The sequence below is a fragment of the Bacteroidales bacterium genome (assembly GCA_016707785.1).
In the GTDB taxonomy this organism is placed as follows: Bacteria; Bacteroidota; Bacteroidia; order Bacteroidales; family UBA4417; genus UBA4417.
Window position 1 is genome coordinate 1 of record JADJGZ010000014.1, and the last position, 57,671, is coordinate 57,671.

Annotated in this window: 40 protein-coding genes, 3 tRNA genes and 3 rRNA genes (1 of these 46 running past the window's edge); 18 read left to right on the forward strand and 28 right to left on the reverse strand. The window is 41.4% G+C overall.

What is annotated here, in order from left to right; translation table 11 throughout:
- The coding region (gmd, locus tag IPH84_09300) for a GDP-mannose 4,6-dehydratase (GenBank protein MBK7173418.1) at positions 1–1,093 on the reverse strand (1,093 nt) is incomplete at its 3' end.
- Positions 1,094–1,218: 125 nt separating this feature from the next.
- Positions 1,219–2,136 carry a Gfo/Idh/MocA family oxidoreductase gene (locus IPH84_09305; GenBank protein ID MBK7173419.1) on the reverse strand — a complete coding sequence of 306 codons (918 nt, stop codon included), beginning with the start codon at positions 2,134–2,136 and terminating at the stop codon, positions 1,219–1,221.
- A 152-nt stretch (positions 2,137–2,288) separates the two neighbouring features.
- On the opposite strand from IPH84_09305, the gene IPH84_09310 reads away from it, so the two are divergent.
- Positions 2,289–3,089, forward strand: coding sequence for an RNA methyltransferase (locus IPH84_09310; protein ID MBK7173420.1), 801 nt, complete (start codon positions 2,289–2,291; stop codon positions 3,087–3,089).
- A 299-nt stretch (positions 3,090–3,388) separates the two neighbouring features.
- Here IPH84_09310 and IPH84_09315 read toward each other — a convergent pair whose 3' ends face one another.
- From IPH84_09315 to IPH84_09340, 6 genes are all read right to left on the reverse strand, one after another.
- Positions 3,389–5,425 (reverse strand): hypothetical protein, encoded by a 2,037-nt coding sequence (locus tag IPH84_09315; GenBank protein ID MBK7173421.1) that lies wholly within the window; start codon positions 5,423–5,425, stop codon positions 3,389–3,391.
- A 338-nt stretch (positions 5,426–5,763) separates the two neighbouring features.
- Positions 5,764–5,873 (reverse strand): 5S ribosomal RNA (gene rrf, locus IPH84_09320).
- 83 nt (positions 5,874–5,956) lie between these two features.
- Positions 5,957–8,849 (reverse strand): 23S ribosomal RNA (locus IPH84_09325).
- 290 nt (positions 8,850–9,139) lie between these two features.
- Positions 9,140–9,236: transfer RNA gene (locus IPH84_09330), tRNA-OTHER, on the reverse strand.
- A gap of 12 nt (positions 9,237–9,248) precedes the next feature.
- Positions 9,249–9,322 (reverse strand) — tRNA-Ile (locus tag IPH84_09335).
- Positions 9,323–9,450: 128 nt separating this feature from the next.
- A 16S ribosomal RNA gene (locus tag IPH84_09340) occupies positions 9,451–10,974 on the reverse strand.
- Together the 16S, 23S and 5S rRNA genes with 2 tRNA genes alongside form the textbook arrangement of a ribosomal RNA operon.
- A 620-nt stretch (positions 10,975–11,594) precedes the next feature.
- On the opposite strand from IPH84_09340, the gene IPH84_09345 reads away from it, so the two are divergent.
- A complete protein-coding gene (locus IPH84_09345; GenBank protein MBK7173422.1) occupies positions 11,595–12,176 on the forward strand; it encodes a hypothetical protein in 582 nt (193 codons plus the stop codon).
- A gap of 66 nt (positions 12,177–12,242) precedes the next feature.
- Here IPH84_09345 and IPH84_09350 read toward each other — a convergent pair whose 3' ends face one another.
- The 6 genes from IPH84_09350 to rpsO form a co-directional block, all read right to left on the reverse strand.
- Complete coding sequence (locus IPH84_09350) at positions 12,243–13,706, reverse strand: aminoacyl-histidine dipeptidase (protein MBK7173423.1); 1,464 nt, start codon at positions 13,704–13,706, stop codon at positions 12,243–12,245.
- A gap of 109 nt (positions 13,707–13,815) precedes the next feature.
- Positions 13,816–14,061 (reverse strand): hypothetical protein, encoded by a 246-nt coding sequence (locus IPH84_09355; protein MBK7173424.1) that lies wholly within the window; start codon positions 14,059–14,061, stop codon positions 13,816–13,818.
- 408 nt (positions 14,062–14,469) lie between these two features.
- The gene (locus tag IPH84_09360) at positions 14,470–15,120 is read right to left on the reverse strand and encodes a ribulose-phosphate 3-epimerase (GenBank protein ID MBK7173425.1); all 651 of its coding nucleotides are present in this window, start codon (positions 15,118–15,120) and stop codon (positions 14,470–14,472) included.
- 87 nt (positions 15,121–15,207) lie between these two features.
- Complete coding sequence (locus IPH84_09365; GenBank protein MBK7173426.1) at positions 15,208–16,071, reverse strand: sigma-70 family RNA polymerase sigma factor; 864 nt, start codon at positions 16,069–16,071, stop codon at positions 15,208–15,210.
- Positions 16,072–16,191: 120 nt separating this feature from the next.
- Positions 16,192–18,339 (reverse strand): polyribonucleotide nucleotidyltransferase, encoded by a 2,148-nt coding sequence (gene pnp, locus IPH84_09370; protein MBK7173427.1) that lies wholly within the window; start codon positions 18,337–18,339, stop codon positions 16,192–16,194.
- 154 nt (positions 18,340–18,493) lie between these two features.
- A complete protein-coding gene (gene rpsO, locus IPH84_09375; GenBank protein MBK7173428.1) occupies positions 18,494–18,763 on the reverse strand; it encodes a 30S ribosomal protein S15 in 270 nt (89 codons plus the stop codon).
- A gap of 587 nt (positions 18,764–19,350) precedes the next feature.
- On the opposite strand from rpsO, the gene crtI reads away from it, so the two are divergent.
- The 6 genes from crtI to IPH84_09405 all read left to right on the forward strand — a co-directional run bounded on the left by crtI (position 19,351) and on the right by IPH84_09405 (position 24,090).
- Complete coding sequence (gene crtI / locus IPH84_09380) at positions 19,351–20,829, forward strand: phytoene desaturase (protein MBK7173429.1); 1,479 nt, start codon at positions 19,351–19,353, stop codon at positions 20,827–20,829.
- 54 nt (positions 20,830–20,883) lie between these two features.
- Entirely contained in the window at positions 20,884–21,720 is an 837-nt protein-coding gene (locus IPH84_09385) for a phytoene/squalene synthase family protein (GenBank protein ID MBK7173430.1), read from the forward strand.
- Positions 21,717–22,265 (forward strand): hypothetical protein, encoded by a 549-nt coding sequence (locus tag IPH84_09390; GenBank protein ID MBK7173431.1) that lies wholly within the window; start codon positions 21,717–21,719, stop codon positions 22,263–22,265. Before IPH84_09385 ends, IPH84_09390 begins: the two co-directional genes overlap by 4 nt.
- An 8-nt stretch (positions 22,266–22,273) precedes the next feature.
- On the forward strand, positions 22,274–22,801 hold the full coding sequence (gene idi, locus IPH84_09395) for an isopentenyl-diphosphate Delta-isomerase (protein ID MBK7173432.1): 528 nt from the start codon (positions 22,274–22,276) through the stop codon (positions 22,799–22,801).
- Between the two features lie 25 nt (positions 22,802–22,826).
- The gene (locus IPH84_09400) at positions 22,827–23,282 is read left to right on the forward strand and encodes a sterol desaturase family protein (protein ID MBK7173433.1); all 456 of its coding nucleotides are present in this window, start codon (positions 22,827–22,829) and stop codon (positions 23,280–23,282) included.
- Between the two features lie 67 nt (positions 23,283–23,349).
- Positions 23,350–24,090, forward strand: a complete 741-nt coding sequence (locus IPH84_09405; GenBank protein MBK7173434.1) for a lycopene cyclase domain-containing protein — start codon at positions 23,350–23,352, stop codon at positions 24,088–24,090.
- Here IPH84_09405 and IPH84_09410 read toward each other — a convergent pair.
- The 6 genes from IPH84_09410 to IPH84_09435 all read right to left on the reverse strand — a co-directional run bounded on the left by IPH84_09410 (position 24,054) and on the right by IPH84_09435 (position 30,109).
- Positions 24,054–25,349, reverse strand: coding sequence for a mechanosensitive ion channel (locus IPH84_09410; GenBank protein ID MBK7173435.1), 1,296 nt, complete (start codon positions 25,347–25,349; stop codon positions 24,054–24,056). The genes IPH84_09405 and IPH84_09410 overlap by 37 nt on opposite strands.
- A gap of 173 nt (positions 25,350–25,522) precedes the next feature.
- Positions 25,523–25,861 carry a translation initiation factor gene (locus IPH84_09415; protein MBK7173436.1) on the reverse strand — a complete coding sequence of 113 codons (339 nt, stop codon included), beginning with the start codon at positions 25,859–25,861 and terminating at the stop codon, positions 25,523–25,525.
- A gap of 29 nt (positions 25,862–25,890) precedes the next feature.
- Positions 25,891–26,775: a diacylglycerol kinase family lipid kinase gene (locus IPH84_09420; GenBank protein ID MBK7173437.1), complete on the reverse strand. Its 885-nt coding sequence runs from the start codon at positions 26,773–26,775 to the stop codon at positions 25,891–25,893.
- A 2-nt stretch (positions 26,776–26,777) separates the two neighbouring features.
- On the reverse strand, positions 26,778–28,736 hold the full coding sequence (locus IPH84_09425) for an LTA synthase family protein (GenBank protein ID MBK7173438.1): 1,959 nt from the start codon (positions 28,734–28,736) through the stop codon (positions 26,778–26,780).
- A 106-nt stretch (positions 28,737–28,842) separates the two neighbouring features.
- Positions 28,843–29,151, reverse strand: coding sequence for a DUF5011 domain-containing protein (locus IPH84_09430; protein ID MBK7173439.1), 309 nt, complete (start codon positions 29,149–29,151; stop codon positions 28,843–28,845).
- Positions 29,152–29,236: 85 nt separating this feature from the next.
- Positions 29,237–30,109, reverse strand: coding sequence for a hypothetical protein (locus tag IPH84_09435; GenBank protein ID MBK7173440.1), 873 nt, complete (start codon positions 30,107–30,109; stop codon positions 29,237–29,239).
- A 274-nt stretch (positions 30,110–30,383) separates the two neighbouring features.
- Here IPH84_09435 and IPH84_09440 point away from each other — a divergent pair, with 274 nt between their 5' ends.
- The 5 genes from IPH84_09440 (at position 30,384) to IPH84_09460 (ending at position 39,975) form a co-directional block, all read left to right on the forward strand.
- On the forward strand, positions 30,384–30,545 hold the full coding sequence (locus IPH84_09440) for a hypothetical protein (protein ID MBK7173441.1): 162 nt from the start codon (positions 30,384–30,386) through the stop codon (positions 30,543–30,545).
- Between the two features lie 246 nt (positions 30,546–30,791).
- Positions 30,792–32,027 carry an HpcH/HpaI aldolase/citrate lyase family protein gene (locus IPH84_09445; protein ID MBK7173442.1) on the forward strand — a complete coding sequence of 412 codons (1,236 nt, stop codon included), beginning with the start codon at positions 30,792–30,794 and terminating at the stop codon, positions 32,025–32,027.
- Positions 32,028–32,075: 48 nt separating this feature from the next.
- Positions 32,076–33,638 carry a citrate lyase subunit alpha gene (locus tag IPH84_09450; protein ID MBK7173443.1) on the forward strand — a complete coding sequence of 521 codons (1,563 nt, stop codon included), beginning with the start codon at positions 32,076–32,078 and terminating at the stop codon, positions 33,636–33,638.
- A gap of 264 nt (positions 33,639–33,902) precedes the next feature.
- Positions 33,903–34,448 (forward strand): GNAT family N-acetyltransferase, encoded by a 546-nt coding sequence (locus tag IPH84_09455; protein MBK7173444.1) that lies wholly within the window; start codon positions 33,903–33,905, stop codon positions 34,446–34,448.
- Positions 34,449–34,566: 118 nt separating this feature from the next.
- Positions 34,567–39,975, forward strand: coding sequence for an alpha-2-macroglobulin family protein (locus IPH84_09460; GenBank protein MBK7173445.1), 5,409 nt, complete (start codon positions 34,567–34,569; stop codon positions 39,973–39,975).
- 10 nt (positions 39,976–39,985) lie between these two features.
- Here the strand turns inward: IPH84_09460 and IPH84_09465 are convergent, their stop codons facing one another.
- The 7 genes from IPH84_09465 to IPH84_09495 all read right to left on the reverse strand — a co-directional run bounded on the left by IPH84_09465 (position 39,986) and on the right by IPH84_09495 (position 46,575).
- Positions 39,986–40,087, reverse strand: coding sequence for a GIY-YIG nuclease family protein (locus tag IPH84_09465; protein ID MBK7173446.1), 102 nt, complete (start codon positions 40,085–40,087; stop codon positions 39,986–39,988).
- Between the two features lie 110 nt (positions 40,088–40,197).
- Positions 40,198–40,482, reverse strand: coding sequence for a GIY-YIG nuclease family protein (locus IPH84_09470; protein MBK7173447.1), 285 nt, complete (start codon positions 40,480–40,482; stop codon positions 40,198–40,200).
- A 52-nt stretch (positions 40,483–40,534) separates the two neighbouring features.
- Positions 40,535–40,608: transfer RNA gene (locus IPH84_09475), tRNA-Asp, on the reverse strand.
- A 244-nt stretch (positions 40,609–40,852) separates the two neighbouring features.
- Positions 40,853–43,732: a PD-(D/E)XK nuclease family protein gene (locus IPH84_09480; GenBank protein MBK7173448.1), complete on the reverse strand. Its 2,880-nt coding sequence runs from the start codon at positions 43,730–43,732 to the stop codon at positions 40,853–40,855.
- A 125-nt stretch (positions 43,733–43,857) separates the two neighbouring features.
- Positions 43,858–44,613: a nucleotidyltransferase family protein gene (locus IPH84_09485; GenBank protein MBK7173449.1), complete on the reverse strand. Its 756-nt coding sequence runs from the start codon at positions 44,611–44,613 to the stop codon at positions 43,858–43,860.
- The gene (locus IPH84_09490; GenBank protein MBK7173450.1) at positions 44,610–44,975 is read right to left on the reverse strand and encodes a hypothetical protein; all 366 of its coding nucleotides are present in this window, start codon (positions 44,973–44,975) and stop codon (positions 44,610–44,612) included. The genes IPH84_09485 and IPH84_09490 overlap by 4 nt, the downstream gene beginning before the upstream one ends.
- A 202-nt stretch (positions 44,976–45,177) precedes the next feature.
- A complete protein-coding gene (locus tag IPH84_09495; protein MBK7173451.1) occupies positions 45,178–46,575 on the reverse strand; it encodes a phosphotransferase in 1,398 nt (465 codons plus the stop codon).
- Positions 46,576–46,780: 205 nt separating this feature from the next.
- On the opposite strand from IPH84_09495, the gene IPH84_09500 reads away from it, so the two are divergent.
- Both IPH84_09500 and IPH84_09505 read left to right on the forward strand, forming a co-directional pair.
- On the forward strand, positions 46,781–47,281 hold the full coding sequence (locus IPH84_09500; protein ID MBK7173452.1) for a ferritin family protein: 501 nt from the start codon (positions 46,781–46,783) through the stop codon (positions 47,279–47,281).
- A gap of 385 nt (positions 47,282–47,666) precedes the next feature.
- On the forward strand, positions 47,667–47,993 hold the full coding sequence (locus IPH84_09505; protein ID MBK7173453.1) for a hypothetical protein: 327 nt from the start codon (positions 47,667–47,669) through the stop codon (positions 47,991–47,993).
- Positions 47,994–48,283: 290 nt separating this feature from the next.
- On the opposite strand, the gene IPH84_09510 is transcribed toward IPH84_09505, so the two are convergent.
- Positions 48,284–50,734, reverse strand: coding sequence for a TonB-dependent receptor (locus IPH84_09510; protein MBK7173454.1), 2,451 nt, complete (start codon positions 50,732–50,734; stop codon positions 48,284–48,286).
- Positions 50,735–51,067: 333 nt separating this feature from the next.
- On the opposite strand from IPH84_09510, the gene IPH84_09515 reads away from it, so the two are divergent.
- The 3 genes from IPH84_09515 to IPH84_09525 form a co-directional block, all read left to right on the forward strand.
- Positions 51,068–53,110 (forward strand): transketolase, encoded by a 2,043-nt coding sequence (locus IPH84_09515; protein MBK7173455.1) that lies wholly within the window; start codon positions 51,068–51,070, stop codon positions 53,108–53,110.
- 1,210 nt (positions 53,111–54,320) lie between these two features.
- Positions 54,321–57,440 (forward strand): fibronectin type III domain-containing protein, encoded by a 3,120-nt coding sequence (locus IPH84_09520; protein ID MBK7173456.1) that lies wholly within the window; start codon positions 54,321–54,323, stop codon positions 57,438–57,440.
- Positions 57,433–57,671, forward strand: the beginning of a protein-coding gene (locus tag IPH84_09525) for a hypothetical protein (GenBank protein ID MBK7173457.1). 1,933 nt of this gene lie beyond the right edge of the window; only the first 239 of its 2,172 coding nucleotides appear in the window; its start codon is at positions 57,433–57,435; its stop codon lies off the right edge, out of view. The genes IPH84_09520 and IPH84_09525 overlap by 8 nt, the downstream gene beginning before the upstream one ends.

Here is a 57,671-nt window from a genome sequence, read left to right on the forward strand (position 1 = left end):
CCCTGTAGCCACCATCCCTTAAATATTTCTGGCGTTCGGTGAGTTTAAGGTCCGCTTTGATCATATCTTCCACCAGTGCATCCAGGTCATATTCAGGCACCCAGTTCAGCAAACGTTTTGCCTTTGAAGGATCCCCCAGCAACAATTCCACCTCTGTAGGCCTGAAATACTGCGGATCCACCTCCACCACCACACTTCCTTTTGGCAATGTACACTGATCATTTTCTATCCCCACCAATATTGCTTTCTCATTCACCCCTTCTCCCTGGAATTCAATGGTAAGTCCGGCAAGCTCAAATGATTTCCTGACAAAGTCCCTCACTTCTGTAGTAACTCCCGTGGCAATCACAAAATCATCCGGAGTAGACTGTTGCATCATCAGGTACATGGCACGGATATAATCCTTGGCATGTCCCCAATCCCTTTTCGCAGAAAGATTCCCAAGGAATAATTTATCCTGTAAACCCAATGCAATCCTGGCTACCGCCATCGTGATCTTGCGCGTAACAAACGTTTCACCCCTGATAGGAGATTCATGATTGAAAAGGATACCATTGGATGCAAACAAACCATAAGCTTCTCTATAGTTTACTGTAATCCAGTATCCATATAGCTTTGCAACCGCATAAGGGCTCCTGGGATAGAAAGGAGTAAGCTCCGACTGTGGAGTTTCTCTTACCAGTCCGTACAGTTCACTGGTTGATGCCTGGTAGAATTTGGTTTTTTCTACTAAACCCAACAGTCTGATGGCTTCCAGGAGCCTGAGCGTTCCAAGTCCATCTGCATTAGCAGCATATTCCGGACTATCGAAACTCACCTTTACATGGCTCATTGCGGCAAGGTTATAAATCTCATCCGGTTGAACCTCCTGAACGATACGGATCAGGTTTGCAGCATCCGTCAAATCCCCGTAATGGAGAAAGAAATTCCTGTGTTCTGCATGCGGGTCCTGGTATAAGTGATCGATGCGATCTGTGTTAAAGAGGGAACTCCTGCGTTTGATCCCATGAACAATATATCCTTTTTTCAGGAGGAATTCTGCCAGGTAGGCACCGTCTTGACCTGTGATTCCTGTGATGAGAGCGACTTTCATTTTATATAATTTGAATGCTGATCGTTATTTTTATAAGTTGATCACAATACTATGAATACTGGTTATTCAGATAATGAAGGTAAGCAACAGGTCTTTATTGATTAATCCGGTCAAAACCTGGTTTATTATTTCACCATCTCCCTGATTTGCTGCACAATTTCGATGCTTCTTCTCGAGTCTTCCAGTCCAAAACCGTTTCCGGCAAGGATTTGTTCATAAGAGCGAGTATGTAAATCCGTAAAACCTTCACTGAATTCAATCTCAGCTCCATCCATGGTGATTGATCGGTAAGTCCGCTTGCCGGCAGCTTTTGCTGATTCAGGCAAGTAATCAGGATTGATGCTCAGGAACCAGTTAACTCTTGCCTTTTCCAACAAAAGGAAGCCGGAAGCATGATCCTCAGTATGTTCTTTCACACGGTTTTCCTTCACATTTCCAAAAATCCAGGTGAGCATATCAAAGAAGTGGACACCAATATTGGTTGCAATCCCTCCCGATTTACTCATATCCCCTTTCCAGGAAATATGATACCACTTCCCACGACTGGTGATATAACTGAGATCCACATCATAGACACTACCGGCGGGACTATTGGCAATCTGTTCTTTCAAAGCTATGATTGCAGGGTGTATTCGTAATTGAAGGATGGTAAATATTTTCTTCCCTGTCTCATTTTCCAGGACCTTAAGTGCATCGAGGTTCCATGGATTGAGTACCAGCGGTTTTTCACATATCGCATGAGCCTCATTTCTCAGGGCAAGCCTGATATGGGCATCGTGCAGGTAATTGGGTGAGCAGATACTCACATAATCAATTTTGCTCAACGGATCACGCCTGCGGAGTTTATCCATAAACCGGTCGAAGCGCTCAGGTTCCGTGAAGAATTCTGCGTCAGGGAAATAGCTGTCCATAATGCCAACGCCATCATATTTATCGAGCGCTGCAACCAATTGATTCCCGGTTTCTTTGATAGCTTTCAAATGCCTGGGGGCTATATATCCACCTGCACCAATTAATCCAAATTTCAGTGGTTTATTACTCATAAGTTATACATAAGTCTGTTCAATAATTCTGATACTCACTCTGGAAGGGAATACAATTAATGCCCATATGAAGAAAAGATAAACATCATTCTCTGAATATGACATCACAAATTTACACTATTTGGTACATTTGTTATCAAAACATACCCTTCATGACCGGAATAATCACTTCAACCAGCAATCCCCGGATACGGAATCTCCTGCAATTACAATCGAAAAGCAAGGAACGCCGTAAACAGAACCTTATGCTGATCGAGGGATTCAGAGAGATCTCCAGGGCTCTGGCAGCTGGCGTAGTTGTTACTGAATTATATTATTGTAAAGAAGCCGATCAACAGGGTTTTTTCCGTGATTTCGGAAGTAAACTTAATAAAACTGATATATTTGAGATCAGTAAAGCTGTTTTTGAGAAAATAGCTTACAGAGAAGGTTCTGATGGGATGATGGCGCTTGCTGTACCTCCGGAGGAAAGACTCAATACTTTGAAATTAAGTGTAAATCCATTGATAATTATCCTGGAATCAGTAGAAAAGCCCGGCAACCTTGGCGCAGTGATGCGCACAGCAGATGCTGCCGGAGTAGATGCAGTAATTATCAGTGATCCTTTAACCGATATTTATAATCCCAATACCATTCGTTCCAGTGTAGGGTGTATTTTTACGACACCTGTTGTGGCTGCAGGTTCCGAAGAAGTGATGAAATGGCTTACTCAGCAGGGAATAAAAACCTATGCAGCTGCATTAACAGCATCAGCCCGGAACGTATATCAATTTGATTTCAGAGGTCCAACTGCATTTGTTATGGGAACAGAAGCAACCGGGTTGAGTAAGTCCTGGTTGGATTTCAGCACTTCCCAGGTAATAATCCCCATGAATGGAATAGCCGATTCCCTGAATGTTTCAGTAAGCACTGCAATTGTAGTATATGAAGCCTACCGGCAGAGGATGAAATAGTGCCGTGGCCTCAGTGCTGAGTGCTGAGTGCTGAGTGCCGGGTGCCGGGTGCTGAGTGCTGAGTGCTGGAAGTGACCAGCCAAAATGCGAAGTCCGGATGCCAACCAGTCAAAGCCAAATCTTTCAGTCAAATCAAATCCAAATCAAATTTAATTAATCCAAAAATCAAATTATCCAATTGTATGAATCCAAGTTCCTTATTTGCATTTTCAAATTCAAATCCTAACATCTCTAAAATTCATCAAACATCCGACATCAAACACATCCGACATCAAACATCCGACATTAAACATCCGATATTAATCATAGAAAACCCAGGTCACACCCGCTTTAAAAGCAGCATCTGCGCCCGGATAGTGAGGAGTCATGATATAAGAATATCCGAACCACCCTGCATTCATATGTTGGTATTTCAGGAAGATCCTGGCACGTTTTACTTTTAGGTTAATAAAGGCGTCAATATAGGGATAATCGCCAAAGACCTCAGTATTTTGCTTATAGAACATCCTGACGGCCGGCATATATTTATCAGCATGATAGGCTGAGTAGTACAATCCCTGTAGCCCGATTTCAGCCAGTAGCACTTTTTTAAATAATAGCCTGCTATAACTGATGGATGCATCGGCTACAACTGAAGGCAAACTGACAATGCTATCCCTGGAAGTTTGCTGCAAAGTTACATGGGCATCAAATATCCAATGACTTAACCGGAAGATTTTGGCGGCATCCGCACGATATATGCTTATTGCATCCTGTGACTGCTCGGGTTGGATATCTTCATTCAACCAGGTATAGTTGGATGTTCGGAAGTAGGAAACCCCCAGTTCATAACCAAAGAATTCAAGTTTGGCTGTTGCGGAAAGATAATCCTGGCTTTTGAGATCCCTGTCCCAGCGAAAATGATTAGAGAAATAGTGAGAAAAGAAATAATCAGCGTGCCTCAGACCTTTTGAAGCAGTCAGAGAAATACGTTTCAGTGATTCCTTTTTACCAAAATACTGGTAGAACTGGCCTTTTAATTCATAGTCTCCACTATTATATCCTCCGATCGAAAGGTGTCCATCTGCAATGAAATAGGTTTTCCGGGCGATGATCCCTTTAAGAGTACCGAAAGGAGTAATTTGGGTATATTGTTTTTGAATGAGTGAATTAGTCACTAATTCCTTAGCACTAAATACATAGACAGGAACCATTTGATTCACCTGGTATTCTGTTGTGAATCCGATCTTATCGATCCTATGACTGATCCCAAAGGCGTATTGGAATGGAAAACTGCTGCCGGATGTATCCGGTTCAATATTTGAGTAAACAAAATGGTTTTCTAATTGAGTATGAAAGTTAGAATCAAGTGTACTCACAGAATCTCCATATACAGTTGGATAAAACCTGGAAAGAATGGAAGTGTATGTCTTATCATCCTGGAATGCGGTGGTTAAGCGCTTATATTTAAAGGTATGCACGATTCTGCCTGCATTGAATTTCTTTGTCTGACTTTCTATAGAATCTGTTTTCGATGGGCCTTGTCGCTGCAAAGTAAAATAATGCTGAAGCAGGATACCTGCATTTTTTGAGCGATTGCTGGCATTATTCAGGTTAACATTAATAGTCTTGCGGTTACTTTCAGTATTCTCCTGGAAGACTGAATCATAGGTGATTCCTCCGTTTTCATAATTTTGCTGCCGATCGTTCAGGTATGCAGCCATCACTCCGTATCTCTTATCAGGCAGAACATACCTGACTGTGAAATAGCCGGTAGCGTAATAAGCTCTCTGGCGCAGGTATAATCCCGGGGAGTTCTGGTATCTTGCATGCAATCCAAGAGTCAGCCCTTTTTTTACCTGTTGACTGTGACTGAAAAGAAGCTGTTGTTCTTTAGCTTTCCCCATTACATAATGTAGCTCTGAAAAGGGTTTCTCGAGTTCATAAAACTTTATATTCTCTATTTGATATTGATAAACGTTGAAAGCATCCTTCCTGAAAGTCATTCCCATTGTACTGTTATCAGTGAAGGTAATGGGTGTAACGGCTGAGCCAACATTGCCTAGTGAGGCATAGGTCTGTTTATTTTTTTCAAGAACACTGTATTGATGAAAAGCGTGAAGGCCGGCAGTATAGGGCTTTTGAGTATAAGAAGCGTAAAGATTAAAGGTATATACGAGAGTTCTGGCGGTATCGGGACTCAGGGCTGATTTTTCCTTACTAGTCTCCTGGTTGGTGTTCTCAGATTCCTCCTCACCTTCAGAACTTCCCTGCCGGAATTTATTAATCTGGGCATGAAGACTAAGCGTATACACCAGTAAGGGTAGGAGGGAGGCTATTTTCAGAAATTGTTTCAAGGCTATAATCAGGAAGATGGAAGTTAATTAATTTTTACCTTGCAAAAATACCTAAAATCCTTCTAGTTATTGCAGTAATTAACTAACGTTATGTATTATTGGAATTAGGTGGTTTCCTCCAGTATTTCCTCAGACGATACCCTGGGTTTTCAAATCCCGAAGGGAAATGCTGCCAGTATCAAATTTCCTGCAAGGAATCATGTTCATTAAAGGATTCCCGAAGGGAATCATGTTCATCAAAGAATTCCCGCAGGGAAACCATCACCGGTAGGGATTCCCGAAGGGAATCAACATCAATAACAAAAAAAAACCCTGCCAGAGACTGACAGGGTTATAAAGGTCGGCGGCGACATACTCTCCCACACGAATGCAGTACCATCTGCGCGGACGGGCTTAACTTCTCTGTTCGGAATGGGAAGAGGTGGGCCCCGTCGCTATAGCCACCTAAAGTTTTTAATATCTTAGGTTCTATAAAGAATTGACAAACACGAAAGAAAATACACAATTTATATTGATGAAATGCTTGACGTCAATAGAAAGCTTACGGGTAATTAGTACTGCTCGGCTGTGCCATTACTGACTTTACACCTGCAGCCTATCAACGTCGTAGTCTACAACGACCCTTAAAGGAAGCCTCATCTTGGGCTGAGTTTCGCACTTAGATGCTTTCAGCGCTTATCTCATCCATACGTAGCTACCCTGCGATGCAGCTGGCGCCACAACAGGTGCACTAGCGGTATGTCCGACTCGGTCCTCTCGTACTAGAGTCAGGTGCCCTCAAGCTTCCAACGCCCACAACAGATAGGGACCGAACTGTCTCGCGACGTTCTGAACCCAGCTCACGTGCCACTTTAATCGGCGAACAGCCGAACCCTTGGGACCTTCTCCAGCCCCAGGATGTGACGAGCCGACATCGAGGTGCCAAACCACTCCGTCGATGTGAGCTCTTGGGAGTGATCAGCCTGTTATCCCCGGAGTACCTTTTATCCTTTGAGCGATGGCCCTTCCATGCGGAACCACCGGATCACTATATCCGTCTTTCGACCCTGCTCGACTTGTTGGTCTCACAGTCAAGCATGCTTATGCTATTGCACTCTGCGTACGGTTACCAAGCGTACTGAGCATACCTTTGAAAGCCTCCGTTACTCTTTTGGAGGCGACCACCCCAGTCAAACTACCCACCATGCAATGTCTCCCGCAGATGCGGGATTAGGCTTCAAATAAACAAAGGGTGGTATTTCAAGGTTGACTCCACGACACCTAGCGGCGCCGCTTCACAGTCTCCCACCTATCCTACACATCGTTTATTCAAAGTCAATGCAAAGTTATAGTGAAGGTTCACGGGGTCTTTCCGTCCCGTTGCGGGTATCCGGCATCTTCACCGGAACTACAATTTCACCGAGCTCATAGTTGAGACAGTGCCCAGATCGTTACACCATTCGTGCAGGTCGGAACTTACCCGACAAGGAATTTCGCTACCTTAGGACCGTTATAGTTACGGCCGCCGTTTACTGGGGCTTCAATTCAAAGCTTCGGATTGCTCCTAACCTCTCCTCTTAACCTTCCAGCACCGGGCAGGTGTCAGGCCTTATACGTCATCTTTCAATTTAGCAAAGCCATGTGTTTTTGATAAACAGTCGCCTGGGCCATTTCTCTGCGCCCCGCAGATGCGGGGGTCCTTTTTCCCGAAGTTACAGGACTAATTTGCCTAGTTCCTTAACTATGATTCACTCGAGCACCTTTGGATACTCTCCTCGACCACCTGTGTCGGTTTCCGGTACGGGCGGCACTAGCCTGAAGCTTAGGGGTTTTTCTTGTGAGTCTGATTAGGGCCATTATCCACTCATCCGAAGACTTGTGGTACTATCAGGTTCGACATCCGCAGCGGATTTGCCTACTGCAGATATATCTACACCCTTCAACGTACTATTCCGTCAGTACGCAGGCCTTTCACACCTCCTCCACCCCATCGCAGCTGTGCCGGTACATGAATATTAACATGTTGTCCATCGTCTACCCCGTTCGGGTTTGACTTAGGTCCCGACTAACCCTGATCCGATTAGCGTTGATCAGGAAACCTTGGTCTTTCGGTGTGCGGGTTTCCCACCCGCATTATCGTTACTTATGCCTACATTTGCTTTTCCAGACGCTCCAGCATGCCTTACGACACACCTTCAACGCAGACTGGAATGCTCCCCTACCAGTACCGTCATAAATGACGGTAATCCATAGCTTCGGTAATATGCTTATGCCCGATTATTATCCACGCCCGATCGCTCGACTAGTGAGCTGTTACGCACTCTTTAAATGAATGGCTGCTTCCAAGCCAACATCCTAGCTGTCAATGCAATCAGACTTCGTTAATTCAACTTAGCATATATTTGGGGACCTTAGCTGATGGTCTGGGTTCTTTCCCTCTCGGCGCTGGACCTTAGCACCCAACGCCTCACTCCCGAGTATATTATACAGCATTCGGAGTTTGTCTGGATTTGGTAGGCGGTGAAGCCCCCGCATCCAATCAGTAGCTCTACCTCTATATAACTCAACCTCGAGGCTGCCCCTAAAGGCATTTCGGGGAGTACGAGCTATCTCTCAGTTTGATTAGCCTTTCACCCCTACCCACAACTCATCCAAAGACTTTTCAACGTCAACTGGTTCGGACCTCCAGTCCGTGTTACCGGACCTTCATCCTGGTCATGGGTAGATCACTAAAGTTTCGCGTCTACCCCCTCTGACTACACGCCCTATTCAGACTTGCTTTCGCTTCGGCTCCCCCCGTTTACGGGGTTAACCTTGCCAGAGAGGAGTAACTCGTAGGCTCATTATGCAAAAGGCACGCTGTCACCCCACAAGGAGGCTCCAACCGTTTGTAAGCGCACGGTTTCAGGTTCTATTTCACTCTTCTGTTCGAAGTACTTTTCACCTTTCCTTCACAGTACTGGTTCGCTATCGGTCTCTCAGGAGTATTTAGCCTTACCAGATGGTGCTGGCAGATTCCCACAGGATTTCTCCGGTCCCGCGGTACTCAGGATACTGCTAGGTAGTAAATTCATTTCGCTTACAGGATTTTCACCTTCTATGATTCAACTTTCCAGAAGATTCAGCTATAAATTTACAGTCCACATTGCAGTCCTACAACCCCGGTCTTGCCGTAACAATACCGGTTTGGGCTTTTCCCCGTTCGCTCGCCACTACTTAGGGAATCACTATTGTTTTCTCTTCCTCCAGGTACTTAGATGTTTCAGTTCGCTGGGTTTGCTTCCGACTAAGTCGGATACTAGGCCTTCAACCTAGTGGGTTGCCCCATTCGGAAATCTCCGGATCAAAGGTTGTTTGCACCTCCCCGAAGCTTATCGCAGCTTACCACGTCCTTCATCGCCTCTGAGAGCCAAGGCATCCGCCGTACGCTCTTGATAACTTTCTTATTGATGCTCGATGTCAATTATAAACATCAATCTAATTTATGTATTTTCTTTCAGTATGTCAAAGAACGTAGTGATTTCGGATTTTTGAATTCGGATTTCGGATTTTTAAAGTCCTATATTCGAAATTCGCGATCCACAATCGACTTGTGGAGAATAAGGAGTCGAACCCTTGATCTGTCGTTTGACAGATCTTCCAAAATTTCCAGCATGTTAAAGAACGTTGTGATTTCGGATTTTTGATTTCGGATTGCGGATTTAATAAATCCAAAATTCGCAATCCACAATCCAATGGTGGAGAATAAGGGATTCGAACCCTTGACCCCTAGCTTGCCCGGGGGGCGTTAGTGCAAAGCTAGTGCTCTAGTCAACAACTGAGCTAATCCCCCAAAACGACTGTGTAGTCCCGCGCAGAGTTGAACTGCGGACCCCTACATTATCAGTGTAGTGCTCTAACCAACTGAGCTACGGGACTATTAATTCCTTTTCCCTCAGGGCAGCGCCCTCACTCACTCGCTTGGGTTAACAATAAAAACATGAAGTCAACACAGTAGTGAATATCCTTCCCGTCATTACTGACGGGACCAGAATAAATCACTCTAGAAAGGAGGTATTCCAGCCGCACCTTCCGGTACGGCTACCTTGTTACGACTTAGCCCTAGTTACCTGTTTTACCCTAGGCCGCTCCTTGCGGTGACGGACTTTAGGTACCCCAAGCTTCCATGGCTTGACGGGCGGTGTGTACAAGGCCCGGGAACGTATTCACCGCGCCATGGCTGATGCGCGATTACTAGCGAATCCAACTTCACGAAGTCGGGTTGCAGACTTCGATCCGAACTGAGACCGGCTTTGGAGATTTGCTCCCTGTCACCAGGTGGCTGCCCTCTGTACCGGCCATTGTAGCACGTGTGTAGCCCTGGACGTAAGGGCCGTGCTGATTTGACGTCATCCCCGCCTTCCTCACTACTTGCGTAGGCAGTTCCTTTAGAGTCCCCAGCATTACCTGATGGCAACTAAAGGTAGGGGTTGCGCTCGTTATGGGACTTAACCCGACACCTCACGGCACGAGCTGACGACAACCATGCAGCACCTCGTAGAATGTCCCGAAGGAAGATCACGTTTCCGCGACTGTCATTCCACGTTCGAGCCCAGGTAAGGTTCCTCGCGTATCATCGAATTAAACCACATGCTCCTCCGCTTGTGCGGGCCCCGTCAATTCCTTTGAGTTTCAATCTTGCGACCGTACTCCCCAGGTGGATCACTTAATACTTTCGCTAAGACGCTGACAGTATATCGCCAACATCGAGTGATCATCGTTTACAGCGTGGACTACCAGGGTATCTAATCCTGTTTGATCCCCACGCTTTCGTGCATGAGCGTCAGTTTCTGCTTGGTGAGCTGCCTTCGCGATCGGTGTTCTGTGTCATATCTAAGCATTTCACCGCTACATGACACATTCCGCCCACCTCAACAGTACTCAAGAATGACAGTATCAATGGCAGTTCTACAGTTGAGCCGTAGGATTTCACCACTGACTTATCACTCCGCCTGCGCACCCTTTAAACCCAATGAATCCGGATAACGCTTGCATCCTCCGTATTACCGCGGCTGCTGGCACGGAGTTAGCCGATGCTTATTCTTACGGTACCATCAGCTCCGGTTCACGACCGGAGGTTTTTTCCCGTATAAAAGAAGTTTACAACCCATAGGGCCTTCATCCTTCACGCGGCATGGCTGGGTCAGACTTGCGTCCATTGCCCAATATTCCTTACTGCTGCCTCCCGTAGGAGTCTGGTCCGTGTCTCAGTACCAGTGTGGGGGATAATCCTCTCAGAACCCCTAGACATCGAAGCCTTGGTAAGCCGTTACCTTACCAACTAGCTAATGTCACGCATGCCCATCTATAACCGCCGGAGCTTTAGTTGCAATGTGATGCCACATCGCAATGTTATGGGATATTAGCCAGCCTTTCGGCGGGTTGTGTCCCAGTTAAAGGTAGGTTGCATACGCGTTACGCACCCGTGCGCCACTCTCACCAAAGTATTGCTACTTCGGATCCCGTTCGACTTGCATGTATTAAGCCTGCCGCTAGCGTTCATCCTGAGCCAGGATCAAACTCTCCATTGTAAGTTGATCTTAAATGTCTCAAGAAATATTCTACTCTTTTCTAATTGAAAAGGGATATTCGCTACTGTGTGATTGACTTCAGTTTTTCAAAGAACGTTTGACTTATATTTTGCCGTTGCCGGCTTTGTCATTCAATTTCTAATTCCCAACTTTTTCTTACCGACCCCTTTTGGGACCGTTTTTTGTTTTGGGACTGCAAAGGTAATAATCTTTTTTATTCCCACAACACTTTTTATAAAAAAAATGTTAACAATTTTTTAAAGAACGTTGGTTGTTTTCAAATGGGCTGCAAATGTATAACGATGTTTTGAATTGACCAAATAATTTGTGAAAAAAAATCAAAAATCTTTTAGTCTCCATATTTTCAGTGTTTTATGATTAAAACTTCTGAAACCCTCATCAATAGCGACTTGCAAACCTTCAATGAACTTGTGCTGTAAAGCGGGTGCAAAAGTAGAAAGATTTTTTATATATCCTACAACTATTTTAAAAAAAAATAAATATATTTTTTAAGTAACAGTGAATCAGTTAAATATGCTTAAAAATATTTTTGATTATCATAAATCTATACTTTTGAAGTTATTATTAAACCATCTATATCCTTCTATCTGCATGATCATATGAAGACATTCAGTACAACATTAAAATTCCCATCACTCATTATCATAGCCCTCTTATCAGGACTTTTAGCGTATTCTCAAACCCAGGATCCAGTCCTTATAGAAACAGAACCCCGAAAACCCTGGACTGAACGATTATTCTATGGCGGATCCCTGGGATTGCAATTCGGGTCTGTTACACTTGTTGATATTTCTCCTTTAATAGGGTATAAACTAACTCCCCGCATCGGCGTTGGTGTTAGCCCTACCTATAAGTATTATCGTTTCCGGAACTACTACGGACAATCCTATGATTTGAAAACAAATGTAATTGGAGGTAGTCTATTCGGACGTGTCCTGATCCTTGAAAGTATTTTTGCCCATGCAGAATATGAATACCTGACCTATAAATCAAAGGACTTAGCAGTCTCATCTGTCTCTGTCAGGAATGAATATAACTCAGTACTGGTTGGTGCAGGTTACAGGGAACCTATTTCTTCCAATGGGTATATGTACTTATTGTTACTCTGGAATCTGAACGAAACCATAGATTCTCCCTATACTAATCCGATTATAAGGGCAGGTTTTAGTATTGGATTCTGACATGATTTCTTCATACCTATTATATATAGGTATAAAATCTCGAAAAAGATAAAGGGTGAGTCCCGATTATTTCTTTACCGGAATATTACGCAGTACTTCCAGGGTAAGATCCCAGAATTTTCCTACGGTCGAAATCAGCAGGCGTTCATCTGGTGAATGAGCACCTTTGATTGTAGGGCCATAAGAAATCATATCCATCTCAGGATACTGTTCACCAATCAAGCCACATTCCAGCCCTGCATGTATAGCCAGGACCTTAGGTTCTGTCTTGAATAGTTGCTCATAAGCATTCCTGGTGATATCCAGAACCGGAGAGGTTGGATTGGGTGTCCATCCAGGATAACCATCGCTATGCACAATCTTAGCACCTGCTAGTCGGAAAACACTCACAACCATGCTTACCACATCATCCTTTCCGCTTTCAGAGGAGCTACGCTGACTTGTACCTATAATAATCTGTTTGTCGTTGAATTTTACCGATGCCAGGTTGGTAGAGGTTTCTACGAAATTTGGTATATCGGCTGACATGGCAATAACTCCATGAGGGCAAGCATACAGGGAGTTAAGTAACCTTTCCTGTGACGAAAGATCCATCACAAAAGAAGGCATTTCAGTGGATTGATAACTTACAAGGAGTCCCGGCTCAGTAGTCTTGAATTCAGCTTTTATAGTTGCATTAAATTCCTTTACACACTTAATGAACTCATTCTGAAATCGTTTGGGTACAGTAACTGTGGCAAAAGCTTCCCTTGAAATGGCATTTCTAAGATTACCTCCGTCAAAAGAGGAGATACGCATTTCGTATTTATTGCTGGCATTCCATAATAACCTGTTCAGGATTTTATTGGCATTACCCAGTCCTTTATTTATATCGTCTCCTGAGTGACCACCTTTCAGTCCTGTTACCTTTACAAGGAATCCACCACAATCATAGTTCACCGGTACCTTTGAAAAGGTAAAAGTGATCGTAGTATCTTTTCCCCCGGCACATCCAATAAATAATTCTCCTTCATCTTCTGAGTCAAGGTTCAATAGGATATTCCCTTTCAGAAATCCAGGACGTAGCCCTTTGGCACCGGTTAGCCCGGTTTCCTCATCAACAGTGAAAAGGAATTCAAGCGGACCATGTTCGAGGGATTTGTCTTCCATTATGGCCAGTTGTGCGGCAATCCCAATGCCATCGTCAGCACCAAGGGTTGTCCCCATGGCTTTAACCCATTCTCCTTCAACACGAGGTACAATAGGATCTTTCTCGAAATCATGATAAGTGTCAGAATTTTTCTCACAAACCATGTCAATATGACTCTGCAGAACTACAACCTCAAGGTTTTCATACCCTTTTGATGCACCTTTTCTGACAAGTATATTCCCGGTTTCGTCTGTCAAACATTCCAAACCAAGTTCATTGGCTACCGATTGTATATAGGCTGAAATCTTTTCTTCCTTTTTGGAAGGACGGGGAACCTTGCAAATCTGATCAAAATATTTCCAGATCAATTCCGGGTATAGGCCTTTGAAAACATCATTCATGACTATTTATTATATGAAGTTGGCACAAATATATGTTATTATTTAAAAGATTGATTTTCTTTCGACCAAGTTCTTTAAAAAAATATACCGAATTGGTAATAATTTTAGGTTATTGGGTTTCTAAAGAGTGCTGAGTGCGGGGGTGCAGGGGAGTGCCGGTGCTGAGTGCGAGTGCGGTGCGGCTGAGTGCCCGAGGAAGCCTGTGGCCTGGATGGGGCGGGCGGTGCCGGGGTGCCGGGTGCGGAGTGCGGTGCCCGGGGCCGGCTGAGGAAGGGGAGCCTTTGGCTCTGAGTGTTTGGTCATTTCCAAGGTTCCGACATCCGACATCAAACATCCGACATCCGACATCAAACATTCAGGTGCCGGAGTGCCGATGTGCCGATGTGCCGATGTGCCGAGGTGCCGAGGTGCCGGAGTACTGAGTGCCGAAGGGAAGCCTTTGGCTCTGAGTGTCCCGAAGGGAAGCCTGTGGCTCTGAGTGTTTGGTCATTTCCAAGGATCCGACATCCGACATCCGACATCCGACATCAAACATCCGACATCAAACATCCGACATCAAATTGTGCCGGAGTGCCGATGTGCCGAGTGCTGAGTGGGTGCTCAAATCCAGATCCGACATCGAATGCTCAAACATCCGACATCAAGTGCCATGTGCTGACAAATCAAGGTCAAATCCGAAATCCGAAATCCGAAATCCGACATCAAACATCCGACATCAAACATCCGACATCAAACATCCGACATCAAACATCCGACATTAGGATCAGAATGCTTTCAACTGATCAATGGCAGCGAGAGGATCAGGACTGGAGAATACGGCATTGCCGGCGACGAGAACATTAACCCCTGTTTCAACGAGTTCCCTGGCATTGCTGAGATCAACACCGCCATCCAGTTCAATTAAGGTTGAGAGTTGCCTCTCATCGATCATATTTTTCAACTTCCTTACTTTATTTAAGGAGGAAGGAATGAATTTTTGTCCCCCAAAACCTGGATTCACGCTCATGATTAGCACCATATCCAGATCAGGAAGGATTTCTTCCAATACTGAAACAGGAGTATGTGGATTGAGTGCAACCGCAGCTTTGACACCTAGTTCCTTAACGGCCTGAATCGAACGATGTAAATGAACTGACGCTTCATAGTGAAAACTGATAATATCGGCACCTGCATCCACAAACTCTTTGAAATACCTCTCTGGTTGGGTAATCATGAGATGCACATCAAGGGGTTTGCTTGTAAGTCTTCTTATAGCTTTTATGAAATGAAATCCAAAAGTGATATTTGGGACAAAAACTCCGTCCATAATATCAAGGTGAATCCAATCGGCATTGCTTTTATTCAGCATTCCCATTGCATTTTCAAGGTTCCTGAAATCAGCAGTTAAGATGGAGGGTGCCAGAAGGTGTTTCATGAAGGTAGATTGAAAATGAACTTGGTGAATAAAGCAGAAGTTGAAACAAATATAAAAAAAAAGAGCGGAGAAGATCCGCTCTGCATATTATCCAAGGTAAGTTTTGAGGATTTTGCTTCTGGAGGTATGTTTCAACCTGCGAATGGCTTTTTCCTTGATTTGTCTGACTCTTTCCCGGGTGAGGTCGAATTTCTCACCTATTTCTTCAAGGGTAAGCGGATGGCTGCCATTGAGTCCGAAATAGAGTTTGATCACGTCGGCTTCACGTGGGGTGAGGGTGCTGATGGCCCTGTCAATTTCCTTGCGGAGTGATTCGTAGAGAAGTCCGGTTTCCGGTGTTGGGCCGTCTTCGCTTCTCAGCACATCATACATAGTGTTATCTTCATCCTGCACGAGTGGGGCATCCATTGATACATGCCGGCCTGAGTTGCGCATGGATTCCTTTACTTCATTTTCGCTGATTTCAAGGAGAACTGCTATTTCGTCGCTGTTGGGTTCACGCTCGTATTGCTGTTCAAGTTTGGCATAAGCCTTATTGATTTTGTTTATGGCACCAATTTTATTAAGGGGTAGCCTAACGATACGTGATTGTTCAGCAAGTGCCTGAAGGATGGATTGACGAATCCACCATACAGCATAGGAGATAAACTTGAATCCGCGGGTTTCATCAAAACGCTGTGCAGCTTTGATTAAGCCAAGGTTTCCTTCATTAATAAGATCCGGGAGACTTAGCCCCTGGTTCTGGTATTGCTTGGAAACGGAAACAACAAAACGGAGATTGGCTTTGGTTAATTTTTCAAGAGCAGCACGATCACCTTGTTTAATTCGCTGAGCAAGCCGTACTTCTTCTTCAGCAGTGATCAGTTCTACTTTCCCTATTTCCTGGAGATACTTATCGAGCGATGCAGTTTCGCGATTTGTAACCTGCTTTGTAATTTTGAGTTGCCTCATAGTATTTACTGGTTGTTGGCGATGAGTTGTACGAAAAAACCTTAACTAAGGTTCCAAAAAAACCTGAAAAAAATAAAAGTTTCTGTCCCGGGTCTATTTTTCAGACCCGGGACTTGACCTTTATTGAGGTGCTCCTGCTTCATCCTGAGCCGGACGAGGCAGTAATACCTTACGGGATAATTTCAGTTTTCCTGTTTTACTATCGACTTCAATCAGCTTAACTTCAATTTTGTCACCTACTTTCAAAACACTTTCAACATCCTTTAGTCTTCTCCATTCAATTTCGGAAATGTGAAGCAGTCCGTCCTTGCCGGGAAGAATTTCAACAAAGGCTCCGAAAGTGGTAATGGTTTTAACTGTTCCGGTATAGACTTCACCTACTTCCGGAATGGCAACAATGCCTTTAATCCTGGCTTTTACAGCTTCGATGGAGGCTTTGTTATTGGAAACGATATCGATAACACCAAATTCGCCAACTTCCTCAATCACAATTGTAGAACCGGTTTCACGCTGCATTTCCTGGATTACTTTTCCACCCGGGCCGATAACTGCACCGATAAATTCTCTTGGGATGGTGATTTTTACAATTCTTGGAACGTGTGGTTTATAGTCCTCACGTGCTTCGGTAAGTGTTTTTGCAAGTTCGCCGAGGATATGGATCCTGCCTTTGCGGGCTTGTTCAAGGGCTTCAGCAAGAATCTCAAATGATAGACCATCTACCTTGATATCCATCTGGCAGGCTGTAATACCATCTGATGTGCCGGTAACCTTGAAATCCATATCACCTAAATGATCTTCATCACCCAGGATATCTGACAGGATTCCATATTTTTTGGTTTTGGTATCTGTAATAAGGCCCATTGCAATTCCGGCAACCGGCTTACGAAGTTTTACGCCTGCATCCAACAATGCCAGTGTTCCGGCACATACGGTAGCCATAGATGAAGATCCATTGGATTCGAGGATATCAGAAACGATCCTGACAGTATATGGATTGTCTTCTTTACTAGGCATCATTGCTTTAAGAGCGCGAAGTGCCAGGTTTCCATGACCGATTTCCCGGCGTCCGGTTCCACGAATAGGTTTTACCTCTCCTGTTGAGAAAGGAGGGAAGTTATAATGAAGGATAAAATCTACCTTTTCTTCGATCATAGCACCATCGATCATTTGTTCATCGAGCTTGGTACCCAGTGTAACCGTTGTAAGAGATTGAGTTTCTCCACGTGTGAAGATTGCTGAACCATGAGCCATAGGCAAATAGTCTACTTCACTCCATATTGGGCGTATTTCATCCAGTTTGCGACCATCAAGCCGACGACGTGATTCAAGTACCATGTTACGCATGGCTTCTTTTTCAGTGTCGTGGTAATAGCGATCGATAAGGGCAGATTTTGCAGCCAGGATTTCTTCGCTTAATGTAGCCTTATATTCATCTTTAATTGCATGGAAAGCTTCAGTTCTAGCATGTTTAGGCTGGCCCGACATTGCAATAGCAAGGATTTTTTCGTACGTATAATCCCTGAGTTCTTTACGGAGTTCTTCGTCGTGGTGTTCATGACAATACTCACGTTTTGGACTGGCTTTTTCAACAAGTGCAGCCAGGTCATTTTGTGCAGTACATTGAATTTTAATGTGTTTATGAGCAAAACCAATTGCTTCGATCATATCATTCTCAGAAACCTCTTTCATCTCACCTTCAACCATCACAATATTCTCAAATGAGGCAGCAACGATGAGGTCGATATCAGCACCGGCTATTTCACTGGTGGGTGGATTAATGATGAATTTACCATTGATCCGGGCAACTCTTGCTTCAGAGATGGGTCCGTTAAAAGGAATGTTGCTGACAGCAAGTGCACTTGATGCTGCCAAACAAGCTAATGCATCAGGTAAAACCTCTGCATCAGCTGATATAAGAGTAACAATAACCTGTACTTCTGCATGAAAATCATCCGGAAACAGTGGCCGCAAGGCGCGGTCTACCAATCGGGAGATCAGGATTTCATGATCCGAAGGACGTGCTTCTCTTTTAAAGAAACCACCAGGGAAACGGCCTGCTGCGGCATATTTTTCCCTATATTCAACGGATAATGGCATAAAATCTACATTTTCGGCTGCGTCTTTTTTAGCAACCACTGTAGCCAACAACATGGTATTACCCATTCTGACTACACAGGCACCATCTGCCTGCTTGGCTAATTTACCGGTTTCAATTGAAACTACTCGGCCATCGCCAATGTCGAAGGTTTTAACAATTCCTTCCATAATTTACCTCTTTCTTTTATAACATGTAATGTGTTGTTCAGAATTTGAAGGAATCAGGTTGACAACACAACGATCCTGTATTCCTGTAAGATTCAATACAAAAAAAGGCAATTGAAAAATTGCCTTTTCTTTTGATATCTTTAGTATGGTCAAGTTATTACTTACGGATACTTAACTTACTGATGATAGCACGGTATCTCTCAATCTCCTTCTTCTTCAAATAATCCAAAAGTTTACGACGTTTACCAACAAGACGAACCAATGACCTTTGAGTGGCCAGATCTTTCCTGTTGACTTTCAGGTGCTCTGTTAAATGCTTAATGCGGTAGGTAAACAGTGCAATCTGTCCTTCAGAAGAACCAGTATCGGCTTCTGAAGTGCCGTTTTCCTTAAAAATATCCTTCTTGATTTCAGGAGTTAAGTACATATCTGTGTGACTATTAGTTTACTTCTATTTCAATTTTCGGGCTGCAAAATTAGTATTTTTCAGGCAAAGAAAAAACTTTTCTTACATTTTTTTATTTCCATTGGCAGAAGCCCTCAATCAGACTGCAAAAATAACTATTTTTATAAATAAATCTAAGAGATTGTCTTAAAAAATGCTATTCTCCGAAGAATCCAGAAGTCAGAAGTCAGAATCCAGAATAATTAGCCTAATTATGGTTACATTTTTTTCTTTACTGACTCCTGCTTACTGAATTCTGTCCGCATCAGCCGAATGACTACATTTTAATAATTTTAGACAGTTTCTATTATCACTTCACGCATACATTCTTGATTCATTTTGCCAACAACAAATTGGATTCAACAGCCAATAAGCCACTTTTATTCACTAAGATCACTCTAACCTCTTTAGCTCACTTTAGCTCACTTTAGCTCACTTTAGTTCACTTTAGCTCACTCTAGTTCACTCTAGCTCACTCATCTGATTACTGTTTAATTTCAAATACAAATGATTAAACAAAAGTGCATCATTTGTGTTTATATTGTACTATCACAGCGTTAACATTCACCATGAATAAAAAAGTAACCATTATCGGAGCCGGGTTTTCCGGGCTTGCAACAGCTTCTCTATTGGCAAAGAGCGGGTTCCAGGTCCAGGTATTTGAAAAGAATGAAATGGCGGGAGGCCGTGCACGCAGTTTCCAATCAGATGGTTTTACATTTGATATGGGACCTAGTTGGTATTGGATGCCTGATGTTTTTGACAATTTCTTTTCAATTTTCGGGAAGAAGACTTCAGATTACTATGAGCTGATACGCCTGGATCCGTCATATAGGTTTTATTTTGGAAAAGATGATAAGGTTGATGTGCCTGCAGATTTTGAAGGAGTGATTGAAACTTTTGAATCGATTGAAAAAGGAAGTGGAAAACAACTTGAGAAATTTCTGGAAGAAGCTGAGTATAAATATAAGGTATCCATGAACAAATTTGTGTTCAAGCCTGGGCTATCTATACTTGAATTCATGCATCCCGAGCTTTTGTCGTCTGTCTTTAAACTGCACATGTTCAGGTCATTTGATTCTCATCTCAGGAAATTTTTTCCAAATCCCAGGTTGCGTCAAATGCTGGAGTTTCCAATTCTGTTTCTTGGCGGGACTGCTAAGAATACGCCTGCACTTTATAGCCTGATGAATTACGGAGACATTAAACTAGGCACTTGGTATCCAAAAGGAGGAATGTATAAGGTTGTAGAAGCCATGGTGGAACTTGCAGAATCACAAGGTGTTTCTATACTTTATGATTGTCCGGTTGAAAATATTATTATTCAGGATGGTTCAGTTACAGGTGTTAATACCAAGTTCGGATTTCATCCAACCGATTTATTAGTGGCTTCTGCTGATTATCAGTTTGTGGAGCAGACTTTACTTCCTTCTGCTTTTCGTGATTATAGTAAGCAATATTGGGATTCAAGGGTGCTATCTCCATCTTCTCTCATATTTTTCCTCGGGATTGATAAGAAATTAGAGGGTATTGAGCATCATACCTTGTTTTTTGATGAAGATCTGGGGGCTCATGCTTCCCAGATTTACAGTAATCCTTCCTGGCCTGATAAGCCCTCACTTTATTTCAGCTGTACTTCAAAAACAGATACTACTGTTGCACCTGAAGGAATGGAGAACCTTTTTGTATTGATTCCTGTAGCTCCCGGTTTGGAAGACTCGGAGGAGATGAGAAATAGATACTACGAAATTATCATGGACCGGTTCAAGATGATTACAGGGCAGGATTTGAGAGACCATGTGGTTTTTCAAAGAAGCTATGCTCATAAAGATTTTGAAGCAGATTATCATGCATTTAAAGGAAATGCATACGGTTTGGCGAATACACTTATGCAAACAGCCTTTTTGAAACCAAGGATTAAAAACAGGAAACTTGATAACCTTTACTATACCGGGCAGTTGACTGTTCCGGGGCCTGGTGTTCCACCTGCGCTTATTTCAGGTCAAATTGTTGCTAATGAAATTTCTAAACGTTTCAAAAAAGGTTAACCTTACTGAATTATGGCTACAATAGCGATACAAACCCGTGAAACAACAAATTCTATGAAGGACTTGTTTGATATGATCTCCCGAAAATCAAGTAAGATGGCTACTGTTACTTACAGTACCTCATTTTCTCTGGGTATCCGGTTTTTCAGCAAGAGATTTCATGACCCTATCTATGGCATTTATGGTTTTGTAAGATTTGCTGATGAAATTGTGGATTCTTTTCATGGATATGATAAAGAGAAATTACTTAACCGTTTTGAGGTAGATACCTACACAGCGATTGATGAAAAGATAAGCCTGAATCCCATTTTGAATAACTTTCAGTATGTGGTCAATAAATATGGAATTGAAAAGGAGTTGATTGATTTATTCCTGAAAAGTATGAGGATGGACCTGAATAAGGTTGAATATGACCAGGCTGGTTATGAAGCTTATATTCTAGGGTCGGCAGAAGTGGTAGGACTCATGTGTCTGCGGGTTTTTACAGAAGGAAACAGTGAGCAGTACAATGCTTTAAAAATGCCAGCAATGCGTTTAGGTTCAGCCTTTCAGAAGATCAATTTCCTCAGGGACCTGAAAGCAGATGTAAAAGGCCTGGGGCGGACTTACTTCCCGGGGGTTGATATGAAGTTGTTCAACGATCATATGAAGAAAGAGATCGAAAAGGACATAGAAATGGATTTCCAGGCCGGACTTGAAGGCATAAGGATACTTCCAAAGGGGGCCAGGTTTGGTGTATATGTTGCATATACATACTTCCACAGCCTTCTTCGAAAAATCGAAAAGATATCAGCAGCGGAACTTACCGGTAAGCGTTTGCGCATCAATGATGGACAGAAGTACCTGCTTCTGTTTACCTCTTACCTTAAACACAGGCTTAATATTATATGAAACACAGCCGTTATTTATTGTTGTTGGTTTTGATTTTCCAACTTACACATATTTCGACAGCCCAATCGGTAAAGGTTGAAAGTGTGAGGAATGATTTTTTTGCGATGCAAATGGTAGAAGATGGTGCACTGAAACTCTATTTTCGGTTAAAACCCCTCGACCTGAAAAAGAATCCGGTCCTTATGGCCTACAGGGGTGCAAGTTCAGCTGCAGCAGCAGGCTCTGTAAGCGGTGTGCACAAGAAACTTCAGTATTTTTCCAAAGGGAAAGACGAGTTGGAGAATGCTGTCAAATCCAGTCCACAGGATGCTGAGATTCGCTTCCTCCGGTTGGCTACCCAGCTGAATGCTCCCGGATTTCTTGGGTACTCGGCAAATATATCAGAAGATAAAGAATTGATTATTAATAAGATGTCGCTGATTGAATCCAATGATCCAAATTCATACCTTTATTCGCGAATTGCGGCATTTCTGTTAAAAACAGAAATTCTGACTCCTAAAGAGCAGCAAATTGTTACTCAAATAAAGAAGAAAACAGGTAATTGATAATGATCATGGAAGAAAAGGTAATCCTTGTTGATGTGCATGACCAAAGTATTGGTGAAATGGAAAAAATGGAAGCGCACCTATCAGGCCATATGCATAGGGCTATTTCAGTGCTGGTTTTTAACGACCGTCACGAGATGTTATTACAGCAAAGGGCTTTTTCGAAATACCATACCCCGGGCTTATGGACCAATACCTGTTGCAGTCACCCTCGTCCGGGTGAAACAACAGAAGATGCGGCCAACCGAAGATTAATGGAAGAGATGGGGATTGAATGCAAACTAACCAAAGGATTTGATTTTATCTACAAGGCCTCTTTCGAGAATGGACTTATTGAACATGAACTGGACCATGTTTACATTGGGATTTACAATGATGATCCTATCATTAATATTGAGGAGGCTCATGCTTTTCGATGGGTTTCGATGGTTGAACTGAAAAAGGATATTGCAGCTTTTCCGGAGAAATATACCATTTGGTTCAGGCTGATCATGGAAAAAATAGCAGAGAAAATGCCTGAACTACTTTCTGACTAAATTGTTAACTTAATAAATCAAACAGATGGACACACTAATTAGTATCCTACTCATTCTGGGAGCTTTTCTGTTCATGGAATTCATGGCCTGGTTCACGCATAAGTATGTGATGCATGGATTTTTATGGATTTTACATAAGGACCATCATATTCGTGATGGCCGGAAAGTTGAGTGGAATGATGTATTTGCCATTATTTTCGCTCTTCCTAGTATCCTGCTCATATATTTAGGTGTGATGAATCCTGACTTATACCTGCTGAGTATAGGACTTGGAATTGCCTTGTATGGTTTTTCCTATTTCATGTTTCATGATGTTTATGTACACCAGAGGGTAAAAATCCTTTCCAGGCTCAGTAACCGATATTTAAGAGCAACTGTAAAAGCACATAAAGAACATCATAATCCTCATGCTCACTATAATTATGGGTTCCTGATAGCTCCTTTCCGTTATTATAAGGAAGAGTTTGGCCGGAAATCCTGATTATCTGCTCCTGTATTCTGGTTATCCTATCCTTCAATTATTTGAATAACAACATTGATCATCAGGAATGATTTCTTTTAATGATAACTGGCTTTACCTGCTGATTGACCTCGGAGCCATCAGTATTCCGTTTATTGCCACATTTGATAAGCGCTTACGTTTTCATAAGCAATGGCGGTTTCTTTTTCCAGCCATGCTGATGACCATGTTATTATTCATTCCCTGGGATATGCTTAAAACATGGCTCGGAGTATGGGGATTCAACCCCCGTTACCTGCTGGGTTATTATATTGGCAATCTTCCTGTTGAGGAATGGCTTTTTTTTATCGCGATTCCATATGCCTGTCTTTTTACGTATCATTCCCTCAATTACCTGGTAAAACCAGATCTCCTGGGCAGATATGCCAAAAATATTGCCTTATTTCTGGGGATAATTCTAGTGACTGTTGGTCTGTTTAACCTGAATCGTCTTTATACCTCTGTGACTTTCATCTCAACGGGCCTTTTTCTGCTTTTACATGTTTTTTGGTTTAAAGCAATGTACCTGGGCCGCTTCTTCCTGATGTATTTTGTTACACTAATTCCATTTTTCATAGTAAATGGCTTGTTAACAGGCGCTTACATACCGGAAGAGGTTGTGCACTATGATGATGGTCAGAATCTTGGCATCCGACTTGGTACCATACCTTTAGAAGATATGGTATATGGCTTATTTATGCTACTATTGAACGTAACCCTCTATGAATTCCTGAAAAGTAAATATCAAATTAATCAGACAGTGGGTCCGGATTCATTGCGTTCCCAATAAGCAACCTGGCTTTGTCTGAGATCCTCGCCTGTTGGGCTTTGGAAAACCCGAAGATCAAATTCCGGGACAATGGCAAGAATGTGATCAAAAATGTCAGATTGTACATTTTCAAACTTAATAAATTCCGTCTCCTGTATAAAAGCATAAATTTCTATGGGGATTCCTGTAGAGTGAGGCTGTAATTGCCTGACCAGCTGATCGCTTTCATTGTGAATCAATGGGTGTTGAGTCAGGTATTTTTCGAGGTAAGCCCGGAATACGCCAATATTGGTCTGACGTCTTCCGTTCACTGAAACAGAGTTGTCAATACTATTTTCCTTATTGTATTTTTCCAGTTGAGCCTGGGTTTCATTGATATAATTATGGAGCAGGCTAATTTTACGAAATTTCTCAAGCATCTCATCGGTACAGAACCGTACACTTGACATATCTATGCTGATAGAACGTTTGATTCTCCTTACTCCGGATTCCTTCATGCCCCGATAATTCTGAAAGGATTCTGACACCAGCGCATAGGTGGGGAGAGTTGTTATGGTATTGTCAAAATTCTGAACCTTAACAGTTGTCAGGGAAATTTCCATTACAGTTCCGTCTGCCCCAAATTTTGGCATATTAATCCAATCACCCTGCCGAACCATATCGTTGGCTGAGAGCTGAATTCCCCCGACAAATCCAAGTATAGGATCCTTGAAAATGAGAAGCAGAACCGCAGAAAAAGCGCCAAGACCTCCCAGCATATAAATCGGCGATTGATTAAAGAGATAAGAAAGGATCAATAGAGAGCCGATAATAAACATCACAATTTTGCCTACCTGAATATAGCCTTTGATTGGATGATGAACGGCATACTCGCTTTTTTGGTAAACTTCATAAATGGCATTGAAGAAGGAGTTTATCACCATCAGGAAAATGATGATAATGTAGATATTCGTGAGCTTTAATGCCAGGGTAGTCAGAGCAGGAGAAAATTCATCCAGTGCAGCCGGAACCGACTGATAGATCAGGATTCCGGGAATCAGGAAGGCAAGGCGGTTAAAAACTTTTTTCTCTATCAACACATCGTCCCAAATACTTGAAGTCTTTGAAGCAATTCGTTTCAACACCCGTATGATGATGTATTTGGTGATATAATAAAGTGCAATACTTATCACCATTATTATCAGGAAGTCAGTAATTCCTGCCATTACCGAAGCGTTGGAACTACTGATCCCTACTTTGATAAGCCAGATTCTTAAGGATTCTGTTAATGAAACAAACATCAATTGAGAATTTGAGAATTTGAGAATTTGAGAATTTGAAAATGAGCATATTAGCTCAATCTAATCACTTTCGTTCACTTTAGGAACTCTAGCTCACTTTAGCTCACTCTAGTTCACTCTAGCTCACTCTAGCTCACTTTAGTTCACTCTAGCTCACTCTAGATCACTTAGTTCTACCCACCGGCTTGCTTGGCTTTGTAACCTGATTTGATAAGGAATTCAAGGATTTTTGTGCGGTTGTCTCCCTGGATTATGATTTCACCATCCTTTACAGATCCCCCTGTCCCACATTTCGATTTTAATAATTTACCAAGCGTTTCAAGGTCTTCTTCTCTGCCAATATAACCGGTAATCAACGTAACCTGTTTTCCTCCTCTTTGTTTTTTATCAAGCATAACCCTAAGGTTCTGTTGCTGGGGAGGGAGAGTAGCCGTTTCTGCTTTCTCTGTTGCATATTTGAAATCAGGATTGGTTGAGTAGACGATGCCTCCGTTTTTATTTTTTGAACTCATAGTATTAATGTGTTAGGGAGATCTATGAACTATCGTACAATCATCTTGAGTGACAGTGGATTAATGTTTATCTGCACATCTTCATCAATTTGAAATGCTTCCCCATCAAGATTTACCTTACTGCCGGCAGTTTTGGTAATTGTAACTTCTTTTGCCTTGAAGTATTCGGCATAACCTGTTTTCCCGAAGGTCCCGAAGAAAACTCTGGGAGCAGAAAACACCACCTTTAGGATTGAAGGTTTTGTGACAACACAGATATCTATGAATCCATCATCAATTTTTGCCTGGGGGGCGATTTTAGAGTGAAAGCCAAATTGGTCACTATTGGCAAATGAAATCATCAATGCTTTCCTGGTCACTTCATGCCCATCAATAAACATCTGATAATCCAGTGGTTGATAGGTGCGGTATTCTTGCAGGATTATCCTTACATAAGAAATAAGTCCCCGCACGCCAGAGGATGCAAACTTCTCGGCTACTTTGGCGTCGAATCCGATGCCTGCAATGCTTGTAAAGACTTTATCGTTGAGGTTTACGGTGTCGATGTATTTTGTATTTCCCCGATTAATTACCCTTAAAGCCTGGAAGATATTCATCGGAATTTTCAGGTGATGGGCAAGGCCATTTCCAGAGCCTGTTGGCAAAATACCCATAGCAGTTTTTGTGTTTATAAGTGCACGGGCCACTTCATTAACTGTGCCATCACCACCAACAGCGATCACAAAGGGAATGCCTGATTCAACCGCTTCTTTCGCCAGTTCAGTTGCATGCGTGGCATATTTTGTAAACTGGACTTCTGGTTTATAACGTTCATTATCCAGGTACTGACCCGCCAATAGTCGTATCAGGAACTTACTTTTAATGGTAATTCCGGCCCTGGGATTCACAATAAAAAGAATATTTGTTTTTGTCATATCTATTGGAGCGTGAGCCGGTTATCAATCATTCGGTCATTATATTGCTGAACCAGAGATTTCAGAAGCATTTCCATTTCTTCCGCTTCCCGATGATTTTGCAATGGTAAGGGATATTTTAATAATGGATCCTGCTCATAGTTAAATAACAGTTTCTTACCGTCTTCATTCCACTGCAAGACAAAGTTACCTTTAATCAGTTGATAGGAGTTGCCTGAAAGAGACAGGCTGAATCTCTGGCTGGAGTTACTAAAGACAGATGAACCAAATGAAATGAATGGTTTCGTATAACCCAAATAGTCAAGGATACTGGGCATAATATCTGTTTGCTGCATGAGCTTTTCGTTCTTAACTTCAAATTTTTCAGAAGGTGAAAAGAAAACAATAGGGATTCGATAGTAACCGACCCTCGTTTTATATTCAGGAAGATTGGCTTCTGATGTGTGATCAGCTGTGATAATGAATATTGTATTATTGAACCATGCTTGTTTACTGGCTGTCTTAAAGAATTCTTTCAACGCATAATCGGTATACATAATGGTTTCCTGGATAGGGATGGCACCTTTCCGGAACTTCCCCCTGTATTTTTCAGGTACTTTATAGGGGTGATGTGATGAAAGTGTGAATACAGATGCAAGAAACGGCTGCTTTAATCCGGTGATTTCCCTGGCAAAATACTGTAGGAAAGGCTCATCCCAGATCCCCCATTGTCCATCAAAATCGGCTTCATTCCCATATTCATTTCTGCCGGCATAACGTTCAAATCCTGTTGATTTTGAATAAGCATCAAATCCCATGGTGCCATTGGTTCCACCATGGAAAAAGGCCGTACTGTAACCTTCAGGTTTAAGTAATGAAGGCAGGCTGTTGGTTTTATTGGCTGAATATTGTGAAGTTATATAATCCTGGTCCATCCATGTGGGGAGTCCACCAATGATCGCCGGGATTCCTTCGATTGATCTTTTACCATTCGCAAACCCGTTGAAATGGGCTGAGTGATCACACAGGCTATCCAGGAAAGGGGTGAATCCCTGGTAAGTTTTATGTAAACTGTTCTTGTTGTAGTACCCGATATGCTCCCTGGAGAAGCTTTCCAGGATGATAATCACTATATTTTTCTTACGCATAGGAATTGGGTTTCCCAGGCTGTCATTTTTAAGGTATCCTTGTTCAGCATTGAAATAACTGAGTAATTCGTCCTTATTCGTAAAGTACTCCTTTTTATCAAGTCCTTTCTGATCGAATGTTTTCATAATCGTGAAAGCAGAGTTCAGGACTAAAGGAACATCCTGGGCATCAGCATAGGCTGAAGCTGTCATAATGCCAATAGGTTTCAATTGAAAGCCTCCCCTCATTCCAAGGATAGTCAATCCTCCCAAAACAACAGTAAGCAATAGTTGTCCGGCAAAGTGGAATCGATTCCTGGAGTTGTTGACGGAAGCGACGATTTTAATGCGTTTGCTTATCCAAATGATCAGGAAGATGAATAGGGCAAATAGAAGGAACAGGAACCAGAAATCCTTAACGAATTGTAGCCATAAATTTGATTCCATGCCTACTGTAAGATAAGAAAAGATATCCCCTGTTAACCTTTTCATGGTAAACCGATAATAAACAATATCTACAAGGTTGGGAATCAGAAGAATGATATTCACAAGACAAAACAGAAATCCGGTAATTGACTGATATATGGCAGACTTCCGCTGTTTCAGGGGCAAAAGCAATAATATGATAACAGGACTATTGGCATAAAGTACGGTTGAAAGATCGAAACGTAAACCAACCAGGAATAATTGCAGGATGGAGCCGAAGGAATGACCCGGGAATAAACCTGGATTGAAGAAATAGATTAGAGTCCGGCTAAATGCCAGTAGCAGCAATGAAGCGAATAATCTAAGAATCAATGCTACCTGTGGATTGCCACTATAAATCAGGAACTGTTTTTTGGCGGGCTGTTTCATTCAACGGTTGTGGTAGCAAAGATTAAGTCAATAAAGTTCCATTATAACTCTTGCACCGGAAGGCTTGGTCAGGAATGTGCTTTGACAATTTGTCCAGGATTTAAGCCTAGAAATATTTTACAATGACTTGTCTGGTAACCTCCTGTGCGGATTGTCCATCACTGTCGGTAACATTATATTTTATTGTATAAGTCCCAATTGCACCTGTGTCGACAGTACTATTTACTATGATTTTATCGGAGATATCTCCATCTTCTTCATCAATGGCTTTGGCCCCGGCGTCGTTATAGGGGTAACCTATTCCTGTTTCAGCCGGGTTGTTGCCCAGGAGTGTTATTACCGGTGCCTTTCCATCTTTTTTACAGGAAATTATTGTGAGAGATAGCAGCAGAATAATGGACAGGATCTTTTTCATACAAACGCAGGGTTAATGGGTGTGACAAATTTAAAAAAAAGAGGTGCAAGAATGCACCTCTTTTAAAAGCATTTGTCAGAATGAACTATTTCTGAACTTTAACATCATATGTGATAGTGCCTGCACCGGTTCCGGTTATTTCTGTGATCTTTATCAGTCCAATTTTATTACCGGCAGTTTTGAAAGCAACAATATTACCTACCTGAAGTTGGTTTGCCTTGGTTTCAGTGGTATTGATTGCAATGTCGGCGATATTGGCAGCAGTTGTAACGTTATCCCAAACAACGGCAGTGGTTACCTTGTTAAAACGGGTTCCGTTTAATGTAGCCCAGGTTTGAAGACCACTGGTTCCGTCAAATATAGTAGCGGCATCCACATCATCTGGAGAAGCTAAAGTAGCCATGTTGCTTACACCATAGAAATATAGCCAGTCTATTTTAGCTGAATTTGCTTTTGCATCAACCATTTTATAGACTGTTCCATCAGCAGATGCAAAAGAACTGCCGTAAGTAGAGTTGTCATATGAACCCAGGATCTTTTGAGTATAAGTTGTAACATCGTCTACCTGGGTTGCTGTGATGGTCAGGGAAACAGTAGCTGTTTCACCATCTTTATCTGTAATGGTGAAATTAAGTTTGGTTTCACCGATTTCATCAATAGTTAATGTATAATCTTTTGAAAAACTATCTGAGGAACTGGCATCAATTGTTTCAGTATGCACAGGAACAGGGGTATTGCTATGGATTGCAACAATTTCTAATGTTTCCAGTTTTGCGCTTCCACTTTGAGCGGTGATTCCAATTTTAATGTCTGTGCCAGCAACTATAGTAGCATCAGAGGATGTATAACCTGCACCGCCGAGGAAATTAATAGTAGGAGGAGTAGTATCCTTGGTACATGAAGTCAGGAAGGTAACTCCTGCCAAAAGAACAACAAAGAATAAGCTGATTTTTTTCATTTCTTGATTTTTATTTATGATTATTAATTGTGTGAATTGGTTTTTGGTCGAATTTTTAATCGACTGCAAAGTTAACAACTTTTGTGCCAAAATGCTGTTAAATCTTCTAAATAGGCTGAATGGCAGTCGTATCCCGATAATAAAGATATTAACCATGTCATTGTTAAGAAATAAAAAATAGAAATGATAGACATAATTTAGAAATAATTTGCTTTAGCCTTTAATATTTATATATTTTTGCGTCAAAATTAACCACCTTTAAAACAAACAACACATGAAAAAACTGTTTTTCTTACTTGCTGTTGCTGGTATGATCTCATTTGTCGCATGTAAATCAGGCGAAAACAAAACCGAAGCCACCGCTGATACTACAGCAGTTCAAGAAGCTCCTGTTGACACAACAGCAGCTCCAGCAGATACTACTGTTGCTCAGTAAGTAAAACTACCAGTTGTACTGGTTATCTGTATAAAAAAGGAAGCCCTTAGGCTTCCTTTTTTTAACTCTGTAGTGGGAAAGAGTTTCTTATTATGATATTTACTTTTTTTAGTCTTACTCAAATTATCATTTTTGAAAAATGGTTTTATTTGTTTGTAGAATTGAATAGCAAACGTAAATTTGTTTTATAAAATCAGGAAATATTTCCTGGTAGTGCTTCATTTTAACTTAATAATAATCAAGCATATGGAGTTTACATCCGACAAATTGGCAGCCATTGGTAATAAAGGAAAGGGAATTCGTTCTGATTGTTTTGTTACCATTGAATTGACTGGAACCGGTGGTATAGAACTGGAGCTCATCAGCAAGGTTCAAAGCATGTATGGAGAAAGTAACAGGAAACTGATCAGTGAGATCCTCAGTTTTTTCGGTGTTGATAACGCAAAGGTTCTTATAGAAGATAGCGGAGCGCTTCCTTTGGTTATAGCCGCCCGGATGGAAGCTGCCATAAGGTTACTGACAAAAACGGAAAAAGAGTTTTTACTCCCGATGCTCCCTGAGAATGAGTATTCCACAACACGCGACAGAAATCGTTTTTCGAGGCTATACTTACCCGGAAACACACCAAGTCTGGCAATCAATGCCGGAATTCATAAACCGGATGGGATCATACTTGACCTTGAAGATGCGGTAGCGCCTGCGAAAAAGTACGAAGCCAGTTTCCTCGTAAGAAATTCACTCAGAAACATTGATTTCTATGGTGCAGAAAGGATGGTTCGGATTAACCAGGTTCCCCGTGGACTTGATGATCTTGATTTCATTGTTCCTCATCATGTGAACCTTATATTATTACCGAAATGTGAGAGCGCTGAGCAGGTGAATTCAGTAAATGAGAGAATTGCTCTTATCAGAAAACGGACTGGTGCAAAACAGCCGATATGGATTATGCCAATTATAGAAAGTGCTTTGGGCGTTTTGAAATCACTGGAAATTGCTCAATCGGAGAATGTTGTTGCAATGGCAATAGGACTTGAGGATTACACTGCCGATCTGGGCACCAGGCGTACAATGGAAGGCACTGAATCCTTCTTTGCCCGCAGCATGGTGGTAAATGCCTGCAAAGCAGCAGGGATACAGGCTATTGACTCTGTTTTCAGTGATGTTGCCGATATGGAAGGATTAAAGCAAAATGTGATTAGGTCGAAAGCCCTGGGATTTGATGGGATGGGTTGTATTCATCCCCGGCAGATCAGGGTCATTCATGATAATTATGCACCTGATACAGAAGAAATTGAAAAAGCAAAAAAAATAGTCAATGCTTTCATAATTGCCTCCGAGAAAGGATTAGGGGTTGTATCACTTGGAACAAAAATGATTGATCCGCCTGTTGTTAAAAGGGCCCAGAAGGTTATAGACCTGGCAATCACCATGAATAAGCTTTCTGCGGATTGGAGAGTTGAATTCTTGTCATCAATAAATTGATCGATCCCAAATTGTTAAATAAGATTTTGAAAAAAAAGACTTCCTATTATGTCAAAATACGATAAACTCATTAGCAATGCATTAGGCCGGACGGTTCCACAGGTTATTAACGGAAAGGATGCTATTCCTTACCTTGGAGTAGGGAAATATCATCCAACCGGCCGAAAGCATGCCCCTCTCATTTCCAGCTTGTCTGATTATCCTGAAGATGGGAACAAGGTACTTCCGTCATTGAGGGAAGCCCTGGAGAGAGCCGGATTAAAGGATGGAATGGTGATTTCAACCCATCACCACTTCAGAAACGGGGATCTTATTGCCGTGCAGATTTTTGATATAGCTGCAGAGATGGGGGTCAAAGACCTGACATGGGTTCCATCAGCTTCATTTGAGTGTCATTCTCCCTTGATTAAGTACCTGGAAGATGGTACCATTCATCACATTGAAGGCAGTATGAACGGAGCCTTGGGAAAATTTACTTCTGAAGGAGGAATGAAAGGTTTGGGTATTCTGAGGTCACATGGTGGAAGATACCAGGCCATCCAGGATGGTGATGTGAAAATCGATATTACGGTGATTGCAGCACCCACAGCAGATCCATTTGGAAATGCAACCGGCGACAGGGGTCCGGCTGCATGCGGATTGCTGGGATTTGCTCTCGCAGATTCTCAATATGCTGATAAAGTAATTGTAGTAACAGATAACCTGGTTCCCTTTCCATGTATTCCCTGGCAAATTCAGGGGAACTATGTGGACTTTGTTGTTAAAGTAGAGAAAGTTGGGATTCCTGAAAAGATAGTATCAGGAACTACGGAAATTACCAAGAGTCCGGATCGCTTACTGCTGGCAGAAATGACAGCGCAATTCTGTGATGAAGCAGGAATTGTGACTGATGGCTTCTCCTTCCAGGCCGGGGCCGGGGGGACAGCCCTAAGCATCGGAATTTATTTTGCTGAAATGTGTCGGCAAAGAGGAATTAAAGCGCGTTTTGCCCGTGGAGGATCCAATAAATACCTGGTGAAAATGCTGGAAGAAGGCCTGGTAGAGTATATTCTTGATGGACAGACCTTTGATCTCGAAGGAGTACGTTCGATGAGAGAAAATGCCGGCCATGTAAATACAAGTCCTTTTACCAGTTATAACTACCACGGGAAAGGTAATTTCGCACAGTTCGTGGATGTTGTAATCCTTGGAGCTACTGAGGTAGATGTACATTTTAATGCAAATGTGGTTACTCACAGTGATGGATACCTTTTACACGGGATCGGTGGCTGGATGAACTGCCTGCTTTCAAAATGTGTGATTCTGCCCGTTCCTTTGTTCCGTGACAGGATGCCGGTTATTTTGGATGATGTGACAACAATATGCGGACCCGGTGAACTCATTGATGTGATTGTAACCGAAAGAGGAATTGCAATTAATCCCCTCAGAACCGACCTCATTGAAAAAATGAAAGGATCCCGCCTACCCATCCGAACAATACAGGAGTTGAAAGCCGAAGCTGAGAAAATCTGTGGTAAGCCCTCAAAACCGCGCTTAACTGATGAGATTGTTGCTGCCATAAAATGGGTGGATGGAACAGTTATCGATTCTGTTTTCAGGGTTGAAAAATAAAGCATGCTATATTCTTAAATACACGTATACGAGATTCATTATGTAAATGCCCTGCTTCTTTAGAAAAAGGAGCAGGGCGTTTTGTTTTGGATTTGTTGAATAGTGTAAATTGTTAATTCATAGCACTTTGTTTAATTTTTCAGGATGCATTTTTTGTATATAGGTAGGGTATTCTGATCAAGAGATTGAGGAGGATTTTATTTTTCTGTATCTTAGTATCATAAAAGCTATTTCTATACGTTTCTCTGTTGATTTTTGATTCAGATGGATTTCCCTGATAGCCGACCTACTATTAAAACTGAGAGATTAATTCTTCGCCCATTACTAATAAGTGATGGTTGGGAGATTCGTCGGATGGCTGGCAATAGCAAGGTTGCGGAAAACACTCTTTATATGCCATTTCCTTATCCCGAAGGCATAGCAGAAGAATGGATCAGTACTCATTCCAATGAATTTTTTGAGAAAAAGCAACTAGTCCTGGGTATTTGTCTGAAACCGGAGAAGACCCTCATAGGTTGTATCGGCCTCACCCTTAAATTGGATATTGCCAACGCGGAATTAGGCTATTGGATAGGGGAGGAGCATTGGAATAATGGATATGCTACGGAAGCTGCTTTTGCATTGATTGATTATGGTTTTAAATCGCTTGGACTGCATAAAATATTTGCATATTATTTTTCAAACAATGAAGCCTCAGGGCGTGTTATGGAGAAAGTAGGGATGAAGCAGGAAGGTTATCTCAAGGAACATGTCAGGCATTGGGGCGAATATAAGGATCTGTTTATCTATGGAATTTTGAATAAGGATTAAGCCAGTTGCAATAATTGAGTTAATTGGTCTTAAATATTTTTTTGCCGGAACGCCTGAAAATAATTGCATAAGGAGTATCAGAACTGCTTTTAAATACGACCAGATATAATTTTCTCCCATGAAAAGGACCATTTTCAATCTTTTGATGATTGCCATTCTGGCTTCATCCTGCACAAACTTTAATACAGTAAGGATTAAAAAGACAAATTTTGATGAAGAGGTTCAGCGAGCTCAGAATCTTGTCTTTACATTCAATAAAGAACTCCTGGCAGATACTTCTTTCCTGAATAAATGGGATACTACTGTATACATGCGATTTGAACCCGGGATACAGGGGAAGTTCATGTGGACTGCCAAAAATGAACTTACTTTTTCTCCATCCGGGCAGATGAGCCCATCGACTAATTACAAGGCAACCCTTTTACCCGCATTATTGGGTAAAATAAAGAAAAATTATAAGCTCGAAAGCGATCCGTTTTTATTCCACACGCCATACCTGGATGTTACATCCATCAATACGTTCTGGGCTTTAAGTGATGATCCTGCAGCAAAGGTTGAAGCGAGGTTACAGCTTTCATTTAATAATCCGGTATTGCCCGTTAAACTTCAGCCTCATGCAACTATCCAGGTTGAAGGTAAAACTATTCCCTATTCGATTCTTACTACTTCTGAAAGTGAAACTATTGAAATCGCATTAAAACCTGAAAATGGTGAGTTTGCAGAGAATGCGGAAGGTAAACTCAGTATTTCTGTGGGAATGCCTTCTTCTGGCGGAAACGCTTTAACCCAAAAGATTATCACCCATTCATTCAATATTCCTTCAAAAGACCAACTTTCAATTTCATCGGTGGAAACCGGTTTTGATGTTGGCAAAGGAATTATATCAGTTTTTACTACTCAACCTGTAATTGAAGAGGGACTCGCCGGGGCTGTGAGCGTGGATCCAGCTGTTGAATTCACTGTGTCCACCCTTTCAGGAGGATTTCTTATTAAAGGTAATTTTCATGAGAATCAAGCTTATACACTGAGAATAGGCCCGTCATTAAAAAGTGTATTTGGTAAAACACTTGATGAGGAATATGTTGAGACAGTTGCATTTGGAGCGATTGAACCATTTGTCGGATTCATGGATGAGACTGCAATGTATTTGTCATCAAGAGGTTATAGAAATCTCGCCATCAGTATCATAAATGTCCCTGTTATTAAGGTTTCTGTATTTAAAATCTTTGAGAATAATATTCAGCATTATATGCGGCAGGGGAAAAACTGGGATTATGTATATGATAATGATGAATACTACGACATGTATGGCTATTCATTTGATGAAAACTATGGCAAGCCGGTAATGACCAAAGTAGTGCAGACCCGTTCATTACCTAAAAACGGGAATATTTCGCTCCTGAACCTGGATCTGGATGAGTTACAATTTTCTGATCCTTTCAAAGGGGTATTCCTGGTTAAAGTAGAATCAACGGATCGCAGGTGGTTACAGGATGTTCAGCTGCTATCTCTCAGTGACATGGGGATGATTGTGAAACAAGGTTCTGAGCAAGTCATGGTTTTTGTGAACTCTTTGAAAGATGCCAGTCCTGTAAAAAGCGCTAAAGTTGATTTCATCAGCACCAACAATCAGAAAATATTTACTGCAATTACTGATAATTATGGTGTAGCGGTGATGAAGAATAAGGATCAGCTGGCTGCGGGATTTCAGCTTGGAATGGTGAGTGTGAGAAAGGAAAGCGATTTTAACTTCATACTATTAAATAATTCAAGGGTTGAAACTTCCAGGTTTGAAGTAGGAGGAAAGAGTGTAAATGCCCTGGAATATGATGTGTTCATTTATGGTGACCGCAATCTTTACCGTCCCGGAGATTCAGTAAACATCAATGTATTGGTCAGAACCTTGCGCTGGGAGACGGTGAAGAACATTCCATTAAAAATTAAACTAATTAATCCAGGCGGGAAAGAATTCATTTCGTTGAAGAAACAATTAAGTGAGAATGGATCCGCAGCAAGTTCCTTTTATATTCCTCCCCAGGCTATGACGGGTACCTATTTGATTGAGGTATATTCTGCAAACAATATTCTACTCGAATCCAGGCGCATCTCTGTGGAAGAGTTTGTCCCTGACAGAATAAAAGTTAGTGTCAAATTAGATAAACAGGTATATAATCCCGGAGAAAAAATAAAGGTATCCACCCTCGCGGAGAATCTGTTTGGTACAGTTGCATCCGGAAAGAAAGTAGAGACGGAATTACGCTTAATGAGAAAGCAACTGCAACCTAAAGCGTTCCCTCAGTATAATTTTGGGATCACCACACAAAATTTGCCGGTATTGACAAGCCTGGTTCAGGAAACAGTGACCGATCAGGCTGGTAAAGCTGAGCAGGAGATCATTGTTCCAACCGTCGAAAATATCGGAATCCTGGAAGGCTCGATTTTCAGTACTGTATTTGATGAAACGGGCCGGCCGGTAAATCGCTTGAATATTGTAACCATTCCTACCCAGGGATTGTTTTTTGGGATCAAGGAGCAAGACCGATGGGTGAATACCCGTAAGCCTCTCAATTTCAGTTTTGTGGCTGTTGATAAGGAGGGTAAAGCTGTGAAATCAGCCAAAGCAGCAATAACAATAATTTATTCAAGGTATGAAACTGTAATTGAACGTGGTTACAACCGGTATAATTATGTGTCGCAACGCAAGGAAACAGTTGTTTTTTCAAAGGAGATGAACTTCGCCGGGAATGGGTTAAATCTGCCATTTGTACCAGGCAGATCGGGAGAATATGAAGTGCGGATTGCAATTCCCGGAAGTGTGAATTATGTGTCCCATTCATTTTATGCTTATGGATGGGGAGATACTGATTTTTCATCCTTTGAGGTGGATCGGGATGGCGAGATTACCATTACATGTGATAAACAGAACTACAAACCGGGAGAAAAGGCTAAATTGTTATTTAAGGCTCCTTTCGATGGACAGATGCTTGTCACATATGAGCAGAATAACGTGTTGGAATACAAATACATTGAATTAAAGAATAAATCAGCCAGCCTGGATATTTCCGTTTCCAAAGCTCATCTCCCCAATATTTATATTGATGCTACCGCTTTCAGAAAAACCCTGGATGAGTTCATGCCTTTAACAGTTGCACATGGAGTCATTTCATTGAAAGTAGATGATCCGGATCTAAAACTAAAGGTAGGGATAAAGGCTGCAGAGAAGTCGCGATCTGGTGTCAGGCAGATAATCACTTTAAATACCATCCCAAATGCTGAGGTAACGATAGCTGTTGTTGATGAAGGGATACTGCAAGTAACTGACTTTAAAACACCGGATCCATATGCCTGGTTTTATCAGAAAAGGGCCCTGGGAGTCAGTTCTTTTGATGTGTATGCCCTGCTTATGCCTGAAATGAGATCCAGCTCAAGTGTCGCTGGGGGAGAGGCTTTCGATCTTTCACGAAGGATCAATCCGCTGACCAATGAAAGAGTGAAACTCATCTCAAAATGGAGCGGTATAATGAAAGCTAATCATTCAGGCCAGGTTAGCTTCCCCATTGATATTCCTCAATTTTCAGGTGCATTAAGGGTAATGGCAGTAGCCTATAAGGATAATAAATTTGGTGTGGCTGAACATATGATGAAAGTTGCTGATCCTGTGGTTATCAGCATGGCATTGCCCCGGTTTCTTAGTCCGGGTGATAAGGTAAAGATGTCGGCGTCCTTAACAAATACCACGGCCTCCGGCGGGAATGCGGAGGTACAGATTCAAACCAGCGGACCACTTTCGGTGGTTAGTTCAAAATCCAGTAAATTATACCTGAAAGCCGGGAAAGAGGAAACTGTTGATTTTGAAATTCAGGCACTTGCCAATTCGGGAAATGCTACCGTTACCTTAAAAGTGAAGGCACTGGGACAATCATTTTCACAGGAGATTGTGTTACCAGTAAGGCCTGCCGGAGGTTTGACATTCTCAACCGGATCTGGTGCTGTTAAGGCCGGATCAACAGGTACATTTAAAACTGGAGGAGAACTGATTCCATCATCTGTTCAATCGAGCCTTTATATAACAAGATCACCTGTTGGCAGATTTCTCACCAATCTCAACCAGTTGTTAAGATATCCCTATGGATGCCTTGAACAGACTGTTTCTGTGGCTTTTCCGCAGTTATATTTCAAAGACCTTGTTCAGTACATGGGTACAGCGAAGAATGATGATTCTTTTCACAATAATAATTCGGATCACAATGTTCAGCAGGCGATTCTCAAAATAGAATCCATGCAACTCTACAATGGTGGGTTTAGTTTGTGGGAAAATGGTGGTATTGCTGATTGGTGGCCAAGTGCTTATGCCATTCACTTCCTGATGGAGGCTCAGAAAGCAGGATTCGATGTTAACAGGAAAGTAGTGGAAGGAGGTTTGGGATTCCTTGAACAGAAGGTTAAAGAAAAGGAGATGAATACCTGGTTCTATTATGAGAATAATGTGCTGAAGTCGAAAAAAGTTCCACGACAGGAAATATTTTATTCTTTATATGTTCTTGCAATTGCTGACAGACCGTCAGTTTCGGTAATGAATTTCTACAAAAGCCAGGCTAATCAACTATCTCCTGAAAGCCGATACCTGCTTGCCTCATCATTCTTGCTTGCCGGTGATCGCAAAAGCTATCAATCCACTCTTCCCAGGGCATTTGGTGCAGAGAGAGCTGAGCCAGCTTCTTCAGGATACTATGGGTCCTACCTTCGTGATCTGGCTATTTCGTTGAATGCAATACTTGAAGCTGATCCCGAAAATCCACAAGTGGGAGAGTTAATGGGACAAATAGTGGAAGAAGCTAAACGTCCTAATTATTATTATACTACCCAGGAAAATGCTTTTACCTTACTGGCAGTTGGGAAGCAGGTCAGAAAGGCCATGAATTCCAATATTAATGCATCCGTCAAGATAAATAGCAAACCAATTGGTTCATTTAATAACAAGGATATTCGGTTTAAAGATGATTTGCTTAATAAAACAGTTTCTATTGCCGCTTCCGGAAGTGGGATGCTGTATTATTCCTATGAATTATCGGGTATCAGTACTGTAGTTCCCAAGGGGGCCAAAGACAATTATATAAAGGTTCGGAAGAGGTATCTTGACAGGAATGGCCGCGAAGTAAGCCAGGGAAGATTTAAGCAAAATGAGTTGGTGGTTGTAGAGATATCTGCCCAGGCGATTACCGGGAAATCAATTGAAAATGTTGCCATCACTGATTTATTACCCGCATGTTTTGAAATTGAGAATTCAAGGCTAGTAGCTGAACGGGAATTTTCCTGGATAAAATCCAAAGACCAGGCGGATTATGTGGACATCAGGGATGACAGGATTTCCTACTTCACTGGTTTAAATTCCGAAATCAAGTATTTTTATTACACTGTGAGGGTAGTAGGCAAAGGGCAGTTTACAGTAGGCCCGGTTACCGCTGATGCAATGTATAATGCAAGTTACAATTCATTTTCGGGCAGCCAGGTATTCCTGGTTGAATGATTCCGGAATGCTAACCAGCATTGTGTTCGTAGAGTCTGGCAACAGGATTGGAGGTGAAGCCTTTGTAAAATTGGCCAGAGGTTTTTGATTTGATGATGTATATGTAAAACATGATAAATTAAATAAAAAAAGCCCTCAATTTGAGGGCTTTTGCGGTCCGGACGGGACTCGAACCCGTCCCGTCTCGTCACCAGTGACGAGACGGGATGCCATGCACGTATTCTAACCAATTTCTTGTTTATTAAAGTCTTTAACAGAATTCATCTCCGATTGAATCAATTTCTCAATAGACCTAACTTTCAGTCGCTTAAGCCGAAGTTCTTCAATTAAGGCGTCCCTTTTGGTTTCATAGGAATGCAAATAAACCAGCACCCATGGACCTTTAAGTGCAGTATGACGACTTTTGTTGGAGTTATGTTCAGTAAATCTTCTCAAAGGATCCTCAGAAACTCCTTTGTAGTATTCATTGACAGACTGTGAAAAAATGATATAAACGTAATAAGGCATAATAAATAATGAATAGTATAAATGAAAAAAGGGAGCAAATGCTCCCTTTTTGCGGTCCGGACGGGACTCGAACCCGCGACCCCGTGCGTGACAGGCACGTATTCTAACCAACTGAACTACCGAACCAATATTTTAATGAACGCTGTTAATTTTATTTCAGTACTTGTTGTTGGGACTCGAACCCGTCCCGTCACTCGTGACGAGATGTCAGGCACGTATTCTAACCAACTGAACTACCGAACCAATATTTTAAAGAACTCTCGTTAAAGGACTGCAAAGATAAAACAATTTCAGGATTGTAAAAATAATTGATTGGATTTTTGGAAAAAAACTGGAAATATTATCTATTGTTCTAAAAATGAGTACTTTGTTACCTGTTACAAAGGGATTTATAAGGACAATAGGTACAATGATCCAGGTTTTCTGTCTGTTGAAAGGAAGTATTAGGATTAAATATATCCTCAACTATGGAGTAAATAAGCATTTCGATATCTGCAATGATTTGATCAGAGAGATCATCGGTTTTATTAATGGTAGCATTAATCAGGTACTGAGAGGACTGGCGTAAGGAGATGATACCGGATACCAGTGAAATGTTTGCAGGCCATGAGTTATTGTTCATCTTCCTGTACATCCAGGCATAAATCAATAGTTGCAGTAATTTTGAAGGGTTATCCATCTCTCTGAGCTGCTCTACATTCTCAATTTTTAAATCATTTTTATCAACTAACCCTGTTTTATAATCAATCACCCTGATTTTATTTCCAATCCGATCAATTCTGTCTGCTTTCCCCCGCAGCAACACCTTTAGTGGTATTTCAGAATTTAGATCCTGGATTTCAATTTCAGAATTCAACCACTCTTCCAGTTGAATAATTTCTATTCCTGTTACGGAAGAATCAGCTTCTTCAAGATGCTCTTTCTCAGCAATAAGAAACCTTTTAACCATGTTTTCAGCTACCTTCAGGATCAGGAGGTTTTTTCCTGAATCCATGTCATTCTGCTTAAACCGGGAAGCGAAAACCTTCTTTACATTGGCAATTGCTGTAGGAATTATAGCATCAATTTCCTTGGTGGTGATGATGTTGTGTTTGAAAGGTAAGAATACCTGGTAAAGAGCCTCATGAACTGCTTCCCCAAGAGTGGCTGCATCCAAAGTGTCTTCTACTTCCTCGGGCTCCTTGATTTCCATCACCTGGGAATAGCAAAACTGGAGACTACAATTCAGGTATTTGCTTAAGGCTGTCGGTGAAAATCCACGTTCTGCCAGCTGTTTTAGCTTTAATTGTATATCAGCAGTCTTTCTGATCTCAATAACGGTCTCCTTAGCCTTTTCTGGAGGAATGGCGCAAATAGACTCTGAAATAGTGATGGCTGGGTTGTATTGAGGCAGTTCGAGTTGAATTTGTGTAATAAACCGGCTCTTTTCACCACCTCCTAAGTCTGTTCCTTCCGTATTATATAAAAGGTAAACATTTTCTGCCCGCTGCAGAAGCCGGTAGAAGTGATAGGAAAATACTGCATTCCTCTCACTGTATAGCTGGAGGTTAAAGGCTTTCCTTACTTCAAACGGAATAAATGTGTTCTGGTGTTTTCCTTTAGGAATCATGCCTTCATTCGCTGACAGCATGATGACATTCTTAAAATCCAAAGTCCTGGTTTCAAGAACGCCCATCATCTGTAATCCATTAAGTGGCTCACCATAAAAAGGAAGTCTTAAAGCTGAAGCCTGCGATTTGAATACTTCGTATAAAGTACCAACTCCATCCAGTAAATCAGTTTCCTGCACTGCTTTTTTGAGCTGACGGGTCAATAAAGCGAATTGATATAAGAACTCGGTGTCTACATCAGAACTACCATGCCTGGGGTTGTCAGGAGCTTTTGCTGAGGGCCGCAGGTAATTGATCAACTGCTGAATGAGATCGAGGATGGCAGAAGAATCGACTAAACCTGATTTGATGACAGTTTCAAACATACCAGATATTTCCGGCAATGATTGTTGTATATGATGAATGAATTCTTCCGGGGCAAGAAATGACTTTCCGGCATAGTCAGAAGAACCATTTTGCGTTTTCTTTTCTTTATTGATGAATGGCTGAAAATAAGGATGCTTTAGGAACCGATCAATGTCCTTGTGATAGAACCGGAGATTCAGGCTATTTTTTGACTTTCCGGAATTCAGCCTTTCGGATTGATATAATGCCTGTATCCATAATCTGAAAACAGAATCAAAGAGTGAAAAGGCAGGGGTAAGTTTTAATGGATACCCCATCGTTACATTAAATTTATTCAACTCTGCCGGCATTGAATTCATTACCGGAAGTAAAAGGCTCTCATCCACAAGCACCAGGGCAATGTCGGAGGGATTTTCAGAAACCACCAATTCACTGATTAATTGTCCTGCCAGTTTCGCCTGACCGATGTTTCCAGGCACTCCAATTACTGAGATTTTTTTGGAATCATTCCTGAACGACTGTCCGATCCATCGAGGTTCGCCAAAAGCTTTATCCTTCAGAAAGTTTCTGAGAAATACTCCGGCTTCCTGTCTTTTATCATCTAAATAATAGGCGTCTGCATCCCAGATGACCTCAGCTTTGCCTCTCTCAATAAAATGTTTGATGAGTTTCTCTTCAGCAGTTGTTAATGCATTAAAGCCTGCAAAAATGATGGTATCCCAATGATCCCATTCATGGTCATCCAGGGTGCTTAACATTTGTTCAAAAGCCATCCCAAAATATCCTTCATTCCTCTCATTGAGGATTTCTTTGAAGTTCCTGTAAATGGGAGCAAGTGAATTAAAAAATTTGAGGTAATCCGTTTCAAATGCTGAAAGTGCTTCCCCATCGGGATTCCAGTGATTCATCGCTTTTATCTCATCAAGGTATCCGAATACTTCTTCACCATCGACAAGGTATTGATCCAATTCATCAAAGTCATTCAGGAGCATTGTGCCCCACGACTGGAATTCAGCAAATGATTTGGCTTTTATTTCATCAATAGACTGATAGGTCTTGTATAGTTGAACAAGCAAGGATAACTGATCAGGGATCATGAGTCCTGATTTCAGCGTGACAAAATCTTCGAGTGCAAAAATATCCGGGAGCCAAACCGGTTTATTAATCTGTTTTGATATGTATTGACTAAGGAATAATCCCGCCCTGCGGTTTGGAAATACAACACATAACCGGCTAAGACCATCTTTGTAGTTTTCAGTCAGATATACGGCAAGTTGATGTAGAAATGGTTGCATTAATATTGGATCATGGAAATTTTAATGGGTTGGAATTCCTGATGCCAAGTTACAAAGAATAGTGAACCTGAAGGTGATCCATTTATCATACACCTTGATTTCTGACTCCTCGTTAGGTGATAACTTCAGAGATTCAAAGATTCCAGTCCTTTAAACCTTCCGGCCCTTATAAGAAGAGCAGCCTTCTCCAGATCAGCAGGTTTGCCCATATCAATCCAATCACCTGCATCATGAGCGATCCCTTGTATCAGGTTATTTCCGGCTAAACGAAGATAGAGATCAATCAATGAAAATCGTCCTGCTTCCTGGATCATTCCAAAGATAGATGGGTCAATGATATGAATTCCACTGAAAGCGTAACGATGTAAGTTGCCAGCTTTACTATCAACAATAATTTCCTGGTTTGTCCGGGTATTTTCCCAACCTGATAGTTTCATAGCATTGTCAAAGAGAAAATACCGGGAAGAGGTTCTTTCACTTACTGCCAGTGTTACTAAGGCTTTATTATTTTTATGAAATTGCAGGAGTTGGTTTAGATTTACATTACTAAGCACATCAACATTGTGCAGGATGAAAGGCTTATCATCACTAAAAAACCACGATGCTTTCTTCAGCCCTCCACCTGTATCGAGAAGTTCTTCTCTCTCCTCGGATACCTCTATGTGTAAATCAAAATTGTTATTTGCTTTAATAAAGTCGATTAATTGGTCAGCAAAGTGATGGACATTAATGATAATATCAGTGACGCCAGCATGTTTGAGCTGATGAATAACCAATTCAAGCATGGTAGTGTTACCAACCTTTACAAGTGCTTTTGGCTGTTTCTCAGTGAATGGATGAAGACGTGTGCCAAGCCCGGCAGCAAATATCATAGCCTTCATGAACCGGCTTTTTGATTTTTAAAATAATTCCTTAAGATCACCTTTTTTAATTCCCGGTGGATTACCAGTTCTGAGATCACTTCTGCATAACTCCATTCCGGATGTTGATCAATAGATTCCCTGATCTTGTGTTCGTTGAGATCAACCTGATAGAGCAGTGCGCTTAATTTTCCCTGGTCAATTTCAAGGAGGTTATGAATGATGGCGCTTAATTGGTGAAACAGTTCGGAATATGCCATTTCTGTATTCCCGGTAAACTCAATATCCATTCCGAACATTAAAAAGTCCTTTTTTACCTGGGCTACAGTCTGAAGAATGATTTCAGTGCGGTTCTTGTAAACTTCAATGTCGAGTTTTTCCAATCTTATTTATATGTTTCAGGTTTACAAAGGTGCTTTTCCTTATGTGCTTTATTCCCACACTTTTTACACTTAAACCTGGGGTTTTCCTGTTTTTCCTCCAATCTCCTGGAGTCGTTTGTTTTGCATAGTGTTTTTGTCATTTCGACACTTTCCTTTAATGAAAACCTGAACATTAAGATTTACACTGAACAATAACAGCAAATCATAACCATTGTTTGTCAAGTTCGGTATGATAAAGGATTACTTTCAGAGAGTATTTCTCTTCAAGGTACCTGGCAAGCTTTTCGGCACAATAAACTGAACGATGCTGGCCGCCGGTACAACCAAAATTAACCTGCAGATTTGAAAACCCCCTGTTCATGTATTCCAGAATAGATTGATCAACCAGTTTGAATGTGTTAGTCAGAAAAGTATTCACTTTCTGCTCCCTCTCCAGAAACTGTATCACCAATGGGTCTCTGCCTGTATATGACTTAAAGTGCTCATACCTGCCCGGGTTAGGTAAAGCCCTGCAGTCAAAAATAAAGCCCCCTCCATGTCCTGAATAATCAGGAGGAGGGCCATTTTTGAAAGCGAAGCTGTTTACTGAAATTGTAAGTCCCTCTCCTTCTCCAGGTTGAAAAGATTTAACTTCTGTATCAGCTAGGGTTTTCAGTGCTTTGATAAGTTCCGGAAGTTCTGGCTCAATCTTTACATTATCAAGCCACCACCGGAGATTATCGATAGCATAAGGGATGCTTTGAAGAAAATGTGCTCTTCTTTCGAAATGTCCGCGGAATCCATATGCTCCCATTACCTGAAGCAACCGAATCAATACAAAGCCATAATAATGCTGAGTGAAAGAATTATTATCAATTTTTCGGTGATGGGAAAGGCAACCCAGGTAATGCTCCAGCATTTCTTCCCTAAAATCGTAGGGTAATGCCGCTTTCACCTGGAATAATAAGGATGCAAGGTCATATTGCAGAGGCCCTCGTCTTCCACCCTGGTAATCAATGAAGTGAGGAGAGCCTTTATGAATAAGTATATTTCTTGCCTGGAAATCCCGATACATAAAAGACTGATTTCCAGCTTTTAATAAATAAAGAATAAGGCGATCAAAATCATTTTCAAGGGCATATTCGTTATGTGGGATTTTTAATAACCTCAGGAAATAGTATTTGAAGTAATTCAGATCCCATCTCATGCTTCTCGCATCGAATTCTTTTACGGGGTAACACTGGTTATAGTCGAGGTCATTGCCTGCTTCTATCTGAAATCTTGGTAATTCGGTAATTGTAGCCTTGTAAAGATCTTTCGTAACCGCGTCGGGTCTCCCATCTTTTCTGCCTTGCTCCAATTTCTGAAGTAATGACAGGTCCCCAAGATCACTAATCAGGTAACAATCGGTTTCTGTATTTTCTGAATAAATCTCAGGCACAGCCAGTCCACATTTATGGAAGTGCCTGGTGAATGACATAAATGCCCTGTTTTCTTGTTTGTCAGGACTATATACCCCGATGGCAATTTTCGACTGACCGTTTATCCGGTAATATTGTCTGTATGATCCGGCGGCAGGTAATGCAGTAATTTCAATACCTTGTTCACCTGACCAATCCATGAACAATCGTCTAAGTTCTTCCAGATGCTTCTGTTCCAAGTAGTTGGTATTTATTCCGATGATGATATTCAACGAATTACAAACTTACCGACTTTTTAGCTATAATTTTCTAAGTATTTTATGGAATTCTATTCAACTACAGTTTTCATTCTTTAAACATTTATCTTTGTTGTCTCTCTCTGACAGAATTAAAATAACTATACCTATGGAAAACAATAAAGCGCTGGAAATCTTGAAGACTGCTATCCTTATGGAGAAGCGTGGCAAGGCATTTTATGAGAAAATGGCAGAACAGACACAGAGTCCTGAAGCCCGTAAGATTTTCTCAATCATGGCTGAAGAGGAGAAAACCCATGTAGAATTCCTTTCTGTTCAATTCAGTCATTACATAAAGGAACACAGTTTCCTGAAACCAGACAAATCAATGGCCCAGGAAGATGTGGCTCATGAAATTTTAAATGCAGACCTGGTCAAGCAAATTTCAGCAGCCAGTTTTGAGGCCGCTGCAATTTCTGCTGCAATGGATTTTGAAACAAGGGCTGTTGAGGTGTATTCAAAACGCGCAGCTGAAACAGAGGACCCTAATGAAAAAGAACTTTATCTATGGCTGGCTGAATGGGAAAGTGGTCATCACAAGATTCTGCACGATCTGAATGAGCAACTAAAAGAAGATATCTGGTTTGACAACCAATTCTGGCCTTTCTAAACGAAAGGGAAACTTATTCTGAGCCTCTGAAAAGAGGCTTTTTTTTTGTAGTCAGGATCTTCCGAAAGTTCTCAAATGCTGCGTTTATTAATAGGTATTTAAAGATCTGAATTCATTGTGAGTTAAAAAAGCAACATCATGTAATAATCAGGATATCAAGTTTTTATAATTGCATGTTTTAATAGTATCATCATGAAAACGATAAAAAAATTTGGATTACACTATTACTTTTTTAGGGATTGTCAATAAATAATAAAAACCCTGTTTTAACTAGTTTATAACATTCACCTATTCTGATCAGGTATAACAGAAAAATTCTTCAAATCTGAATGTTTGTGTCTAGTAAGAGCATGCAACCTAAAAAAAACTCCCAAACTATCTCACAATGAAACTATTTTCCAATTTAATCAGTGTAAAGAAGAAGGATACTGAATCAACCAGGAGAAGTGTTAATCAACAAACTGACCTTCTGATTGAAATCATCAATGAGTCAATTGAAATTGCTAAAGTATCTCCAAACCTGGAGGTTAAAAAAGCTCGTCTTGACTATGCAATGAAAAAAGTGATTGACCTGATTGCTCTTGCTAATCGTTATCCATTCATTGCTTCTAAAAGGTTAGCACCTTTATATGCCTCCATCAGAGAAGTGAGAAATGACATCAAATCGATGGAAAATGTAATGGTAAGATTCGGAAAAAAGGAAGTAGCCTAAGAAATTCCGGTAATTCCTCAAAATATTTTACTGCGGATCAGGAAAGATGAATGGATTAAACCCCATCATGATACCTGATCCGCAGTTTTTTTATTTCTCAAAGCTGGGAAAAATCTGAAAACTGGTGATGTTGCCTTTTGTCCCTGCCCGAATGAAGCACTTTTCATCCGCCAGCCTAACGGACTAAATCCCCTCGTTCAGGCTGGTTTTGCCCCAAAGGGGAGCCTTTGGCTCATTTTGCATTTTTCATTTTGCATTTTTCATTTTGCATAACTACAATGAGCAAGATGTTAAAAAAGTCCACCACCTTTAAAACTGGCGTCATCAGCACGTCCTCTTTGTTTATTCTGGAAATTATTAAAGGAATAGGATGCCGTTACCATAAAAATAGGACCTTCGGCTCTGATCTGGTATGAATTATCAAAGCTGCTTCCCTTAACAGTATAATCAAATTTTATGGAGTTGAGGACATTTTGAGCCGAGAGACCAATATTTGCTTTACCCTTCATAATAGGTTGGTTTACTGCCAGGTTTACAGTATAGAATCCTGAGCTGTTGCCTTGTGCATCAATTCCTGCTCCCTGGAAGTACCCTACTCCCTGAATCCTGGTTCCCCATTTCAGCGTGAAGTTTGATATCAGCCTGGCATCCCATGAATTGGCATCTTTTGTATTTTGTTTGTTTTCGACCAGACTTTCAATGGAGTAATGGTAAAGATTTCCCCCTGTACTTAGCTGCCACCATTTTGTCAGGTTAAAATCCATACTGGCCTCAAAACCATAAGATTGCTGTTGGTTGGTATTGATCAGCTGATGAATCATGATCCCATCATCCTGGAGTAATCGCAGGGTATTGAAGCTGTTTGATGTATTCCTGTAATAAGTTTGAATGGAAAGTGTTGAGATTTTATATACCAATCGGTAGTTCAACTCAAATGCATCAGTGTATTCTGGTTCAAGATATGGGCTGCCCTGGAAAATGTTATAAGGATCAACATAACCGGGTTGTTTGTTGAGTAACCAGGGTTGAGGGCGATTAATTCGTCTGCTGTAACTTAGCTGGAACTGGTGTTTTCCTTTAATATCCTTTGAAAGGTGAACACTGGGATAAAGCATGAATTTATCAAAGTTGTATTTTTCAGTGTCGTTTGTAAAAGTAATCTGCCTGGTGAAATACTCTGACCTAAGTCCCAGCATATATCCAATTCCCCATTGTGTTCCTGAATAGGTAGCATACCCTGAATATATATCATTCAGGTAATCCAGGAAATAAGTGAATTGCTCATTAGGGATCCAAACATTACTGTCTACATCGAAGTTGAAAAATCTGAGGTCATCTTCCCTGTCTTCATGGCGATACTGGATGCCCATTTCCAAAGTCCCTTTACCCACTGGCTGTTTATAGTCGGCATTGAACCGATATTGGTAGTTAAAATTATCTTTAACGTAATTCAAATCGGATTGTAAGCCTGTTACATGGTAATTCTCGTCAGCTATCTGTTCAGTAAGGAAGTTTTCATCACGCCCGTCCCATGCTGAAAAGGTGGAGCTGAAGGATAAGGTATGATTCTCCTTGAACTTATGAAGGTAATCAAGTGTCAGACTAGGCACATTTCCGGTTACATCCATGAAATTGGAGCTGGCCCTGAATGCTTTAATGTCTGAAGATCCAAGCTGGTAACTATATCTGGCATCCGTACCCCGATCATAGCCCTGTTTTCCATAACTGCCTGAAAAAGTAAAGGAGTTTTTATCATTCAGATCATAGTCGATGCCTACTTTCCCTGTAAGATTTTCATTCTTGAAATATTGATCGGCTGTTTCTTGAACTGATTGATTTCCTGATGGTAAATAGCTGGTATTATTGATTGTAAGATAACCACGATTTATATTATCAGCATAGTCGACCCCTGCAAAAACATTCACCTTCCCTTTACGGTAATTTATCAATGCATTGGCAGTATATTTATCTGTGGTGCCAATGGAAGTATTTATTGTTCCGTTTAAGCCTTGCAGGTAGTCTTTTTTACGGATGATATTAATTATTCCGGCTTGTCCTTCTGAATCATATTTAGCAGAAGGATTTGTGATAACTTCGATCTGTTTGATAGAGGCCGCATTGATTTGTTTTAAAGCATCGCTGCCTTTTAAAACACTGGGCTTGCCATCGATCAGGACTATAAAGTCAGAGCTTCCCCTGAGCGTCACATTTCCCTGGGGATCCACCTGGATGGATGGAGTATTTTCAAGGATATTAACAGCAGAACCTGCTTTATTTACAGCGGTCTGATCAACATTTATTACCCTTTTGTCGATCTGGTATTCCACTTTTGACTTTTCAGCGACAACCGACACCTCACTCAGGTTGGAACTTGACGATGACATATTGATGATTCCAAGATCAGCCACTGGTTTATTTGGCGTGATCGTGACTTTTTCAGTTTGGTGTTTATCAAACCCTAAGAAGGATATCTTGACAAAATAATCGCCATGGGGAAGTTTTTCAATCCTGAATTCACCATTTTCTGAGGTAATTGTGCCGGTAACCATCGATGAATCATTTGCTTTATATACAGCGATATTGACATATTCCATTGGCTTGTTGGTAGCTGCATCAATGATTTTTCCATTGATAATTCCACCTTTAGGATCGGGTGTAAATTCACCAGCCAAAGTTTTATAACCGCCAGCAAGAATCAATAGTACAATGCTTACTATTAAAAGAATGTTTTGTTTTTTCATGAGTGTTTATTGCCTTTTGTGAATGAATGATTCAGAGTTTAAAAATCAATTGTTGTGACGCAAAATTGAGACAGCTGTTACTCATTCTAAAAATATTTCCGGTGAAAGCATGAAATCACTAGGTGAACAAGTGAAATGTCAGGTTGAAAATGAACAGTCTACTCTTTCTGTATTTACCGATTAATGAGCGGTGTTTAATGATCCGGATAATATTAATAAGTCATTCAAGTAATAGATATACAGATAGTTACATGTTGATAAAAGAATGTTATTATTCAATAGTTGTGAGATTGCATTTCCTATCTTTAAAGCCTGAAAACTAAATAAATTGTAATGACAGATTTGATTACCCAAAAGGCAGCTGACAATATTAGAATTCTTGCAGCATCAATGGTTGAGAAGGCCAAATCAGGACATCCTGGAGGAGCGATGGGAGGGGCCGATTTTATCAATATCCTGTATACCGAGTTCCTCAGGTATGATCCTTCTGATATGAATTGGCATATGCGTGACCGCTTTTTCCTTGATCCTGGTCATATGTCTCCCATGCTTTATTCGGTTCTGGCACTATCAGGAAATTACTCGTTAGAGGATCTTAAAAGTTTCAGGCAATGGGGAAGTTGCACTCCCGGCCATCCCGAGGCGGATCCGGCAAGAGGTGTTGAAAATACATCCGGACCTTTAGGACAAGGGCATACTATGGCTGTAGGAGCAGCAATTGCAGAGCGGTTTCTGTGTGCCCGATTCGGAGAATGGATGTCGCATAAAACCTATACCTATATTTCAGATGGAGGTATCCAGGAAGAAGTTTCTCAATCAGCAGGTCGAATTGCAGGATTTCTGGGGTTGAATAACCTGATTATGTTTTTTGACTCGAATGATATTCAGCTTTCAACACCAACCAATGCTGTTACAAATGAGGATACAGCAATGAAATACAGGGCATGGGGCTGGAATGTAATTACGATTGATGGGAATGATGCTAACCAGATACGAACCGCTTTAAAGGAAGCAAATTCAGAGAATGAAAGGCCTACCCTCATCATTGGAAAGACGATCATGGGTAAGGGAGCTGTTACTGCAGAGGGTATTTCTTATGAAAGAAACTGTGCAACTCATGGTATGCCATTAGGAGAATCCGGAGCATCATTTGAATTGACAATCAAAGGGTTGGGTGGAAATCCTCAGGATCCGTTTACAGTTTTTCCTGAAGTTAAAGATTTCTATTTACGTACTAAAGAGGAGAAAGTCAAGCAGGCAGCTATTCGGAAATCCATAGAAAATGAATGGAAACAAAATCATCCGGAATTAGCATTGAAATTGAAATCATTTTTTGCAGGTGAATTGCCAGATCTTGATTATGCTTCAATCGTTCAGAAAGAGAATATCGCAAGCAGGGCTGCTTCCTCAGTAGTACTGGGTTACCTGGCTCAACATGTTGAAAATATGATCGTGAGCTCTGCTGATCTTGCAAATAGTGATAAAACGGACGGCTTCCTGAAATATACCAGGCCATTTGCAAAAAATGATTTCTCCGGCGCCTTCCTGCAAGCCGGGGTGAGCGAATTAACCATGGCTGCGATCTGTAATGGAATAGCACTTCATGGGGGTGTATGGGCAGCTTGTGCAACATTCTTTGTTTTTAGTGATTATATGAAGCCTGCAATCAGGCTTTCTGCACTCATGGAATTACCTGTAAAGTATATATGGAGCCATGATGCTTTCAGAGTTGGAGAAGATGGACCTACCCATCAACCTATCGAACAGGAAGCCCAGATCAGATTGCTGGAGCAACTTAAGAATCATCACGGGAAAATGAGTTTGCTGGCGTTAAGGCCTTCAGATGCTTACGAAACTTCAGTTGCCTGGAAAATGGCAATGGAGAATAAGTCTACTCCTACCGCATTGATACTGTCAAGGCAAAATATAATTGATATTCCAGCTAAAACAGATTCCCTGAGGTACAAGGATGCTCTTCAGGCTGAGAAAGGAGCTTATATAGCTGTTGATTCCGATGGTATTCCTGATGTTATTTTGTTAGCCAGCGGTTCCGAAGTTTCCACATTAGTGCAGGCGTCGTATTTATTGAAAGAGAGAAAATCTATCAATTCAAGAATCGTATCTGCAATATCTGAAGGCTTATTCCGACAGCAACCTGCATCATACCAGGAACAAGTGATTCCCGGAGACATTCCTGTTTTTGGACTCACAGCAGGCTTGCCAGTCACACTTTCCGGACTTGTTGGTAAAAGTGGCTTTATCTGGGGTGTTGATCATTTTGGGTATTCTGCCCCAGCTAAAATACTTGATGAGAAGTTTGGGTTTACGCCAGAAAGTGTTTATAGTCAGGTAATTAATTTTCTTGGGATTAAGTAAGGCCAAAGCTGTATTAATTGCTTCATTACTGGAACTATCTGTTTTAAATTTGAACATTTAGATGCAGGTACTTTTTCATCAATAAAAATTCCAGGTTTGTTTTTGAACCTTTTCACTGGTACAATTTGATTTTTTGGATAATTTCCATTGTAAACTAAAACCAGAATTTTAAAAAGGTGTCCGACTTCCAGAAGTCGGACACCTTTTTATTGCCTATTCTATTTTAAAGAAAGTCATAATTATAGGATTTGCACATCTATCAATTAATTGCTAAATACATTCTGTTGTTTTACTGCATAAGCAATTCTTTTTCAGATAACTAGAGCAATTTGTCAGTTGCAATCCCAATATCGGAGTAAAAATATGTTTTTTTGTTCCAAAATAGGAAATTGTGAGTAATATTTGAATGGTTTTACGATGAAAACTGTACTAAAAAGTATTATATATATCACATAATCAGTAGCTTGATATGTTTGGCAAAATTTTTGAAATCTGAATAATCCGAAATTGATGGGTTTCATTAATAGTCCATCCGTTCAAATGTTTGCTGATAAAGACTTTCAGTCATGAATGATATACAGAATTCTGTCGTGAAAGTCTTATAATTGGTTTAATATCAAGAAGTTGACAAAAATCAAAGATAAGTAAAATGCTGATAAATCCAAAATTAGTGTTCCTGTATCTATTTCTATTTTGTCTGGCAATAACTAGTTTGCAGGCACAGGAGCCTCCACATCCTCCTTCAGGAAATCATGGGCTACATGGTAATCAACCTGCTGGAGGTAATGCCAGAGTAGGAGATGGAATTGGAATAGTGATTGCATTTGCCTTAGCTTATAGCTATAGGAAACTTAATAGAACCAAAAAAAATAATACTTCGGAACAAGTAAATGAACCATCAGAATAAAATCTTGCCGATTTATCAGATTTTTGATTTCTAAAGGCTGTATGTTGCTTAAAAACACTTGATCAAAGCTTGAAACCTGTTTGGATAATAAACTTATCTTTTTAACTTTGGATGCCCTGAGGAAACTACCTTACTAAAATGCAACTTCGTTTACTCCGACCCGTTGAGGTCTTACATATTTTTTCACCTTGACCGGAGATTTCTTACCTGGTCAAGGTGTATTATTTTTATCTGAATGGTATGCCAGATTTGATTACAAAATAACCAACCCACAATACATAAGTAACTAATAATTAAGATTATATGAAGTTTTTTTGTACGCTTGCATTACTCTTCTTACTTGGTAGTTTCATTAATCCTCTCCGAGCCCAGGATATTCCAATTCATCCAACTCATATGGGCACCGGCACTTTTCTTGGAGAAACAAAACCACTTAGAGATTTACCAGTTCTGACGCCTGAAGAAGTTCAGTTTTTGAAAGAGAAGGCATTAAAAAAGGCCGCTAATAAGAAAATTAAGCCCAGGGAGTATCCATTTGCAGAAACTGCTCTTCCAAATGGAGCGGATGAAGCCTGGCAAAAAACGATGGGTTCAACAGGTGGGAGTAAAGCTCCAATCGTCAATTTTGAAGGTCAGTCAACTTCATCCTTCCCTCCTGATTGCAATGGCGCGGTGGGCCCAAGTCACTATATGCAGACTGTGAATGTAACCTATTCAATTTATAACAAGACTGGTACTTTACTTGCCGGCCCCACAGCTTTAAATACGCTGTTCACTGGTGTTCCGGGAGCCACAGTAAATGATGGAGATCCGATTGTGCTTTATGATGAGATGGCGGATCGCTGGTTAGTGGCTGAGTTTACAATGAATCTATCTAACGATTATATGTTAGTTGCTGTATCTGCTACCAATGACCCTACTGGCACATGGTACAAGTACTCTTTTGATGTTACCAATGATCCTGATTACCCTAAGTTTGGTGTTTGGCAGGATGGCTATTATATGGGTATCAACAGTACAGCCGGAAATGATATTTATGTGTTTGAAAGATCTAAAATGCTTCAGGGACTTACAGCCCAGATGGTAGGATTTGATAATGCATGGCGTCCCGGAACGGGATTTTTATGCGTACCACCTTTGGATAACGATGGAATTGCTGCTCCAGCCGGTGCTCCGGGTACTTTCATTGCTTTTAACGATGATGCAGTAGCCGGAGGGTCAGATCAGCTATGGATTTATGAGTTAAATGCCAACTGGACAACACCGGCATCTTCAACATTTTCAAGGGTACAACAGTTAGCTGTTACAACATTTGATAGCCAGTTTACCGCCTCATGGGATGATATTGCTCAGCCAACCAGTCAAAAACTTGATGGTGTACCACAGGTTATAATGAATGCTCCACAATACAGAAATTTTGGGAGTTATCAAACCATTGTTTGTTGTCATACAGTAGATGTAGATGCGACAAATCATGCAGGTATCCGCTGGTATGAGCTTAGAAGAGGCACGCAGACTTCCGGCAACTGGGCTGTTCGGCAGCAGGGGACTTATGCACCTGATGCTAATTCCCGTTGGATGGGCAGCATTATGCTGAATAATAGTGGGAAGATCGGACTTGGATATTCAATTTCCAGTTCTACGGTATATCCTGGAATCAGATACTGCGGGCAATCATCAAGTGCTTACGCAGCTGCTTCAGGAGTGCTTGATTTACCTGAAACAGTGATTCATAGTGGAACAGTTGCACAAACTACTTACAACCGCTGGGGAGATTATGCTCTCTTATCTGTTGACCCTCTTGATAATGAAACTTTCTGGTTTACATCTGAATACGTGAAAACAGGAGGCACAACCAAAGGGACAAAAATTGCATCTTTCAAATTTGGGAATGCCCCGGCTGTTACTACTCTAGCTGCCACTGCTATAACTTCCACTTCCGCAACACTTAATGGAACTGTTAATCCGTCAGGTTTGGCTACAACTTATTACTTCCAGTATGGAACTACAACAAGTTATGGAAGTGTTACTTCAACCATTTCCGCCGGTTCTGGTACATCTGCAGTTACAGTAAGTGCAAATATTTCAGGATTAATCACTGGTCAGACCTATCATTTCAGACTGGTTGCCACTAATACAGATGGTACTTCCAATGGAAGTGATCTTACTTTTGTACCTGGAGGAGCCATACTCACCACTACAGCAGTCAGTTCAATTACAATGTCAACTGCCGTTTCCGGTGGTACAATTACCACTGATGGAGGTTCAGCTATCACTGCCAGAGGTGTTTGCTGGTCAACCACTGCAAGTCCGGTAGCAACAGGATTACATACAACTGATGGTTCCGGAACTGGTACGTTTTCCAGTAGTATTACCGGATTGTCATCCAATACCACATACCATGTCCGTGCATATGCAACTAATGCCAATGGTACATTCTATGGACAGGATATTACTTTTGCTACATCATGCGGTATTATTACCTCTTTTCCCTGGAATGAGGGATTTGAAAATGCAGGTTCTATTCCATCTTGCTGGTCACAGGAATATGTTGGCAGTTCTGTATTAAACTGGGTATTTATTACTGGAAATGGAACAGGATATCCTGCAACTGCACATGGAGGTACCTATGATGCCTGTTTAAAAGATAATACTACAACCGCCAATATAACCAAGTTGGTCACTCCCCCACTCAATTTAACTGGTGTAAGCACTCCTCAACTCAAATTCTGGCATACCCAGGCTTTATGGAGTCCGGATCAGGATATTCTGACTGTTTATTACAAAACCAGTGTTGGAGGAACATGGACACAACTAGCCACTTATACAACCAGCGTAACTACCTGGACTGAGAGGACAATTGTCCTGCCTAATCCATCCAGTAGTTATTATATTGCTTTCGAGGGAAATGCCCTGTATGGCAGGGGTGTATGCGTGGATGATGTTTCGGTTTCAAGCCAATGTGTAACCACGTATCCTGTAAGTGTTGCAATTAGTGCTTCTGCTAATCCCTCTTGTTCCGGGGTTGCTGTTAATTTTACAGCAGTGCCGACCAATGGAGGTACTACCCCGGCATATCAATGGAAAGTTAATGGCGTAAATGCAGGAACGAATAGTGCAACTTTCTCATATTCTCCTGTGAATGCTGATGTAGTGACCTGTGTATTAACCTCTAACCTGGCATGTGCAACAGGTAGTCCGGCTACCTCAAATTCTATCACAATGTCAGTAAGTGCTTCTGTTGCAGCATCTGTTAGTGTTTCTCCTTCAGCTAACCCGGTATGTGCCGGCACTTCAGTGACATACACAGCGGTTCCTGCAAATGGCGGCACAACGCCTGTTTACCAGTGGAAAGTGAATGGCGTAAATGCAGGGACGAACAGTTCCACTTATGCATTCGTTCCATCAAATGGAAATGGGTAACGCGACTGGCAGTCCGACACTCAAGAACGAGAGTGAATCCAACTGTAACCGCATCTGTGGCAATATCACACAATCCAGTGTGTGCAGGCACTTCAGTTACATACACTGCAACCCCAACCAATGGCGGCACAACGCCTGTTTACCAGTGGAAAGTGAATGGCGTAAATGCAGGAGAAAGTTCAGCACTGTTCCATCAAATGGAAATGTGGTAACCTGTGTGATGACCAGCAA

What these genes read in the sequence shown, in the direction of transcription:
- IPH84_09305 (MBK7173419.1), bottom strand. Translation starts at nt 2,136, where the DNA reads ATGAGTAATAAACCACTGAAATTTGGATTAATTGGTGCAGGTGGATAT.
- IPH84_09310 (MBK7173420.1), top strand. Translation starts at nt 2,289, where the DNA reads ATGACCGGAATAATCACTTCAACCAGCAATCCCCGGATACGGAATCTC.
- IPH84_09345 (MBK7173422.1), top strand. Translation starts at nt 11,595, where the DNA reads ATGAAGACATTCAGTACAACATTAAAATTCCCATCACTCATTATCATA.
- IPH84_09350 (MBK7173423.1), bottom strand. Translation starts at nt 13,706, where the DNA reads ATGAATGATGTTTTCAAAGGCCTATACCCGGAATTGATCTGGAAATAT.
- IPH84_09355 (MBK7173424.1), bottom strand. Translation starts at nt 14,061, where the DNA reads ATGTTTGATGTCGGATGTCGGATGTTTGATGTCGGATGTCGGAACCTT.
- IPH84_09360 (MBK7173425.1), bottom strand. Translation starts at nt 15,120, where the DNA reads ATGAAACACCTTCTGGCACCCTCCATCTTAACTGCTGATTTCAGGAAC.
- IPH84_09365 (MBK7173426.1), bottom strand. Translation starts at nt 16,071, where the DNA reads ATGAGGCAACTCAAAATTACAAAGCAGGTTACAAATCGCGAAACTGCA.
- rpsO (MBK7173428.1), bottom strand. Translation starts at nt 18,763, where the DNA reads ATGTACTTAACTCCTGAAATCAAGAAGGATATTTTTAAGGAAAACGGC.
- crtI (MBK7173429.1), top strand. Translation starts at nt 19,351, where the DNA reads ATGAATAAAAAAGTAACCATTATCGGAGCCGGGTTTTCCGGGCTTGCA.
- IPH84_09385 (MBK7173430.1), top strand. Translation starts at nt 20,884, where the DNA reads ATGAAGGACTTGTTTGATATGATCTCCCGAAAATCAAGTAAGATGGCT.
- IPH84_09390 (MBK7173431.1), top strand. Translation starts at nt 21,717, where the DNA reads ATGAAACACAGCCGTTATTTATTGTTGTTGGTTTTGATTTTCCAACTT.
- idi (MBK7173432.1), top strand. Translation starts at nt 22,274, where the DNA reads ATGGAAGAAAAGGTAATCCTTGTTGATGTGCATGACCAAAGTATTGGT.
- IPH84_09400 (MBK7173433.1), top strand. Translation starts at nt 22,827, where the DNA reads ATGGACACACTAATTAGTATCCTACTCATTCTGGGAGCTTTTCTGTTC.
- IPH84_09405 (MBK7173434.1), top strand. Translation starts at nt 23,350, where the DNA reads ATGATTTCTTTTAATGATAACTGGCTTTACCTGCTGATTGACCTCGGA.
- IPH84_09410 (MBK7173435.1), bottom strand. Translation starts at nt 25,349, where the DNA reads ATGTTTGTTTCATTAACAGAATCCTTAAGAATCTGGCTTATCAAAGTA.
- IPH84_09415 (MBK7173436.1), bottom strand. Translation starts at nt 25,861, where the DNA reads ATGAGTTCAAAAAATAAAAACGGAGGCATCGTCTACTCAACCAATCCT.
- IPH84_09420 (MBK7173437.1), bottom strand. Translation starts at nt 26,775, where the DNA reads ATGACAAAAACAAATATTCTTTTTATTGTGAATCCCAGGGCCGGAATT.
- IPH84_09425 (MBK7173438.1), bottom strand. Translation starts at nt 28,736, where the DNA reads ATGAAACAGCCCGCCAAAAAACAGTTCCTGATTTATAGTGGCAATCCA.
- IPH84_09430 (MBK7173439.1), bottom strand. Translation starts at nt 29,151, where the DNA reads ATGAAAAAGATCCTGTCCATTATTCTGCTGCTATCTCTCACAATAATT.
- IPH84_09435 (MBK7173440.1), bottom strand. Translation starts at nt 30,109, where the DNA reads ATGAAAAAAATCAGCTTATTCTTTGTTGTTCTTTTGGCAGGAGTTACC.
- IPH84_09440 (MBK7173441.1), top strand. Translation starts at nt 30,384, where the DNA reads ATGAAAAAACTGTTTTTCTTACTTGCTGTTGCTGGTATGATCTCATTT.
- IPH84_09445 (MBK7173442.1), top strand. Translation starts at nt 30,792, where the DNA reads ATGGAGTTTACATCCGACAAATTGGCAGCCATTGGTAATAAAGGAAAG.
- IPH84_09450 (MBK7173443.1), top strand. Translation starts at nt 32,076, where the DNA reads ATGTCAAAATACGATAAACTCATTAGCAATGCATTAGGCCGGACGGTT.
- IPH84_09455 (MBK7173444.1), top strand. Translation starts at nt 33,903, where the DNA reads ATGGATTTCCCTGATAGCCGACCTACTATTAAAACTGAGAGATTAATT.
- IPH84_09460 (MBK7173445.1), top strand. Translation starts at nt 34,567, where the DNA reads ATGAAAAGGACCATTTTCAATCTTTTGATGATTGCCATTCTGGCTTCA.
- IPH84_09465 (MBK7173446.1), bottom strand. Translation starts at nt 40,087, where the DNA reads ATGTTTTACATATACATCATCAAATCAAAAACCTCTGGCCAATTTTAC.
- IPH84_09470 (MBK7173447.1), bottom strand. Translation starts at nt 40,482, where the DNA reads ATGCCTTATTACGTTTATATCATTTTTTCACAGTCTGTCAATGAATAC.
- IPH84_09480 (MBK7173448.1), bottom strand. Translation starts at nt 43,732, where the DNA reads ATGCAACCATTTCTACATCAACTTGCCGTATATCTGACTGAAAACTAC.
- IPH84_09485 (MBK7173449.1), bottom strand. Translation starts at nt 44,613, where the DNA reads ATGAAGGCTATGATATTTGCTGCCGGGCTTGGCACACGTCTTCATCCA.
- IPH84_09495 (MBK7173451.1), bottom strand. Translation starts at nt 46,575, where the DNA reads ATGGATTGGTCAGGTGAACAAGGTATTGAAATTACTGCATTACCTGCC.
- IPH84_09500 (MBK7173452.1), top strand. Translation starts at nt 46,781, where the DNA reads ATGGAAAACAATAAAGCGCTGGAAATCTTGAAGACTGCTATCCTTATG.
- IPH84_09505 (MBK7173453.1), top strand. Translation starts at nt 47,667, where the DNA reads ATGAAACTATTTTCCAATTTAATCAGTGTAAAGAAGAAGGATACTGAA.
- IPH84_09510 (MBK7173454.1), bottom strand. Translation starts at nt 50,734, where the DNA reads ATGAAAAAACAAAACATTCTTTTAATAGTAAGCATTGTACTATTGATT.
- IPH84_09515 (MBK7173455.1), top strand. Translation starts at nt 51,068, where the DNA reads ATGACAGATTTGATTACCCAAAAGGCAGCTGACAATATTAGAATTCTT.
- IPH84_09520 (MBK7173456.1), top strand. Translation starts at nt 54,321, where the DNA reads ATGAAGTTTTTTTGTACGCTTGCATTACTCTTCTTACTTGGTAGTTTC.